This is a genomic window from Bacteroidetes bacterium SB0662_bin_6, from assembly GCA_009839485.1.
Classification (GTDB): Bacteria; Bacteroidota; Rhodothermia; order Rhodothermales; family VXPQ01; genus VXPQ01.
Window position 1 is genome coordinate 228346 of sequence record VXPQ01000032.1, and the last position, 57671, is coordinate 286016.

The window sequence follows — 57671 nt, forward strand, 5'->3', positions numbered from 1 at the left end:
CAAATATGCGGTCGAAAGCGCGGAAGCGCGCCTGCGAGAAGCCGAAGAGCAGGTTCGCAAAACAGCCATCTACAGTCCCATGTCGGGCACGATCAGTACACTCCTGGTGGAACTCGGCGAACGCGTTGTCGGGACCAGCCAGATGGCCGGTACCGAAATGATGCGGGTGGCCCGCCTCGATCATATGGAAGTCGAAGTCGAGGTGAACGAGAACGAGATCGTCAATGTGGCGCTGGGCGACACCGCGTCCATCGAAGTCGATGCATACCCCAACCGCAATTTTCGGGGCGTCGTAACCGAAATCGCCAACTCCGCGCGCACGACCGCAGCCGGAACGCAGGAGCAGGTCACCGAATTTCCGGTCAAGGTGCGCATCCTGGACGCCCACAACATCCAGGCAGGGTATTCCGGCGAACAGCGTGTGATTGCACAGGACGAAGTGCCTGCTCCCGTCAGCGATGCGCCGCTTTTCCGGCCCGGCATGAGCGCTACCGTCGATGTCTTTACGGAAACGGTCGTCGATGTGGTCGCCGTCCCGATTCAGGCCGTGACCGTACGCGATTTATCCAATATATCCCTGGAGGACGCCAACGGCGATGCGGAAACGGAGGAAGAGAATGGAGGAGAGGCCGCTTCGGATTCTTCCCGGATCGGCCCAGCGAAGGAAGAATTAAGCAGGGTGGTGTTCGTCGTAGTGGACGGTACAGCCCGGATCGTCGAAGTAGAAACAGGCATATCCGATGACACGCACATCGAGGTGGCCACGGGACTCGCGGTCGGCGACCAGGTCGTTACGGGTCCGTACAGCGCCGTCAGCCGCACGCTGAACCACAGGGATCAGATACGTATCCGGGAGGACGATACGCCCGATTTCTCCAGAGCCGGTTCGTAGCCTTGCTTCCGGCCCGACCAGGACGCACCCCCCGGCGCATACATAGAGAAAACCAGCCCCATGGAAGAAAAACGACCGCTCATAGCGCTGCGCGACATCACCCGGATTTACTACATGGGCGAACATGAAGTGCATGCCCTTGCCGGCATATCGCTGGATGTATTCGAGAACGAATACATAGCGATCATGGGCGCTTCCGGGTCAGGAAAATCCACGTTGATGAATATCGTAGGATGTCTGGATTCGCCGACGGGCGGCGCCTACTACCTCAATGGGCAGCGCGTCAGTGAGATGAGCGATAACGAACTGGCCAATGTGCGCAATCGCGAAATCGGGTTCGTGTTCCAGACATTCAACCTGCTTGCGCGGGCCGATTGCATGCACAACGTGGAATTGCCGCTGGTATACAGTGGTATCCGGCGCCGGGAGCGGCGCCAGATGGCGGAGTATGCGCTGGAAAGCGTTGGGTTGGCCGACCGCGTGGACCACAAACCGAATGAACTGTCGGGGGGGCAGCGGCAGCGTGTAGCCGTGGCGAGAGCCCTGGTCAACAAACCCTCGATCATTCTGGCCGACGAGCCGACAGGTAACCTTGACACGAAAACGGGCAAGGAAATCATGTACCTGTTCGAGCAACTCTACCGGCAGGGGAATACGTTGCTCGTCGTGACGCACGAAAACGACGTGGCGCAACATGCGCGCCGGATTGTTCGTCTGGTCGATGGAGAAGTGGATAGCGACGTACAGGTGGACAACCCCCTACTGGCTTCCGTTGCCGTTGCCGATCTGGCGGCCGCCTGACCTGCTATTTCTTTCGCCACGATCAGGAAAAAATGTGTTTCCGCTGCCGGACAGGCAGCCCTGTGTGCGGCGTTCCAGACCGACTTTTCCCGTTACCTTTTCCTGCAAACTGTCGGGGCGAACGCATCTCGCCAGGCTTCGGACAGTCCCGGCGAATCGACTTACGAAGCGCCGCGTCGTCGAGGCCCGAACGTACAGCGGTACTCTTCCTCCACACGCTTGAAGCGTATCGGCAAATCGGTCGGGAGCGTCAATACGGCCTGGAACGGCACCGTCAGGGCAGCGGCCGTCAGACAATCTTCTGCGGGAATTTCCACGAGGTACTCGGCGACAATTTCCGAATCCATCCGGTCAAGAGACAGGAACGTGACACCGTAGCCGCTCGTGATTTGCGGCAGGGCTATGAGAAGCACCATCGCCTGGGAAAAATCCACGGACAGGAAAGGCTCCACGGGGCGAAGCGAATCCTGCCAGACTGCCCAGGTTTCCTGATCCCGGATCACGATTTCCAGGGTGTCTACGAGGGACCCGTACTGGCCATAGCCGATGGCCGCAAAATGCAACGGCTCCGGAATCGGCTCTTCCACCGAAACCGATTCCGTACTGCAACCACCGAGCAGAAAGCCCGGAAGCAGGAAGAGCAGAAACGCAGAAATACGAATGCGCCTTGCAGCGCACGGCGACGTCATTATTCGTAGCGAAGCGAATCAATGGGATTCAGCCGGGCCGCCTTGAGAGCCGGGTAGCCGCCGAACACGAGGGCCACGCAGGCTACGATGGCTACGGTCACGCCGGCCCAGACCCAGGGAATCGTGGCGGAGATGTTAAAATACAGCGCCGTGCCGTTACCAGCCAGCACGCCGAGAAGAAAACCGGCGCCTCCCCCGATCTGGCACAGGAAAATGGCCTCCAGAATGAATTGCCGCATAATGTCTCTCCTGCGGGCGCCGAGCGCTTTGCGGATACCGATCTCACGCGTTCGTTCCGTAACCGAAACGAGCATGATATTCATGATGCCGATGCCGGCAGCAAGAAGAGAAATAAGCCCGATGGCGGCGCCGGCCTGGGTGAGCACCGTGGTAAACTGATCGAAAATGGCCCGCATGGAGTCGTTCGTTTCGACGACGAAATCGTTGTCTTCGCCGGGGGGCACTTTGCGAATGGTTCGCAGACGACCGATCACCTCTTCCATGCCGGCGGTGATGAACTGCGGGCCCGGCGTGCGCACACTGGTCGAGGCGATATTACGATGGGCGCCGCCGTATCGGAGAAAGAGCGTCTGCATCGGCGCGAACACCCGATTATCCATGTTGAACCCCAGGAAATTGCCCTTGGGCTCCAGCACGCCGATCACCTGATAGCGCGCGCCGCCGAATTCGACCACCTTGGCAAGAGGATTTTCGCTTGCGAACAATTCTTCGGCCACACTCGCCCCGAGAATCACCACCTTCCTGCCGTACTGGATATCTTCGGGCGTAAAGTTGCGCCCGTATTCGATCGTGTAGCTGAAGTTGCCTACAAAATTCTCGTCGGTGCCCAGAATGGCTACATTGGGTTCCGTTTCGCGGGCGGCGTAACGGACGGCGTCCATGTCGAAATCCTCGATAGAACTGACCACCAGATATTCATCCAGCGACCGCTTGAGCCGGTCGATCTGTTCCATCGTAATTCTCGGGCGATACCGGAAGTCCCGCTCGCTGACCGTAAAGCTTTCGTAACGGGAGATCGTGAAGGTGGATGTCCCGAGGAAAGACATCTTTTCCTCGAAATACACGTCGATCACTTTCACCGCCGTAATCGATACAATGATGGCGAATACGCCGATCACCATGCCGAGCAAGGTCAGCATGGTGCGCATCTTGTTGGTGCGCAAGGAGGTCCAGGCAGAGGCTATGATGTCCCGCAGTTCCATGAGCAGGGCGTGGATCGTTCGGATTATTCGTAGCGGAGCGATTCGATGGGGTCCGATTTGGCGCCCGCCCAAGCCGGTGCCAATCCGAAAATGAGTCCTACGAGCGTACAGATCACGAAAGCGAGAAAGATCGTTCCAAGCGGCAGCAGGGTCGGCAACGACAGGGCAAGACTGATAATCTGGGCGCACAGGGTGGCGAATGCAACGCCGATAAGCCCTCCTACAAGACAGATGGCGACCGCCTCGATCAGGAACTGGATCAGGATCGTGCGGCGGCGCGCGCCGACCGCCTTGCGGAGCCCGATTTCCTTCGTACGCTCCTTGACCGAGACGAACATGATATTCATCACGCCGATGCCGCCCACAAGGAGCGCCAGCGCCGTGAGGAAAATGCCGACGCCGTAAATCATGCGCTTGACCGGGGCCAACTGGGCGCGCAGTTCTTCCTGTTCGTTGATCTCGAAATTGTCGTCTTCGCCGGCGTCGACGGAGCGCGCCACGCGAACGATGCCGGTCAATTCATCCTTGGCCTGATCCAGATCGGCTTCCGGGGCAAGCCTCGCCTGCACCGAAATGTCCCTGTAGCGCAAGCCGAAGGCATTGGCAAACGCCTGCAAGGGAATGCGCGCCTGCTGGTCTACGGATTGCGGCCCTTCGGCGCCCTGGCCTTTTTTCTCCATCACGCCGATCACCTGAAACTGGTGTCCTGCAATACGGATGGGTTTGCCGATCGGATTCTCCACGGGAAACAATGTTTCCGCTACATTGGCGCCAATAACGGCCACACGACGCGCCGTCCGGTTGTCCATTTCCGAATAGAACCGACCCGAAGCAAGTTCCACGACATGTACGCGCTCATACTCGCCCGTGGACCCCTGAATCGACACGGGAGCGATGGAATTCCCGCCGTAGGTGACCGGTCTGGACGTGGACACGACCGGGGCGGCGGCGGTAATGAGCCGGGCGCGCTCCGAAATGACCTCCGCAAGTTCCGGCTTGATCTGCGGACGATTCATGTATTCCCACCATTTGGTGTTCGGACCGCCTGTCCATGGCCATTTTTCGATATACACCACATCCGTTCCCAATTCGGAAAGGGTGTTCTCGAAAAACTGCTCGATGCCGTTGATGACGGTGACCATCGAGGTCACCGAGGTGATCCCGATCACAATGCCGACCATCGTCAGGGCCGACCGCATTTTGTGCGAAGCGATGGCGCGTAAAGCAGTCCGGAGCGCTTCGAGAAGCTCGTACAGCAGGAAATTCAGTTTTTTGACCACGGGAACGATGCAGGGTCAGACGTGGAAAAACGGCGGGCTGCCAAACTGCCCAAACGGACGATGTGCATATAGACACCCGAAACGTATACGTGATTGGGAGTAAAAAGATACGTCCCCGGCGTTATTACAACTTCGGGCGCGCCATCCTGTACGGCACGGCTGTCCGTAATGTTTTAATTTGCGTTCTTCGCCCCCCATTTTTTGCCAAATATTTTGGGTGCCACTCATGAACAATTCGATGAACAGACGAAATTTCATCAGGACATCGGCGCTGGGAAGCGCAGCCCTTGGCCTGGCGCCGGCAACGATTCGTGCGTTTGCATCCGGCGCGCCCAGCGATGCGATCCGGGTCGCCGTAATGGGCGTGAACAGCCGGGGCGGCGGCCTTGCAAACTCCTTCGCCCAGCAGCACAATACCAGCATCCGATACATTTGCGACGTAGACGCCCGCGCGACCAGAAAAGTATCGAGAGATGTGGAAAGAATGCAGGACGAAATGGTGGAGGGCATGCCTGATTTCCGGCGCGCCCTGGAAGATCCGGACGTGGATGTGCTCGTCATTGCCGCGCCCGATCATTGGCATGCCCCCGCCACGATCCTCGCTTTGCAGGCCGGCAAGCATGTATACGTCGAGAAGCCGTGCGGGCACAACCCGCGGGAAGGGGAACTACTCGTCGCCGCGCAGGAGCGATACGGCGGGCTCGTGCAGATGGGGACACAGCAGCGCTCTGGCCCGGCAACCATCGAGGCGATTCAAATAATCCATGATGGCGGGATAGGGCGACCGTACTTTGCGCGCGCCTGGTACGCCAATACGCGGGGGTCCATCGGGCGCGGCAAGGTTGCGTCGATTCCCCGCTGGCTGGATTACGAATTGTGGCAGGGCCCGGCGCCGCGTACGCCGTACCGCGACAATGTGGTGCATTACAACTGGCACTGGTTCTGGCACTGGGGCACCGGCGAGGTATGCAACAACGGCACACATGAAATCGACGTGGCCCGGTGGGCGCTGGGCGTGGATTTTCCCGTTCGCGTCAATTCGAGCGGCGGGCGGTACCACTTCGACGACGACTGGGAGTTTTACGATACGCAGGACGTGTCGTACGATTTCGAGGAGGGGAAAACGATCACCTGGGAAGGCAGAAGCTGCAACGGCTTTCCTGTGCTCGACCGGGGACGGGGCACGTTGGTGCACGGCACCGAAGGAACGATATTGATGGACAGGAACGGGTACGTGATCTACGACGAAGAAAATGCCGTCGTGAAGGAGGTCAAGGAAAAAGAGATGGAGTCCACCATGGACACGACCGGCGGCGGAGGTCAGACAGACCGGCACATAGCCAACTTTCTCGAAGCCATTCGCGAGGGGCGTCCGCTGCATACCCCCATCGACGAAGGACACAAGAGCGTCCTGCTGTGTCACCTTGCGAACATTGCGCAGAAAGTCGGCCAAACGCTGCACTGCGATCCGGGCAACGGGCATATTACCGGCAATCCCGAGGCCATGGAACTCTGGGCGCGGGACTACGAACCCGGTTGGGAACCCACGGTCTGAGCGTAAGGATGACAGCTCGGCCGCGCATACGGGCATAGCCCTGCGGGCCGTGCCGTGCGCTATGGCTTCACGGTAATTGTGGCCATGGTTTCGGGGCTTTCGGCGTAACCGTAGCGGATCGCTTTGGCCCGGATCGTGGTGGTCGTTCCCGGTTCGAGGCGAATCGGACGGGCATAGAGCTTCCAGTGCACTTCCTCGCCCTCGTCGGTGGTCCAGGCAATGGACGCACCGTCCGTGCCGGCCTCCATGATAATCTCGACCGGGCCCTCCTGCTCCGCCTCCAACTCCCTGTCGGTATCGTTTCGTCTCAGGATGAGCGGCGTGGCCGTAACGGGCTGCTCCTCGCCCATCCACATCTGCCGGACCATCTGATCTTCGGACAGATGCCCTTTCTCGTCGATGTCGAGCATCCAGTCATCCAGTTCGTTGCGCATCCGGTGCAATACATCGCGAAGCGCAGGATCGTCTGCCAGATTGTTGACCTCATGCGGGTCGGCCTGCACATCGTAGAGCTCCTCCGGAGGACGGCTATCGCGTAGCCACAGTTGTTGCACGTCGTCGAGTTCGCTGGCGATATTCAGGCGGAATATCTCCTGAATGATGGACGAGCGATTGCGGTACGGAACGAATTGTACGTACGGCTTTTCCGGATGAAAATTGCGAATGTACTTGTATTGCTTGTCGCGGGCGGCCCGGACCATGTCGTAGACCATGTCGATGCGGTCCCGGGCGGCGTAGATATATTCGCGCGGCGGGGCCTCCGCATCTCCGAGAAAAGCCATGCCATCCATGTGTGCGGGAATGGGCACGCCGGCGAGAGACAACACGGTGGGTCCCAGATCGACCAGACTGACAAGCCGTTCACTGGCCGAACCGGGCTCCTGCTGCCCGGGCATCCGCACGATGAGCGGGACATGTATGCCGGAATCGTAGAGCCAGCGCTTGGCGCGGGGCAGGCCGTCGCCGTGATCGCCCCAGAAAAAGACCACCGTATTGTCGGCAAGACCATCCTCTTCCAGTTGGCGCAGAATTTCGCCGGCCTGCGCATCGAGGCGGGCGATGTTGTCATACTGTTTGGCCAACTGCCGCCGCACTTCCGGCGTGTCCGGATAATAGGGAGGCAATTCGAGCGTATTCGGATCCGTGGTCGTTTCCTCGTCCGGAGTCACCCAGCTTTGACTCTCATGGGTAATCCCGAAATTGAACACGGAAAAGAACGGCTGGCCTTCCTTCCGAAGCGGGCTGCGCCAGTGCGCCCCCCGCTTGTGCTCGTCCCAGATCGTGACGGGGTTGCCGATCTGGTAGTCGGTTTTGACATCGTTCGTCGTGAAGTACCCGGCGGCCCGGAGATATTCCGTGAAGGCCTTCACGTACGGAGGAGGCGTGGCATGATACGGCGTGGGAATGCCCGGCGCATCGTGCGTCGTGCGCATATGATGCCCTCCCCAACCGTTCTGGTGCATGCCCGTGATGATAGCCGCCCGGCTCGGCGCACACACGCCGGCGGTAGTGAAGGCCTGCAGGTAACGGATCCCCTCGGAAGCAAGACGGTCGAGATGGGGCGTGTTCGCCGCGGCGTCGCCGTAGGCGCCGAACCGTAAACTGACGTCTTCGGCGGAAATCCAGACGATGTTGGGCCGGTCCTGCGCAACGGCAGACGGCACGGCAAGCAAGGGCAAACAAAGAAACGCAACGGCGAACGGTATTCTCATAGCAACGTTCTGATGGTTGAAAAGCATTTGCAATAACGCAATGGAGATGGAATATAGACAAAGATAGCGGATGCCGGAACGGTTCATGATCTGCTGCGCCTGCCGCCTTTGTGCGGCGTGGATTTTCGGGGCATGTTTTTCCGGCGCATGTCCTTAGGATTCGTTTTCTTTTAAGGATACCCTACGGAAGCCGCGATGGGTACCGCATGCGGCGTCCGGACTGGACAGGGACGGTATTTCGACAAACTCCCATGGACGACCGGATCACGATTCGCGGCGCACGCGCCCACAATCTTCAGAATATCGACATCGATATTCCGAGGGAGCAACTTGTGGTCATAACCGGCCTGTCCGGTTCAGGCAAATCGAGCCTCGCCTTCGACACGATCTATGCCGAAGGACGGCGCCGCTACATGGAAAGCCTGAGCGCCTATGCCCGGCAATTTCTGGGCATGATGGAACGGCCCGATGTCGATTTCATCGACGGCCTCTCTCCCGTGATCGCCATCGATCAGAGAACGGTCAGCCGCAATCCCCGGTCGACGGTGGGTACGGTCACGGAGATATACGATTTCATCCGTCTGCTTTTTGCACGGGCCGGTACGCCGTATTCGTACATCTCCGGCGCACCGATGCGAAAGCAGTCCGATGACGAAATCATCGACGAGATTGCGTCCTTCCCCGAAGGAACCCGCATGATGCTGCTGGCGCCTGTCGTGCGGGCCCGCAAGGGGCACTACCGGGAGCTCTTCGAACAGATGAGAAAGCAGGGCTTCCAGCGCGTACGCATCGACGGGGAAACGCAGGAAATCGAACCGGGCATGAGAGTAGACCGGTACAAAACGCACGATATCGAGGTCGTGGTGGACCGCATCGTGATCAAGGAGGGTATTCGCTCCCGGGTCGCCCGGTCGGCGGAGACCGCGCTGGGCATGGGCGGCGGAACGCTGATCGTGCAGGCGATGAACGGGCCGAGAACAGGCGATCATCTGATGAGCCGTCACCTCTTCAGTCCGGAAGACGGGCTCTACTACGAGGACGCCTCGCCGAACATGTTTTCCTTCAACACGCCCTATGGAGCGTGCCCCGAATGCAACGGGCTCGGCAATCGACGGGAAATCGATCCGAAGCTGGTTATTCCGGATCCGTCCCGCACCATTGCCGAAGGCGGACTCGCCCCGCTGGGCAAACCGCGCGACATCTGGATATTCAACCAGTTGCGGGCGGTGGCTTCCGCCCGGGATTTCGGGTTCGACACACCTGTCGGGGACCTGACGGAAACGCAGCGGCAAACCCTGCTCCTGGGCGCGGAAGAGGAGAAATTCGACATCGTGTATACCTACAAGGACAGGGAAGTATGCTACCGGCACCGCTTTGACGGCATCTACGGATACATCCGGCACACATACGACAACACCTCGTCGAACACCCAACGCAAATGGGCCGAATCGTTCATGCGGCAGATGGCGTGCGGCGACTGCGCGGGCGGCCGGTTGAAGAAAGAAAGCCTGTCGTACCGGATCGGAACCTGCAACATCGCCGATCTGGTCCGGATGGATCTGGTCGGGCTGCGCACGTTTTTCGACGAGGTATCGTTCTCCGACCGCCAGCAAATCATTGCCCGCCCGATCGTCAAGGAAATCAGGGAACGCCTCGATTTTCTGATCTCCGTCGGAGTGGGGTATCTCAGTCTGGATCGCGCGGCGCGCACGCTGTCCGGCGGGGAAAGCCAGCGCATTCGTCTGGCGACCCAGATTGGTACGCGCCTGACCGGCGTGTTGTACGTACTGGATGAGCCATCCATCGGCCTGCATCCGAGCGACCATGCCAGACTGATCGACTCCCTGCGGCAATTGCGCGATCTCGGCAATTCGGTGCTCGTCGTCGAACACGACAGGGAGATGATCGAGTCTGCCGATTTCGTGGTGGACCTCGGGCCCGGCGCCGGAGAGCACGGCGGCCATGTCATGGGGGCTACGACCCCCGATGCGTTACCGGTCGAAATCAATGGGCATACAAGCCTTACGGCGGCATACCTGCAGGGGGTGCGGCGCATCCATGTACCGAAACACCGCCGCAACGGCTCGGAAAAGCGTCTCGCACTCAAGGGCGCTACCGGCCACAACCTCAAAGGCGACCCCTTCGCATTTCCGCTGGGCGCCTTCGTATGCGTTACGGGCGTCTCAGGGTCCGGTAAGTCCAGTCTGGTCAACCAGACGCTGTATCCCCTGTTGGCCCAACGGCTTCACGGCGCCAGAACGACGCCGCTGCCTTTCGAATCCCTGGAAGGGACAGAGCACATTGACAAGGTCATCGATATCGATCAGAGCCCGATCGGAAGAACTCCCCGATCGAATCCCGCCACCTATACGAACCTGTTCACCTCGATCCGGGATTTGTTCGCCCAGCTTCCGGAATCGAAAATCCGCGGATACGGAAAAGGCAGATTTTCCTTCAATACGAAAGGGGGACGGTGCGAGACATGCAAGGGAGCCGGCATCGTCAAGCTGGAGATGAATTTCCTGCCCGACGTGTATGTGGAATGTGACACGTGCAAGGGCCGCCGCTACAACACGGAGACGCTGGAAGTACGCTACAAGGGAAAGAACATTGCGGACGCGCTGGATATGACGGTGTCCGAGGCGCTGGCGTTCTTCGAACACATCCCGCGCATAGAACGGAAACTTCGTACGCTCGATTCGGTGGGGCTGGGATATATCCGGCTCGGACAACCCTCCACGACATTATCCGGCGGCGAGGCGCAGCGGGTCAAACTGGCCCGGGAGCTTTCGAGACCGGGCACCGGACGTACCCTGTACATTCTCGACGAACCGACGACGGGGCTTCATTTCGAAGACATCCGGCATCTGCTGATGGTGCTCGATGCGCTGGTGCGAAAAGGCAATACCGTGCTGATCATCGAACACAATATGGATGTGGTCAAAGTGGCGGACTGGATCGTGGACATGGGGCCGGTCGGCGGGACGCAAGGCGGGCATATTCTGTTTTCGGGCGCCCCGGAAGATCTCGCCCGGACACATACCGCTACCGCAGGATATCTGCGGGAGGAGTTGAAACGATTCGACGGAACGCTCGAGGAAGAAAATGACCGGAGCCTTGACCTGGACGCCCTGACTTCCGACGAAGGGGGAGAAGAAGAACTTGCCTTTCCCCTCCCTTCTCCTGCCTGAAAAAAGAACCCCTTATCCGTACCGATGCCGGAACCGCCTTTCATACCTGCCTATCGTAAACCGGACACTGAAGGCATCTGGATGCAGTTCGACAATACGGTCGCCATCCGCCACATCGTGCGTGCGGAAGACAGCTTCGAGCAGGCGGCGGCAGCCGTTTTCGACTACCTGAAAAAAGCGCAGGGGGATTTCCCCGACTGGCCGCGCGTGTTCTACCTCGATGTAGAAGGACACACCGGAGAGTACGCCGGATTCGACGCGGATTTTTACGAGTTCCAGCAGGAATTCTTCTTTTCGACGATGGCGCCGTTCCTGACCGGGTTTCATATGCCGCTTACCGGGCCCCTCGTCAATCCGGAAGCACAACGAAACGACTTGCCGGACGAACTGGTCGTGAAAATACCCGGCGCCTCCTGACAGGACAGGCGGCAAAGATGGCTCAGGTGTCCCCGGACCGCACGGCCACGTTTCTTAGAAGATCGGAGAGCCCGGTTCTGTCTTTCTTTCCGTTCCCGTTCCGGCCGCGCACATCCAGCACCTGAATGCAGATCGCACCCAGGACGATAAACAGTCCGGACAGGATCTCCAGCGCGGACGGTTGCGTCCGGATGGTTGCCCAGGCAAGCCAGAGTGCGGCAAGGGGGACAAGGTTTCCGTAGAGCACCACCCGGGTCGGTCCCAGTTTTTTCAGGGCGCGCACCTTGGCCCACTGACCGATACCGACCCCGACAGCGCCCCCGAAAATAATGGCTATCCAGGTCCAAGCGCCGAGTTGCAACCAGGTTTCGCCTACGAGGGCAGGCAGCGCGATGACAAGGTAGACCATGCCCCCAATGGCTGTGCGGGCCGTTACCATGGCCGTGGCGCCATAGCGAGCCGCCAGGGGCTTGATGAAATGCAGTTCGGCGACCGCCATGAGCAGCGCCAGCACGAGGAGCAGATCGCCGAACCAATATCCCTTGTCAGAGCGAAAACCGTCGAAGGCCAGCGCGAACGTACCGAGCGCAGCCAGCACAATGCCGACGTATCCGAGGCGTCCGATGCGTTCCGTGCCCAGCACATATCCCAGCGCGCAACTGAGCACCGGGCCCAGCGCCAGCCACAAGGAAGCCCGGGCGCCGTGGGTAAGTCCAAGTCCTTCGATACCCAGCCAGGGAGCAAGCGTGGCGCCCAGAACGGCAACGACAAGCAAACGCGGCCAATCTTTTTTATGCACCCGGGGGAAAAGGCGGGCGCCTCTTTCCGCTCCCCCGGCTCCAAAAAAGAGCTGAAAGTACAGCATGGTGATCATGGCGGCGCCCCCGAGAAGAAATCGGGAAACGGAAAACCCGATAGGGGACATCTCGCGAAGGGCTACTTCGGCGAGCACGAAATTGCCTCCCCAAAGGATGACGAAAATCAGCAACAGGACATGGTGGGGCCAGGCGGCCTCCCCATTTCCGTCGAGGTCAGGTTGCTTGTGTTCGTCCGGGTTCATTCGGGAAGTGCTGCTTCACGGATCGCTCCGCAAAAATAGGCAAACGACCGGACATTTAGGGCCTGTCGGGATATGCTATGCAGCCCGAGACGCGCGTTCGACGATTCTGACAGCTTCGTCGAATTGCACGCCAACGATACGGGAAACGCCGGGTTCTTGCATGGTGACGCCGTACAGTCGATCCGCCGCCTCCATCGTTAACTTGTTGTGTGTAACGAGAACGAATTGCGTGTGTTCTGCAAACCGCCGGATCATGCGCATGAAACGCTGAACGTTCTTATCGTCGAGGGGAGCATCCACCTCATCGAGGATACAGAAGGGACTCGGCTTGACAAGGTAAATGCCAAACAGGAGTGCGATCGCTGTAAGCGCCTTCTCGCCTCCGGAAAGCAGCGAGGTGGTTGACGACGTTTTACCCCCGGGACGGGCCCGGATGCGGATGGGCGTTTCGAGCGGATGCGCCGGGTCTTCCAGCACCAGATCGGCAACCGCCTCTTCCCCGAACAGATCCTGAAACGTTTGCCGGAAATGGTGGCGGATCCCTTCGAACGTTTTCAGAAACCTCTCCGATGCGGTCGCATTGATCTCGTCGATCGTTTCGAGCAGCGTCTTTTCGGCTTCTTCGAGATCCTGCTGTTGCTGCGTCAGGAATTCGAGCCGTTTCTTTTCCTCTTCCCAGGTTTCAAGCGCAAGTTCGTTGACGCTTCCCATGGCCTGGATGCGGAGACGCAATGCGCTCACTTCCTCCCGGGCAGCCTCTTCCTCAAAGCCTTCCGGCGCCAGGATAGACGCCTCTGCCACTGCTTCCGGCAGCGACACCGCAAAATCTACAAAAACCTGATCGACCAGCGCCTCCGTGCGGGTGCGGATTTCGGTAAGCCGCAGTTCACGCTGGTGCTCCTGATGTATCAACTGCTCGCGGCGATCCCGTAATCCCTGCAATGCACCTTCGAGGGTACCCATATCCTTCCGGATAGCCTGCAGATCGCCTTCCGAACGGTTCACCGCCTCCTGCAGTACGGCTTTCTGTTCTTCCATGCCGGGCCACTCGGTCGCCAGTTCTTCCAATCGACTGCCGGCCTGTTGCAGTTTCCGATCCAGTTCATCGATGCGGAGGGCGCGTGCTTTCGTACGGTCATGCAGTTCCTGAAGACGCCCGCGCGCGCGATCGAGGTCTCGCCGCAAGTTCTCGTACCGGTTGCGCGCCTTGAGCGCATCAAGACTCGCGTCGTTATATACCCCTGCCGCCACGCGGCTTTCGGTTTCCGCAGCCTGGAATGCCGTTTCCGCTTCGACAAGCCGCGATTGGACTCCGTTCAGATTTCCGGCAGCTTGTGCAAGATCCTCGCTGAGGCGCTTGCTCTCGCGGCCTGTCTCTTCGAGAAATGCCTGCGCCTCTTCGAATTTGTTCGTAAGTGCTTCCTGCCGGTGTTCGGCCGCTTCCAGATTAAACACGGCCTGCGTAGCTTCCCGCTCCGCCTTTGCAAGATCCCGCTCGGCTTCGGCCAGGCGTTCGCGGCATGCTTCGCAGGAAATGGCGGCCATTTCAGTACGGTGCTTATCGATGGTTCCTTCTGCGGCCTCGATATCGCTTCGAATGGCCCGCAAACGGCGGCGCGTGGTTTCCAGTTGTTCCCGGCGCTCAAGACGTCCCGACGCCAACGTGTCGCCTTCCTCCTTGCTGCCCGCGTGCAGAACCCCTTGCGCATCCACCCATTCGCCGGTGCGTGCAAAGACTCGCACACCACGGGCAGCCCGGGAAGCGAGTCGTTCCGCCTCATCGAGCGTGTCGACGACGTACGCATCGTGCAGCAGCAACCGAACAAGCCGGGCGTACTTGCCGGAATCGCCTTTCCGGTCAGCAATGCGTACGCATTCCTCCAGCGATGCAGCCTGCTCGGGACGGGGACTTTCCGACGCCATCGTATCCGGTATCCGGTCCAGCACAATGAATGTGGCTCGGCCCTGGCCGTTGCGGCGCAATTGTTCGATCGCCGCCCGGGCTTCGTGGTCGGAATCCACGACAATGCATCCGGCGAAAGGACCCAGCGCAGCGGCAAGGGCCACGCGATCCGCATCCTTGCATGCAAACAGGTCGGCCACCGTGTTCAGGTCTCCGCCCGACCATTCCGAGGTGGCCAGGTACTGTACGGCCCCCGAGCAATCCTCGTAGGACGTAAGCATGCTTTCCAGCAATCTGGCCGATGCCTCAAGCGCTTCCCGCTCACGTTCGAGTCGGTGCAACCGGTCGAGGGCTTCGTCAAGACATTCCCGGATATGCGCCTCCTCCCTTGCCGCCTGTTCAAAAGCAATCCGGGTCTGGTCGACAGCAGCCGCTGCCCGCGACCTCAACGTTTCCGTATCGGCTGCAAGCGCACGCAGCTCGGCAAGCGAGGCCTCCGCCTCGCACCTTTCCGTTTCCGCATTCGCCATATTCTTCTGCACCAGATCCCGCTGGCCGACTATCTTGTCGAGTTGGCGGCGTTGCGAGGCATGTTCTTCCTCGTGCGCACGTTCCTCTGCACGAAGCTGCAGCAATGCCTGTTGTTTTTCCTCGCTGGCGGCTCGGCGCGTGTCGCGCCCGCGCTCCGCAGCAGTGAGCCGTTTCTCCGCCTCGTGCAGGGCGGGCTCGGCTTCCTTCAACGCTTTTTCCACCTCTGCAATTTCCTGCGTCATGTCCACGCGGCGCATTGCAGCGGTTTCCTGCTCTTCCTGCATGCGTTGCCGTTCGTCGTGCGCGGACTCCAACCGCCCTTCCGCAAGACGTCGCTCCGTTTCCAGCTCGCGTCGCTTGTCGATGTATCCATACAGGTCGGCGCGTTCCGCATCAAGGCGCTTCTCGCAGGCAAGGAGCTTTTCACGGAGCGCGTTCAGCGCATCCGCCTGATCGGTTTCCTGTTTGGTTGCATGCGTGGTTTGCTCGTTCAGACCCGTCGTTTCATTACTGAGCTTGCTCTGTTCCTCGGCCAGGCGCGCATATTCGATGCCGGCGAGCGCCAGTTCAAGCTCACGGAGGCGGTTCCGGGCCTTCTTGTAGCGCTCCGCTTGCCCCGCCTGCCGCTTGAGGCTCCGAACCTGTTTGGCTATTTCGTCCGTAAGGTCCCGAATGCGCTCGAGGTCTTTCCGGGTCGCGTCCAGTCTTCCGAGCGTTTGCCGCCGCCGCACCTTGTATTTCGTGATGCCAGCGGCTTCCTCGAACAAACGCCGGCGGTCATCGGTGTTTTCGGACAGAATCTCATCGATCATCTTCAGCTCGATGACCGAATACGCACCGGCGCCCATACCGGTGTCCATGAAAAGATCCATAATGTCCCGAAGACGACACGTTACGCCGTTCATGGCATACTCGGAATCGCCGGATCGGTAGAGGCGGCGCCCCAGTTGCACCTCATCGTACCGGGCAGGAAGGATATCCCGGTTGTTTTCGATCGTCAGAAGCACTTCGGACATGCCCAGCGGCTTGCGCTTCGACGCCCCGTTGAAAATTACATTCTCCATCTTGTCGGAACGGAGAATGCGGGTTCGCTGCTCGCCAATCACCCAACGCACGGCGTCCACAATATTCGACTTGCCACATCCGTTAGGACCTACGATGGCCGTAATCCCCGCATCGAAATGCAACACGGTACGATCCGCAAAGCTTTTGAAGCCATGCAATTCGAGTTTGCTCAGATACATATCAGCAGCGCAATCTGCAAAGACGGATCAGGAAAAAAGAACCCGGACAGGGACGCCCATACAGTCCGCGTCATGTCACGAGCACATCCATCGAACAATAAAACGGTTCTAAAACCGTTTTGCAAGTGCTATAGGCCTTTTACGCACGATTGTGCAAAAATAAGCCGCTCCACCTGAAAAAAAGAAAATGTCCGGAATAAATCATCGTATAATCCGTTATTGCACAATGTATATCTCACAGTGTACACCATGCACGATCCGGGCCGTTATCTCCGGAACGATATGCGGCCGGACACAACGGGTATCGCTGAAGAAAGGGTGGACGCAACGTAACCTGCACAACCATCCTGCCGTAGGAAATGTATGTGGCAGGGAATTTGCTTGAAATGAAGCTGTGCACGTAACCCGCCGGCGAAACATGGGCGGCTGTGCACGAAAACACACCCTTCGGTCCTACCTCCGCCGATGGTGTGTGCCACGGAGGAGGGCCTTGCATACGGACTGGAGCCCCGACATGCCTGGCCCTCCTTTCTTTTTAGCGCATCAGAGTGTCCAGGGCTCGCGCATGGGTCGCCCGAGCATCTCGTTGGCCGAGGCGTCGTCGAGCACCACTTCCCGGTCCGGATCCCATCTCAGATCACGGCCCAACAGCATGGAGATATTGCCGAGGTGGGCCACGGTAATCGAGCGGTGCGCCTCCTCGATCGGCGCCACCGGTTCGGTGCCGGTGATCACGCTGTCGATGAAGTCCTGGCGATGATTGTCGCTATGGTAAAGGCGGGTATCCTGATCGCTCAGTATGGTGCTCCAGATGGCCGGATCGGACACCTCGTGGCCCCCGCGAGACACGAATATCCAGCCGTCGTCTCCTTCGAAACGAACGCCTCTCTGCTCGTCGCTGGTGACGACCATGGTCACCCCATTGGCGTATTCGGCCTCGAAGTAAAAGTCGGTGGCGGTATTCCACAAATCATTCTCCGGGAAGGTCCCCCTGGCATTGCGGATGGCTATCGGGCCGGTCCGGGCCGTTCCCATGCCCCATTGCGCGATGTCGGGATGATGCCCGCCCCAGTCCGTCACCTGCCCGCCGGAGTAATCAAAGATCCAGCGGAAATTCACATGGCATCGGGCAGGGCTGTATTCCGCTTCCGGAGCGGGGCCAAGCCACAAGTCATAATTGAAGCCTTCGGGCACCGGCTCGGGCTCTTTCCGATCACCGGTTTGGCCGAAGTCCGGCTGCCCCGGCGGGAGGCCGCATCGTACCGTGCGCAATGTGCCGATCCGCCCGTTCAGCACGAGCTCGCAGGCATGACGAAAACGCTCGCTGGAGCGCTGCTGGCTACCGGTCTGGAACACCACCCCTGCTTCCTTGACGGCATCGCTCATGGCCCGCCCTTCCTTGACGGTAAGCGAGAGCGGTTTCTCCCCGTAAATGTGCTTGCCGGCGCGGGCGGCGGCGATAACCGGAATGGCGTGCCAGTGATCCGGCGTGGAAATCACCACCGCATCGATATCGTCACGGGCCAGCAATTCGCGAAAATCTTCATACCCTTCACAGGGGGAGTATTTCCCGGAGCGTATCTGCTTGCTGTGGGAAAAATTCACCAACTGCTGTGCGGGTTCCCTGCCCGCGTAGCCGCCGTTCCAGTACCCGTAGCTCGCCCGGTTCACGTCGCAGACGCCCGCAATCTGCACCTGGTCATTCTCAAGGAATTGTCTCAAATGCCCGGTCCCCATATTGCCCGTACCGATGAATCCGAGCGTAATGCGATCACTGGGAGCCGGCCGGCCGGCACGTCCGAGGGCGGACGCCGGAACAATGCTGGGCAGAGCAAGCCCTCCGGCGAGGAGCGCGCCGGTCTTCAAAAAGTCGCGTCGATTTCTGCTGATCATTGCTTTTCGGAATCTGTGGGCAGGGGCATTCTAATCAGGAAGGTAATATATACGAATTTTTTATGCAGCAAAAGAAAAGCGGATATCGTGCATTCGTACACAGGCGATAGCACACGTCAGGCATCCGTAACGCCCTGCATGTGTCAGGCATCCGTGCCGCCGGACAGGGCAGTGAGCGCTTCCCCCGTCACACGCATGGTCGTCCATTCGCTCATCAATACGGCGCCGTGCCGCTCATAAAACCGGATGGCGTTTTCGTTCCAGTCCAGGACGGACCATTCAAGGCGTCCGCATCCCCGGGCGACCGCCAGATCGGCCACCTGCGTGAGAAACGCCGTGCCAAAGCCGCGTCCGCGCCAAGTAGGATCCACGTAGATATCTTCCAGATAAATGCCGGGCTTCGCCAGAAAGGTGGAATAATTGTGAAAGAAAAGCGCAAAGCCTACTGGGGTACCCTCGAATTCACCGATAAGCACTTCGGCATACGGACGGAGTCCGAACAAGGTGTCCTGGAGCGCTTCTTCCGTGGCCAGGCATTCGTGCTCAAGCCGCTCGAATCTGGCCAGCCCCAGGATGAAGGCATGGATGAGCGGCACATCGTCCTGACTGGCGGACCGGATGGTAAAACCCGGAAGGGATCTCCGGGGAATAGTTTCATGCATGGCAGTATGAGGCTATGCCAACCCTGTTTGGTCGCAACGCAACCGGCAATTTAAAGAACCCTGTTCGGCCGCAGAGCAGCTGACAATCTAAAAAACTTCTTCAGCCGTAGCATGGCCGACGGTTTCGAAGATCAATCCCGCCGTGTCCGGGGCCGCGTCAATGCGTATGTGATCTCCGTCTGCAACGCGCCCGGCCAGAATTTCTTCCGCGAGTTTATTCGAAATTTCCTGTTGCAGTACGCGCTTCAGCGGACGCGCGCCGAACGTCGGATCGTAGCCCTGCTCGGCCAGCCGATCCCGCGCAGCGTCGGACAGCGTGAGTGAAAGGTTCTGGTTCTGCCGGGCGAGCGCCTCGATCCGGGCATACTGTATATCCACGATGCGGCGTATCTGTTCTGGACCAAGAGGACGGAACAGAACGATTTCGTCGATCCGGTTAAGGAATTCCGGTCTGAGCCGTTGCCTGAGCAGGTTTCTCATGTCCTCCTTCATGGTCGCAAGCACCGTATCATCGAACATCTCGGTAGTTGCAATGCGTTCCTGTATGATCTCGGAACCCATATTGCTCGTCATGATGACGATCGCATTACGGAAATCGGCTACGCGGCCCTTGTTATCGGTCAGACGCCCGTCATCGAGCACCTGCAGCAATACATTGAACACTTCGGGATGCGCCTTCTCGATTTCATCGAGCAGGATCACGGAATACGGCCGGCGGCGCACCGCTTCGGTAAGCTGTCCCCCCTCTTCATACCCGACGTACCCCGGAGGGGCGCCCACCAGACGGCTGACCGTGTGTCGTTCCTGGTATTCGCTCATGTCGATGCGGACCATGGCGTGCTCGTCGTTGAACAGGAACTCGGCGAGGGCTTTCGCAAGTTCGGTCTTGCCCGTACCGGTGGAACCCAGGAAAATAAAACTCCCGATCGGACGCGACGCCTCCTGTAATCCGGTTCGTCCCCGGCGCACCGCGTCCGAAACGACCCGAAGCGCTTCGGGCTGTCCGACCACGCGGCCTTCCAGCATTTCCTCGAGCCGCAACAGTTTATCCCGTTCGCCGGCGAGCATTTTCGCCACCGGAATCCCGGTCCACCGCGACACGATCTCTGCGATGTCTTCCGGATCGATTTCCTCTTTCAGCAGCGCGCCCCGCTCCTGGATTTCGTCGAGTTCAGCCTGTGCTTCCCGGATTTTCTGTTCGGCCTGCGGAATCTGTCCGTAACGAATTTCCGCCACGCGGCCGTACTCGCCGCTGCGCTCGAGGTTTTCCGCCTGGATACGAAGCCGATCCATATCCTCCCGGGTATCCCGAATCGTCCGGATAACGTTCTTTTCCTGTTCCCAGCGCGCCCGGAGTTCGTTGCGGTCTTTCTCGAGCCTGGCGATCTGTTCGTCAATTCGCTCGGGTTTGCCTTGCGCGCCGTCCCGCTTGACGGCTTCCCGTTCGATTTCCAGTTGTCGGATCTGCCGTTCCATCTGATCCAGGTCCTCCGGCATGGAATCGATCTCTATCCGAAGCCGGGCCGCCGATTCGTCAATCAGATCAATAGCCTTGTCGGGCAGAAAACGATCGGAGATGTACCGGTGGCTAAGTTCGGCCGCCGCTACGATGGCGGCATCCTGGATCCTGACGCCGTGATGCACCTCGTAGCGATCCTTGATGCCGCGCAGGATGGAAATGGTATCGGCTACGGTCGGCTCCGCAACCAGCACCATCTGGAAGCGGCGTTCCAGCGCCTTGTCCTTTTCGAAGTGTTTGCGGTACTCGTCCAGAGTAGTTGCCCCAATGGCGCGCAACTCGCCGCGGGCGAGCGCGGGCTTCAGAATGTTCGCGGCATCCATGGCGCCTTCCGCAGCCCCTGCGCCCACCAGCGTATGAATTTCGTCGACGAACAGAATGACCTGTCCATCCGATTCGGTGACTTCCTTGACGACGGCTTTCAGCCGGTCCTCGAATTCGCCGCGGTACTTGGCCCCCGCGATCAGCGTGCCCATATCGAGCGCAACCAACCGCTTGTCCTTGAGCCCTTCCGGCACATCGCCCTGTACGATGCGAATGGCCAGTCCTTCCGCAATCGCCGTTTTCCCGACCCCGGGTTCCCCGACCAGCACAGGATTGTTCTTGGTCCGGCGGGAAAGAATCTGCAGGACGCGCCGAATTTCCTCGTCACGCCCGATCACGGGGTCGATACCGCCCTTCCTTGCCAGCTCGATGAGATCGCGGGCAAAGCGCTCGAGGGCCTGATGCCCATTGCTTTCCTGTTGGGGATTCATTCGAATATCTGGTTTTCACCGACAAATGCATGTTTCGATGCGCACTGTACCCTGTAGCCGGAATGGGTACTCCTTGAGTATGGACCACCCGCGCATCGTGGTGAAGTCAGTCCCTACGAAAAGCGTACCGGAAGCCCACAGTATGACAGTTTGGCAGAATGCGAAGGGGAACGGGTCGTGTCTTCATGTTCGCCGGACGTTTGATTGGAGATGTGTACAGAGCGAGCGTCAGGAACGGCCGCATACGGCATCTCGTACCAGATAGCAAAGATCGCGAACCGGTGATGGGCATCGTCGAAACGTTTCGGAGGGCAACATCGCGACGCCCGGCCTGTCAGGCCCGAACGACAAATTTTCCGAATAATTTCAGACAGCCCGGAAGCGAACAAGCCATGAAAAACGTACCGGCGGAAGAAGATGCCTGGTGGCGTCATTTCCAGGAACTTCTGGATGACCAGATTGATTTTCCCGACGAGTATCTGTTCAAGTTCATTGTGCCTGCCCACAGTCTGGACGCGCTCAAGAACATCTTCGGGCGGCACCCGGTTACGGTACGGGCTTCGTCCAAAGGACGGTATCTCAGCGTGACGGCGAAAATGGAAATGCATTCCAGCGATGAGATCGTCGCCCTGTATCAGGCGGCCGCAAAAGTGGATCAGGTAATGATGCTCTGATCCGTGCAGGGTCTGCGCAGCCCGAACATTCTTCATATACGCTATGCAACTGACGTTCAGATGGTATGGCCCGGGCGATCCGGTATCCCCGGCGTACATCCGGCAAATTCCCCGCATGACGGGTATTGTAAGCTCACTGCAGGATTGCGCGCCGGGCGAGGCATGGCCGCGGGAAAACGTGCGGGCGCTGCGCGAGACCATCGAGGCGGCGGGGCTGCGTTTCTCGGTGGTAGAGTCGATCAACATACACGAAAACATCAAACTGGGCCGGCCGGATCGGGATGAATTGATCGCCCGGTACGGGCAAAGCGTGGAAGCGGTAGCTGCGGAAGGCGTGCCGGTCATCTGCTACAATTTCATGCCGGTTTTCGACTGGCTGCGCACGGATCTGGCGATGCCGCAACCGGATGGATCGACCGCGCTCCGGTTCGATCAGAAGGACATGGAAGCCATCGATTTTTCCGCGGGAACGCAGGATCTCCCGGGGTGGCATGCCGCCTATACGGGCGAAGAAGTCACCGCGTTGCGCGCCGCGTACGCCGAATGCTCGGAAGAGGAGCTTTGGGATAATCTGGCGTACTTCCTGGAGCGCATCGTGCCTGTAGCCGAGCGGGCCGGTGTGCGCCTTGCCATTCACCCCGACGATCCGCCCTGGTCCGTGGCGGGATTTCCGCGGATTATCACGAGCGGCGACGCACTGAAACGGGTTACGCAACTGGTAGACAGCGAAGCGAACGGCGTGACGTTGTGCACCGGTTCGCTGGGCGCAAATCCTGCCGAAGCCGCCCGGCTGCCGGAAACGATTCGTTCGCTGGCGGGGCGCATTCATTTTGTGCATGCACGCAACGTCACTCATCTCGGAGATCGGTCTTTCCAGGAAAGCGTACATCCCGATGGCGATGTCGATATGGCGGCCGTGATGGAGGCCCTGCTGGAAATCGGATTCGACGGCCCGGCCCGACCGGATCACGGGCGCATGATCTGGGGAGAGGAAGGATTGGCAGGGTACGGTTTGTATGATCGCGCGCTGGGAGCTGCGTACATGGCCGGGCTGTGGGACGCTACGGTGCGCAGAGCAGCCTGACGAACGCCGGGAAACGCGCTCTGAGCGGGGTTTGCAGGCCGGCTGCTCCACGGCAGGCGCGTATCGCGTATCTTTATAGTCGAGTAGACCTCGATAACGCAGGTTCATGGGACATCCCTTTCACTCGATTTATTCGCACGGCTTCATCCGGACCGCTGTGTGCGTGCCGCGTTTGCGCGTGGCCGATCCGGGCTATAATGCCGAGCAAACGATCCGGCTTGCCCAGCAGGCTTCCGCGATGTCGGCGGCGGTAACCGTGTTCCCCGAACTCGGATTGTCGGCGTACGCCAACGATGACCTGTTCCACCAGGATGCCCTTCTCGACAGCGCGGGGGAAGCCGTATCCCGCGTGGCGGATGCTTCGCGCGACCTGACCCCGGTGCTCGTGGTCGGCGCGCCCCTGCGCTTCGACGCCGCGCTATTCAACTGTGCAGTAGTGATCTACCGGGGAGAGGTGCTGGGTATCGTCCCGAAGAGTTACCTGCCGAACTACGCCGAGTTCTACGAAAAGCGGCAGTTTACGCGCGCCGCTTCCGCGCTGCGGAGCGAGGTCCCATTCCGGAACGCCGCCGTTCCGTTCGGAAGCGACCTGATTTTCGAGACGCCCTGCCTGGAGCATTTTACGCTCCATGTGGAATTGTGCGAGGACCTGTGGGTGCCTATTCCTCCGAGTACGTATGCGGCGCTGGGCGGAGCTTGCGTGCTGGTGAACCTCTCCGCAAGCAACAGCACTATCGGCAAGGCGGAATACCGGCGCGGGCTGTGCGCAATGCAATCGGGCAAGTGCGTTGCCACGTACCTCTACGCGGGAGCGGGGCCGGGCGAATCCACGACGGATCTGGCCTGGGACGGGCACGGCATGATCTGGGAAAACGGGCGGCTGCTCGCGGAAACGGAGCGGTTTTCGCCGGAAGGGCAGATGATGCTGGCGGATGTGGATCTCGAATTGCTGGCGCAAAACCGGATGCGCCTGACCAGTTTTCACGACGCGGCAGGCGATCACCGGGATCGGGTGCGGGCAATCCGGCGCATCCCCTTCGATTTCAGGATTCCGAAAGGAGATATCCCGCTGCGGCGCGTGGTAGAACGGTTTCCGTACGTACCAAGCGATCCGGCCACGCTGGACGAGCGCTGTCAGGAAGCCTGTAACATTCAGGTGCATGGCCTGATGCAGCGGTTGCAGAGCACCGGCATCGAACGCATTGTCATCGGGGTATCGGGAGGACTCGATTCGACGCAGGCGCTGCTTGTGGCGGCCCGGGCCATGGACAATCTGGGACGCCCCAGAGAGCACATTCTGGCCTATACGATGCCCGGGTTCGCCACGAGCGACCGGACGCTGGCGAATGCGCGGTCGCTCATGCACGCACTGGGAGTTACTGCGGGAGAGATCGACATCCGGCCCGCCGCCATGCAGACGTTTCGCGACATCGGCCATCCGTTTGCCAACGATGAGCCGGTGTACGACGTAACGTTCGAAAACGTGCAGGCAGGAGCCCGCACATCTCATCTTTTCCGGCTGGCCAACCTGCACAATGGCCTTGTGCTGGGCACCGGCGACCTGAGCGAACTGGCGCTGGGATGGACCACATACGGCGTCGGCGACCACATGTCGCATTACAACGTCAATGCGTCCGTTCCCAAGACTCTGGTCCAGCATCTCATCCGCTGGACGATAGGATCCGGCGCATTTGATGAACCCGTCGCCGGTGTGCTGCAATCCGTGCTGGATACAGAAATTTCCCCGGAACTCGTTCCGCAAGAGAACGGGAATGCCGACGAGCCGCACCAGCGCACGGAGGAGGTTGTGGGGCCGTTCGATTTGCAGGATTTCAATTTGTATTACGTCACGCGGTACGGTTTCCGGCCTGCAAAGGTCGCGTTCCTGAGCCATCATGCCTGGGGCAGCGCCCCGGAACATCATGAGGATGCGGAAGCGGAGGGATTGGCGGCACGCACGTACACCCTTACTGAGATCAAGCACTGGCTGGGCGTATTCCTGTACCGCTTCTTCAAAATCAGCCAGTTCAAGCGTTCGGCCATGCCCAACGGGCCGAAGGTGGGGTCCGGCGGTTCACTTTCTCCGCGCGGCGACTGGCGGGCGCCGAGCGATTCGGAAGCCGAGGTATGGATCGAGGCGCTCCAGCGGGACGTGCCTGATAAATAGCCGGCCCGATATATAATAAGGATCGGATCACGCCGGCGAATGTGGAGCCGCCGTGGCATCCGCAAGAATCACCGTCTCCTGAAGCCCGCAGATATGCGAGGCGGGCAGAGCCGGATCGTTGTCAAGAATGCGCCGAAGCGTTTCCCGCTTGGCTGCCCCTGCAACCATAAACACCACCGTTTCCGCCTGATTGAGCACGGCGGGAGTGAGCGTGATCCGTTCCCTCGGCGGCCTGTAGGCAGGCCCCTCTACCGCCACGGCCCAGCGGTCCTGTGCCGGTGTATATCCCGGAAACAGCGAAGCCGTGTGTCCATCCTCTCCGATGCCGAGCAGCGCCACATCGAACGTCTTGCCCTGGACAGGGTCGAAGCATTCGCGAAGGATGGCTTCGTAGTCGTCCGCAGCGGCTTCGGGCGTATCCAGTGAAGTGTTTACCGGATGCACGTTTGCCTCCGAAATCGGTACGCGGTCAACCAACAGGCGCCGGGCCGCCCGGAAATTATTGCCGGGATGATCTTCCGGTACAAATCGCTCATCGGCCCAGAACAATCGGATGTCGGGCCATGGCAGCGAACGCCCTTCCGCACCGCCGAGCAACGAAAAAAGACGCTCCGGCGTCGATCCGCCGGAAAGGCAGATACTGCACGGCGCGCCCGCACGCGCCTTCGCGCGAATCATGCGCAAGGCCGCATGACTCAGCGCATCGAGGTGTTCGTACGTTTCCAGCCGTCGTTTCATGGAAGGCCGCGCCTTACGAAGCGGAATTCGGGCCCGACGATCCGGGCGCGTACGGATGCACCGGCAAGCCGGCTTCAAGAACCGGCGTGTAGAGCCGCCATGAGTTGATCACTTCGTCGGCATGCACAAACAGGGTCTGGTCCCCCTGGATCACATCGCCGAGCAGCGTTTCGTAGGCTTCCGGGAGATCGCCGAACACCTCGTCGTAGCGGAAGTGGAGCCTTCTGGGGGTCAGCCGGAGCGGCATGCGAGGCTGTTTCACGTCAAAGTGCAGGTTGAAGCCTTCATCCGGTTGCAAGGTGATTTCGAGGATGTTGGGGCGGACGTTGCAGGTATCCTCGTAGGGCCGGAAAAGCGAGACCGGGGCCGGCTGAAACCGGATCGCTATGCGGGTGCGCTTTTCGGGCATGCGCTTGCCGGTTTCGAGGATGAACGGCACGCCTCGCCAGCGCCAGTTGGCGATCTCCACGCGCAGGCGGACGAACGTTTCGGTGGTAGACCCTTCCGGCACCCCTTTTTCCTCGTGGTATGCCCTTACAGGCTTGCCATTCACTTCGCCGGCGGCATACTGGCCCAGCAGCACATCCTCGGGGCGGAGCGGAACAATGGATTCCAGCACCTTGATTTTTTCCTGCCGGATGGAGTCGGCATCGAACCGGGCGGGCGCCTCCATTGCAACCAGCGAGAGCAACTGCGTAATATGGTTCTGCACCATGTCCCGCAACGCCCCCGACTGGTCGTAATACCCTGCGCGCGTTTCCACGCCCAGAGATTCATGCACCTGGATATCGACCCGTTCGATCTGCCCCCGGTGCCATACGCTCTCGAAAAGCGCATTGCCGAACCGGAAGACCAGCAGGTTCTGTACGGTTTCCTTTCCGAGATAGTGGTCGATGCGAAATATCTGAGATTCGGAGAAATACCGGTGTACGAGGTCGTTCAACGCATGGGCCGACGTCAGATCATGCCCGAACGGCTTTTCAATGACGAGCCGCGCCCAGCCCGCTGTCTTGTGGAGATTGGCCTGTCCGAGGGCTTCGATGGTTCCGGGGAATGTCTTTGGGGGAAGAGCAAGGTAGAAAACCCGGTTGCCGGGCAGATCGCATTCCTTTTCGATAGAGGCGATCCGACGGGCAAGCCCATCGTAGCCATTTCCGCTGCCCCCCAACGACTGATAGAACACATGATCATCGCACCAGGCAGCAAGATCGGAGCCCTCCGGATACCGCTCGTGCAGTGCTTCGCGGACACTGTCCCGGAAGGCTGCGTCGGACAAATCGGACCGGGCCACGCCGAGAATGTGGCAACAACGCAGTTCGTCATGCCGCTCCATGAGATGGAACAGGGCGGGCACCAGCTTGCGCGACGTCAGATCGCCGCTGGCGCCGAGAATAATGAAAAGATGAGGCTGGAAGGAGCGGGACATGACCAGAACGACATGAACGGGCATCCCGGCCTCTGGCAGGTAAGGCCGGTATATTCCCCGCATGTTACGGAATTCGCAGGTTAACGGGGTACTGTATGTGACGGACTATAAGGTAAGACAAATAGATACACCCCCTTACGACACCTTCGTCCGGGATTCGTTCAGCAGCCAGTCGATCAGGCGCTCCGCATAATCCGAGGTAAGCCAGGGACCGTGCGAGCCCTCGTTGATCTTCCAGAGTTCGACCGTAATACCGTCCTGGCAGCCCTCGCGATAGCGGATGCGGCCGGTTTCCGCGCCGTCGTGGGCATTGTCGATATCGATGGGGGGAAGTTCTTCGGCACTGGACAGATCGCATCCCGCGCGTTCGGCCCAGCGCTCCACCACATCCTCCGCGCCGGCGTACCCGGTGCCGTCGGTAGTTCCTGCATAGAGAATGATGTCGTCGTCGGTGCCGTGGATGTGCAGTACGGAAACCGGCGGCGCCGACTCGCAACGGGTCGGATCCAAAAACGAGGTGCCCGCAAGCGGGGCGATCGCGGTCAGACCCGGAAGACCTTCGCAGGCAAGGCGGTAGGACATAAATCCGCCGTTGGAATGTCCAACCGAAAAGATGCGGTCCACTTGGATGTACTCACCCGTCTCTTCGATCAGATCGGATAGATAGGCCACGTCATCCACCCCCGACTCGAAGAAATCGCAGCAGAAGTCCGTGGCGTTCCAGAAGCGTACACCGCTGAGATCACGCGTGCCGGCAGGCAGGATCAGTGCAAAGTTGTCGACATCGACCCGCTCGGAAAGGCCCCAGTACGCATCATGGCCCGCGGGATTGCCCGAGTAGCCGTGCAGGCTGATCACGACGGGAAGCGAACCCATGGAATCGTATCCCATAGGCAGCTTCAGCGTGGCGGGGCGATCGCCGCCTATGGTATACACCGTTTGCTGTATTTCCGGCTCGGTCGGAAGTTCTTCCTTAGACTTGCTGCAAGCGGCCAGCAGGAAAGCCGGAAGGATACAGGCAAGAATCGAACGGGGCGCCAGCGGCATCGGGGCAAAAGGAAAGGTCGGCAGGGATTCGATCCCGGGTTTCAGAGGAAACGATCCGGGTGCGGAAACTTGCTCTCTAATAATAAGAACACAATGCCTGCGCGGCAGTCACCCCACATAACGGACCACCGTGTCGAACGGCAGTTTTTCGATATCCGGTACTTCGGCATCCTCGATCGGATAGCCCGCTACGAGCAGCAAAAACGGGGTTTCGTTGCGCGGCCTGTCCAGAATCTCGTTCAGAAAACCCATGGGGCTGGGCGTGTGCGTAAGGGTAGCAACACCCGCATGGTGCAGCGCCGCGATCAAAAAGCCGGTGGCAATGCCCACCGATTCCAACGCGTAGTAATTCTTGATGCGTTTGCCGTCCTCGTCCAGTCCATAGCGTTCGAGAAAAATGGCGATGAGCACCGGGGCTTCTTCGAGAAACGGTTTGTGTTCGTTCGTTTCGAACGGAACCAGCGCTTCCAGCCATTCGGGGGTAGCCCGCCGGGTGTAGAATTCATGCTCTTCGGCTTCCGCCGCCGTGCGGATTTTGGACTTTATTCCGGCATCGCGCACGACCACGAAACGCCATGGCTGACGATTCGCGCCGCTCGGTGCGGAGGCCGCAGCGCGTAACGCGGCGTCAAGCACCTCGTCCGGGATGGGCCGGGTGTCGAAATGACGAACGGTGCGGCGACGCGCCATATCTTCCGCGAAGCGCTGCGCGCGCTCGATCGCCTCGTCCGGGGAGTAGGAAACAGGCTGGAGTTTCATGATAGCGGGTTGGGTTTTCCGGACAGATCAGGCAGAAGGTGATCCGCCCCGGGCTCAAAGATACCGCTCCCGCAGCATCCCAAGATGATGCTGCGTGTGGCCGGCGGTGATCCAGGCCATGCTCCGGACCGAGAACTCGAAACCGCTGGCGTGTCCGCGACGATCCCATGCGTCATCCGGCAGCCCCTTGAACAGTAACACGGTGGCGTGCCGCGCCGCATCCCACTCCTTGACCAGTTCCGCAAGAGTTCTCTCGTCCGCGCCCGACGCGGCAGCGTATTCGTTCTCGTCGAATCCCGGATAGTGCGTCTTGTCGCCCCGGGCAAAGACCATCGCCCTCATCGCAAACATCCGCTCGCTGTCGGTCAGGTGTCCCACCATCTCGCGCACGGACCACTTGCCCGGTGCATAACGGTACCGCTCGCGGTCGGGGGACACGTTCGCCGTCACACGGGCCAGATCATTACGCTGCCCATCAAGGGTGGCCATGATCGGGCCATCCGGGACCGCTGCTATATACGGCCGATAAAAATCACCGTACTCGTCGCTGTGGGGTCTGCGTTCCATGAGATTTAAAGCCATTCGATTTGCTTTTGTATGCCTGATAGTGTTTCCGACCTTCGTGAAAAACCAATCACAGTGATGTGAACAATATCACTCAATTCGTTACAACGAGAGACCACCCGAAGGCAAGAAGGTTGCATAACCGCTCCCTATGAAAATGAGCTCACCGCAATAGGAACCATCGTGCAAAGTCGGTCAGGATCCGTGTGCATGTCTCGACCTCGGTCACGCTGACCCATTCCACCGCGGCGTGGGCCTGCGCGATTGAGCCGGGGCCGAAGCACACAGCCGGGGTTCCGTGCTCGTTCAGGAAGCAGGCGTCTACCCAGGCCGACATCCCCTTCAGAGTGCCGGGCAGGTCGGATCGCATGCACGCCTCCCTGAGGCCGGCCACCAGTGGCGACGAAACCGGCACCTCGGTCGCGGCGCGGAAAAGCCCCCGGTCGACCCGGACCTCCAGCCCGGGACAGCGCTCACCCGCTCTCGCCAGCACCTCCTCCATCTCGGCCATAACGGAGTCGGCGGTTTCCCCCGGCAGTGTGCGGCGCTCGACGACCAAATGACAGCGATCCGGGTAGACCGACGGCGCGCTCCCACCCTTGATCGTGCCTGCATGCAGGGATGCGGTGCCCAGCAGCGCGTGGTCCGTCTCGCGGGCAAGCCGGTTTGCTTCCTCCTCGAAGGCAACCAGAAGGTGGCCCATGTGCGCGATGGCGTCGACACCGAGCTCGGGTCTGGAACCGTGAGCCGCACGGCCCTTCACGTGCACATCGATCCAGAAAAACCCCTTGTGGGCCGGCATGACCGTCAGGCTGGTGGGTTCGCAGACTACCGCTGCATCGGCCCCCACGCCGTCTGCGACAAGCGCCGCCATTCCTGCCGAGGCGTGCTCCTCGTCGGCCGTTAGCGCGATGATCAATTCGCCCGGGATATCCGCTTCTGCAAGCTCCGCGGCGACCGCGAGCGCGCACGCCACACCCGACTTCATGTCGGCCGAGCCGCGCCCGTATATTCGGCCTTCCCGGATCGCGCCCGAAAAGGGTTCGGCCATTCCCGCCACGCCCACGGTGTCCATGTGACCGTTGAGAAGAAGTGACGGCCCCGCACCTGCGCCCCGCCGCGCCACCACGTTGTGGCGGCCGGGCGCCACTTCGACGACGGTTAGCCGGTAACCCCAGTCGTCGAGCCACCCCGCCACCAGTGCCGCAACGGCGCCCTCGCCGTCGCCACCGTCTTCCAATAGCGGGTTCACGGAGGGTATGCGGACCAGGTGCTGCGTCATTGCGACCGGATCGGCGCGGATCAGGCCGGGGTTGTGTCCGGTCGAGTGGGACATGCGTCCGGTTTTCGCCATGTCTTTCGGGAAAACGTACAGGATAGCGGTTCCACCGGTCCCCTCCTCCTACCACACCTCGCCCGGTGCGTACAGCTTCTTCGCCGGTCCGATCAGCTTCTTGTCCGGTTTCCTCACAGGCCGCGAGGCGTCTTCTCCGTAGGGAAGATGCTCCAGCACGTAGCGCATACAGTTAAGACGCGCCCGCTTCTTGTCGTCCGACTTGATCACCACCCAGGGCGACGTTTTCGTATCGGTAGCCGCGAACATCGTTTTCTTCGCCTCCGTGTACTCGTCCCACAACGAGAGCGACCGGAGATCCACGTCACTGATCTTCCATTGTTTGAGCGGGTTCCGGGCGCGCGACACGAACCGCCTGAGCTGCTCCTCACGGCTTACCGAGAACCAGAACTTGAACAGGTGGAATCCGTCATTGACCAGCAATTCTTCGAAACTCGCGACATCCCTCAGGAAACGGAGGTGTTCGGCCGGGGTGCAAAAACCCATGACCGGCTCGACCACTGCCCGATTGTACCAGGAGCGGTCAAAGAAAACGATCTCCCCGCTGGTCGGAAGACACTCCACATAGCGCTGGAAATACCACTGCCCGCGCTCCCTTTCGGAAGGAACCGGCAACGCCACCACCAGGGCGCTCCGCGGGTTAAGATGCTCCATGAACCGTTTGATCGTCCCGCCTTTGCCGGCCGCGTCGCGCCCCTCGAAAAGCAGCACGACCCGCTGGCCCGTCTCCTTAACCCATCGCTGCATCTTCAGCAACTCGACCTGCAGTTCCGCCTTCCGGAGCTCGTACTCTGCGCGGCGGAGCTTGGTCCTGTACGGGTAGGACGCGCTGATGATCTCTCGCCTGTCCGCCTTCTCGACCTTATTACGAATCTCGACAGGGATATTGGCGATCGGCAGCAGAACTTTCAGCTCATTGCGTTCCGGTGTGGGGGCAGTCATGGCTACACCTTGCTTCTCTCAGAATGATGCACTCGAGTCCCTCAAAAACGGCCAACGAAGCTCCGCGGCCAATTCGTCCCTTCTCGCTTCCAGGCCAGGGATAGCCCGCTCTCCCACAGCTCGCGCAAGGTTGCGGTTGGTGGTGTGAATCTCGTCAATCAGACGCGGATACCAGGAAAACGCTGCTTTTAGTCCCTGCTCATCGTAAAAATCGGTGGCGGCTACCTGCGCCGGTAACAATACGGTTGCCGTAAGCTGGTTCAGTTGGCCGATGGCATCTTCAAGGGTTTCCAGCAACGGGGCACCCCCAATGATATTAGTCATGATATAATCATTCAGCGATTCGAAATTCGTACCGTAGAAGGCGGCCTCCATCACGCTACCCCGGTACAGATAGTACAGATCGCTCGGCAACAACTCAGGCTGTCCGCCCTCCTCGATCTCGGCCACTACCGCGAGGTGCTTCCGGAGCTTCCCGTTTTCATGTTCGAGATGGGCGTAAAGCACCTCAAATTCAAGAATCAGGCTGTCGTAGTACTGGAGTTGTACGGACCGCTCATGCTGCCCTTCCCGGTAGTTGTTAAACAGAAAGGCGAGGTAGACACCCAGGAAAACAATCGCCAGTTCCATGGCGAACCAGCCCAGATTCTTATTCGTGATAAACTTTGACTTGAGAAACCTCGTGATAAACATGTATCGCCTCCGCACAGGGAAATATGCAAAAAAGTCAGGTCGCCGCCCTACTCCTCCACCCACGGGTCGTACGACCCGATGCTCCAGAGTTGTCCTTCCGGATCGCGGACGGCGAAGAGGCTCCCGCCATAGGGCTGCTCTTCCAGTTCCATGACAATACGCGCCCCCTTTGCCTGCACATGCTCGTAGAGCGCCTCGATGTCGCTGTCGCTGACCACAATGTAGGCCGCCTGGGTGAGCTTTCCTTCGGGTTCGGAGGCCACCACATGATGCCCGTGTTCGTCGTCCCGCATGGAACCGAGCATGACCATGCCGCCGCCCAGCGTGAGCTGGGCATGGGCAATTTTGTCCTCGCCATGCGGCACCACAAGGCGGCGCTCAAAACCAAGTACGCTGCACAGCCACTCGATAGCAGCGTGCGCATCACGGTAGCGCAGGCCGGGGATGACGGTAGACCGGAGTGTTTTCTGCTGCATGAATCACGGCCATTATGATTGCAATCTTTGGGGAATATACACGAAAATCACCGAGCAAGACGGCCGGGCATGCTCTTTCCCGCGCCGGGCGGAACGGAATAACTTGTCGCGCCGGACCGGGATGCCCCCTCTCACTCAGCGCCGGAACGGAAACAACCACCGAACGATATGAAGAAAGGCCTGGTCGTGTCCGTTCACCTCCTTCCGAGGCTATGCGCTCCTTTCTTTCCTGCTCCGGCATGCTCCTGTGCCTGCTTGCCCTTTCGGCGGCCGGATGCGACAGCGATTCCGGGATGGACGAGGTCACGCCGGAGCCAAGCGGTGACTATCCGGCCCTTAAAACCCTTGCCGTACACCCTGTCGGCGTGGCGATCCAGGCAGTGCACCTGTCCAGCCCGGAACGCACCACCGTGATCGAAAAGGTGTTCAACAGCATCACGGCCGAGTGGGAAATGAAGATGAACCCGATATCGACCGGCCCGGGATCGTACAACTGGACCGGGGCCGATGCGCTGGTGGATTTCGCCGAGGAAAACGGCATGCAGGTCCACGGGCACACGCTCGTGTGGCATCAGACGACACCATCCTGGATGGAAAACTTCCGAGGGAGCGACGAGGCATTCGAGGAGGCTGTAAAAGAATATATCACGACCGTCATAGCGCGCTACAAGGGGCGTGTTGTAAGCTGGGACGTGATCAACGAAGCATTCGATGACGAACGGGGAGAACTACGCAACAGCGTGTTCCGGCGCAGGATGGGCGACGATTACATCGCCCGGCTGTTTCAGTATGCCCGGGAAGCCGATCCGGATCTGCTGCTCTTCTACAACGATTACGGGCTCACCTGGAGCCTGCCCAAGCGGCGCGCCGTGATGAGAATGCTTGATGATTTTCTGGAGCGGGGCATTCCCATAGACGGCGTGGGATTGCAAATGCACATGGCCTGGGACAGCCCGCCCCGCGAAGAGATTACTGCGACCATAGACGAGGTGGTAAAACGCGGCCTGAAGCTGCACCTCTCGGAACTGGACGTGCGCATCAATACCGACGGCAGTCTGCGGTCCTGGAATACGGCGCGGGGAAACATTCAGAAAGAGCGCGTCAAGGAGGTCGTAGCCGCCTTCAACCGGATTCCCGAGGAACAGCGTTTCGCCATTACCCTGTGGGGACTGCGCGACCCGGACACCTGGCTCATCGATTTTTACGATCGGCCGGAGTGGCCGCTCCTGTTTGATGCGCAATTCCGCCCCAAGCCCGCCTATTACGGATTTGTCGAGGCGCTGCAGGAGGCGCAGGAATAGATATAGGATACGCTGACCAAAACCGCTTCGCTCAGCATTTCACGTTCGGCGGAAACGCTGCGGATTCGAGACAGTGCGGGCGTGAAGCGCCCCTTGCCTTTCGGTGCTGATTCCCTACTTCACCAGCATCATCCGTCTGGTCTGTACAAAGGAGGCGCCCGCTTCGAGGCGGTACAAATACACCCCTGACGTAAGCCCGGAGGCATCGAACCGCACCGTGTGTTCGCCACCGGCCAGCGACGTATTGTCGAGCAGCGCAGCCACCTCCCGGCCCAGCACATCGAATACGCGCAGCGTCACCTGCTCCGCTTGCGGCAACTGGAAACGAATAGTGGTGACCGGATTGAACGGATTCGGATAATTCTGCGCCAGGGCATACGCTTCCGGCAATTCCGAAGGACCTTCACTCGACGTGGGGGCTTCCGGGCCGACCATCGCCACGGTTTGCCACTGGCTCGGCGTCCTCCACCAGTTGTTGTCTACCGTGGGATTCAGGCTCCATGTGATCTGGTGATCGCGGGCGCTCCCATCCCGGTCGTTCAGCGAAATCGTAAAGGGAAAGAAGCGGACTTCGCCGGGGCCTGGGAAGGCGGGGCTCGCATCGCCTGCCTTCTTGATGGCGGAGAAAGGAAAGAGCGCCAGGATCTTGTAGCCGCCCGTCATGGAAGCGTACGCGGCATTCCCCGGATCGAGGTTGTCCTCGCCAAAATACACAAACGTTCTCGCATTCGCATTGGCTGCGGACCCGTGCGGGGACAGGCGGAACTGGTAATCGGGGTATTCCCCGCGTGCGAGGTCGCTGTGTGGAGAACCGCCCAGTACCGACCCCCCGGCGTCGCGCACATCGTAGTTGCCCCATCCGAATTCAATGGAATCGTACTGCCAGGCCCTGGCCGGGGACTCGCTTGACGGAGCGAATTGCAGCATATCGTCGGTAACCTCGGCATAGATATACAGTTCGCCGTCGTTCGCCTCCGTATACGCCATCCAGACGGATCCGGAGAGATCGCTGTTGTCTGTGGGCAACACTGCAGCGTCGGCGATCTGCGAATGCGTATCGTCAATAACGAACGGCATGGCCCCGGAAGGAAAATTTTCCTTCGATACGTTCCCTGCACTGACATCGTCGAACAGTGCGTCGGCTTCGTCTTCCGTCAACGATACCACCGACGGCGAAACAGCAGCATTCGGATTATTGATTTCTTTGGCGCTGTTCGACGCGTCCGGATTCTCCGTTCCCAATAAGCTCAGACTCGTTACCGCATAGTAGATGGTCGAGCCAAGGGACGCATGAGGCAATTCCGCCCGGTGCCGCACCTCGAAAGCATCCGCCTCGAAGGAAACCGTCTCGAGCAACGCTACACCCGGAGCACTTGCATCCGTGATCGGCTCCGTGCCGGCATACACATTGTACCCCCCGAAAGCAGGATTGTGGGTCCAGGAAACGACATTGAAGGGACCGTCCGCTGTCACCTCTATGCCGGACATGGCTGCAGGTTGTCCCGCAGCATCTGCCAGGTCAAGGCTGGCGGGACCGATATACACATCGTCCAGGTAGACCTTTCCCCCGTCGTCCGAGGCACTGCCCCAGTCCCAGAAGGGGCCCATGGCGCGCACATTGTTCCATTCGAATTCCGTCCACAGATTACGATTCTCCGTGGTGTGCGGACCCCGGAGATCAAGCGCTACCCCCTGACCCCCATTGATGCGGCTTGACCAGGTGCCGCCGTATACCCAGTGCGCGTCCATTCCCGAGATGGAACCATTTGTCTTGCCGTCTTCAAGTTGCTGCCAGGTCGGGGGCGGGAGCTTCGCCGTCACCTCGTGCCACACTCCGTCGCACATGCTCCTCGGTACGGTCCAGCGCAGGCGGAAAGGATAGTTGGACGCATCGTCGTCAAAATCCTCGAACATGATCGCGAGATTATTCTGCGCTTCGCAATGCGCTGCGTTCTGCGTCTCCACCAGGATACGGAAGTGGAGCACATTCCCGGCGTCCCGGTTGGCCGACATGTCGACGGCCGGATCGAAACGAAACGCCTGGTACCCCCAATTGCGGTTGTTGAACTGCATCGCCTTGTTGGAGGCGTCTTTCGGGTCTTCAACCACGACGCCATCCACCTGAGGAAGGGTAGCATTCACCCCATCCACGAAAAAGATATAGTGGTCGCCAAGCGGCTCGACCTGCGCCTCTGCGTTATGCGCAACAATGCCCGCGAAAAACAGGACCGCCGCAGCGCCTCCCGCAAACCGGGCTATGACACGATGAACCGCGCGATGGACACGATTCCCGGAACGGCTTGTCCGGTAACTCTTCACGATACGCATAGGGGGCTCGCTCGGAAAGTTGAGGGTTGAGAGATGTTTATGACGTGGGGTGTGACTACTTACATGAAATTTTCATACCATGCAAGGTGTTTTCCATGGATGCATCCAATGCACATCAAGGCGTGCGCGTAACGCCCCTGTACCGTAACGCAGGAAGCTGCGATGAAAAATCACCTTAAGAACAGGGTACGCGCGATAGCGAAAGGCGGCATCCGGTATGTCGCAGGAGTTGTTTCGGCGTTTCTCCTGATCCTTCCGGCACAGGGGCAGGGCTTTTTCCGGACTGAAGGCACAAAGATTCTCGATCGGGACGGCAATCCGGCAATCATACGCGGCCTTGGGCTGGGCGGCTGGCTCGTGCCGGAGGGATACATGGTGCATATGACTGCCATTGACGGGGGATCTCCGCGCACCATCCGGGCACAGATAGTGGACCTGATTGGCGAGCAGGGGGCAGATCGCTTCTTCGAGCTATACCGGGCCAAATACGTCGCGGAAAAAGATATTGCGGCCATTGCCGAGTGGGGATTCGATCATATCCGCCTGCCCATGCATTACAACCTGCTCTTCGACCCCGATACGGAAACGTTTATCGAGAGCGGGTTTGAGCTGATCGACACCTTCCTCGACTGGTGCCGCAAGTACGAACTCGACGTCATTCTGGACATGCACGCCGCGCCGGGCGCACAGAGCGAGCACAACATCAGCGACAGCGACGGCGAGGCCCGTTTATGGACAGAGCCCGTCCCGTACCAGGACCAACTGGTGACCATATGGACCGAGATTGCCCGGCGCTACGTCGACGATCCGCTTATCATCGGATACGATCTGATCAATGAACCTGTAACACCCAACTCAATCGGTGACGACGAGGTTCAGGCCGACGCCCTCCGTGCATTGTACGTGCGGCTCGCCGAAGCCATTCGCCAGATCGATACCAATCATATCCTCTTCATAGAGGGAAATTATTTCGCCACTCACTTCTACAAACTGGAGCCTCCGTTCGACGACAATATGGTCTACGCCTTCCACAAGTACTGGAACGCCACGGACGTCGGCACCATCAACTATCTTCTGGATCTGAGGGCAAGAAACAACGTCCCGCTCTGGCTGGGAGAATCGGGGGAAAACTCGAATCCGTGGTTTTATGAGGTGACCCGGCTTGCGGAAAGATACGGGATCGGATGGAACTGGTGGACGCACAAGAAAATAGCGACGATCACCAGCCCGCTTTCCGCACCGTTTGCGCCAGGATATAAAGAGGTGGTCGATTACTTGAATGCTCCTCCGCACGCCCCCAAACCCCGCCCTTCTGAACGGGCGGCCAGCGAGGCGCTGTTCGCCATGGCCGAGGGATTGGACCTCGACTCCTGCATCACACGGCCCGGTGTCCTTGCGGCGCTGTTGGATCCGGATTACGCCACGCTGCGCAAACCCTTCAAGGAACATCCAATACCCGGCATCATCAATGCCGCGGAGTACGACATCGGACACGCAGGCGCCACCTACCACGACACCGATCTCATGCGAGTCGATGGGCAAAGCGGAGCCGGCAACAACGGGTATGAATACCGCAATGACGGGGTGGACATCGAGAGATCGGAAGACCCGGAAGGATTCGAATATAATGTGGGATGGATGGAAACGACCGAATGGTTGACCTGGACGGTGCAGATCGATCAGGCAGGAATCTATGACGTCGAATTCCGCGTCGCCGCCGATGCGGCCGGTAATGGCGGCATCCTCTACCTCGCGCTGAACAACGAACGAATCGGGAGCAATGTACCTGTGCCCGTCACAGGCGGATGGCAGGCATGGACCTCGGTATGGCTGCGCGATGTGACACTGCCCCCCGGCGAGCATGTCCTGAAACTGGTCGTGCGCAATGGGGGGTTCAACCTGAACCGGATGCGCTTCACGCTGAAGGAGGCCACCGCCGCCGAGCAGGCAGACGAAATCCCGAAGGGAATGCAACTGGACGGAGCCTGGCCCAACCCGTTTTCCGGAGAGGTCAACCTGGCGTTCCGGACCGACCGACCCGTACGGGCCCGGCTTGAGATGGTGGACATGCTGGGGCGCACCGTATATGTGCATGCCCCGGAAGCGTTCGGGACGGGAGAGCACATGTGGTCCGTACGCCCCGACCTGCCTACGGGTATGTATTTCTCGCGCCTGTTTCTGGAAGACGGAGAACGCACGCACCTCCTGACTGCACCCGTAACAGCCATCCCATAGGCAGGATTCGCCCGAATCCTTGCAACCATCTCCTTTTATTTCCGTATCGCGCAAAAAGGACGGTGGTTCAAAATGGACCCGTAGTCGAGTAGCAAGCATCATCTCTGGCTATTTGACCCGTCAAAAAGACTTTCGAGTAACCCATCTTCACCCTCTTATGCTTGCGACGGCGCGTATTCTGTGTTTTTTCATACTGGGGTTTGCAGCGATGACGCATCTGGCTCCCGCAGGCTGGAGCCAGACGCACACCCGCGCACAGGATGTCCCCATGGAGAGCCCCGCCGGAATACAGGCCGTTACCGCGACGGCCACGGTGGAGGCCATACAGATAGACGGCCACCTGGACGAATCGGCATGGGCTCAGGGAGTAATCGCCGATAAATTTTTCCAGTTGGATCCCGATGAAGGGATGCCGGCGAGCGAACGCACCGAAGCCATCGTCCTGTTCGACAGCGACGCCATCTATGTCGGCGCCCGCCTGTTCGACAGTGCGCCGGATTCGATTGTCGCCCGTCTGGGCCGCCGCGATGCAGATCAGGAATCCGATTTTTTCGGCGTCATGCTGGACCCGTATCTGGACCGCCGCAGCGGATACTACTTCGGCCTGAACGCCGCCGGCACACTCTATGACGGGGTGCTCATGAACGACAACGGCGACGATTCCGACTGGGACGGGGTGTGGCAGGGACGCGTCCAGCGAACGTCGTACGGATGGACGGCGGAGATGCGTATTCCGTATTCGCAACTGCGGTTCTACCAGCAGGATCGGTATGTGTGGGGCATCAACTACATACGCGGCATCTCGCGCAAGCAGGAGCGTGCGTATCTGGTCTACACGCCCAGTGACGAAAGCGGCTTTGTGAGCCGCTTCCCGGAACTGGTGGGCATTCGGGATATCAGCCCGAGCCGTCAACTGGAAATTATCCCGTATGTCACGTCGCGCGCCTCCTACGATCAAACGGTCAGTGACGGCAATCCCTTCAACGACGGCTCCGTGTACGGTCTGGACGGCGGCGTGGACGTACGGTACGCCCTGACATCCAACCTGACGATGAACGCCACGGTAAACCCGGATTTCGGGCAGGTGGAGGTGGACCCTGCGGTCATCAACCTGAGCGATTACGAGACATACTTCTCGGAAAAGCGCCCGTTTTTCGTGGAAGGGGCTTCCGTGTTCGGCGGCTTCGGGAGGGGCGGGCCCAGATTTAACCTGAGTTTCAATAACAGTCCGGAATTTTTTTACAGCCGCCGGATCGGGCGCTCGCCGGCGGGCAGGTTGCCTGATCATGCGTTTTCGGATGTGCCGGACGGCACGCGGATACTCGGCGCCACGAAGGTCGTGGGCAAGTTGGCCGGCAGCTGGAACGTGGGAACGCTGCAGGCGCTCACGGCCCGGGAGCATGCCCGGCTGCAGAGCGGGAACGGGGTGCGATCCGAAGCGGAAGCAGAGCCGGCGACCTACTACGGCGTCTACCGCGCCCAGAAAGAATTCGCGGACGGGCGCCACGGACTGGGCTTCATGTCCACGGTCAACCAGCGGTTTTTCTCGGACGAGCGCCTCATGGATCAGATGAACAAGCGGTCGTTGGGTTTCGGCGTGGACGGGTGGACCTTTCTCGACAGGGAAAATACCTGGGTGCTTAACGGTTGGGCCGGTTTGTCCCATCTCAACGGGACCGAGCAGCGGCTGCTCGATATCCAGCGCAGTTCGTTGCATTACTTCCAGCGCCCGGACATCGATCATGTCCGCATCGACAGCAGCGCCACATCGCTGAGCGGATGGGCCGGACGCCTTGGGCTGAGCAAGGAACGCGGACGCTTATCCTTCAATACGGCGATCGAAGCAGTATCCCCTTCCTTCGACGTAAACGACGCCGGCTTCCAATCCGGATCGGACGCCATCAATGGCCATATCGGCCTCGGGTACAGCTGGCCCGACCCCACCCGCTTTACAAGAGATGCCTTCGTACTTGCCGCCCTGTTCCGGGGTGTCGACTTCTCCGGAAATGCGTTCTCGACGGGGGCCTTCGTCTTCTCCCGCATCGAATTCCTGAATTACTACACAGCGTTCGGCCGCCTTTTCGTCGTCCCGGAAACCGTGAGTACGCGGCGCACGCGCGGCGGTCCGTTGACGCTGGAGCCACCGGGTATGGGAATGGACGTATCCGTGTATTCGGACCGGCGCAAGAATTTTGTGGTCGGCCTGGGCGTGGATATGGAAAGTGGGAAATCAGGAAGGGAAACGGGACTGGAGGTGGACATCGAGTGGCAGGCGGCGCCCAATGTAGCCCTTGCGCTCAGCCCTTCCGTTTCATGGGAAACCGAAAAGAGCCAGTGGGTCGGCGCCTTCGACGACCCGTTGGCCACCCGGACATTCGGAAAGCGGTACGTATTCGCCAAACTCGATCAGATAACCCTGTCGTCCACCGTGCGGCTCAACTGGACGTTTACTCCGGAACTGAGTTTTCAGTTGTATGCGCAACCCCTCATCTCTGTGGGCGACTACTCGGAGTACAAGGAACTGGCCCGCTCACGCTCCTATGACTTCGTACGCTACGGGGAAGCAGGTTCGACCTTCGATGCGGAAACCCTTGTAGCGGACCCGGACGGACCCGACGGACTTGCCCAAACCATCGAGCTTCCCAATCGCGACTTCAATATAGCCTCGCTCCGGGGAACGGCTGTGGTGCGCTGGGAATACCGGCCGGGCTCCACGCTGTATCTGGTCTGGACGCAACAGCGATCCGACTTCACGGACGATCCCTACTTCGAATTCGGCCCGTCGTTCAACCAGTTGGCTACTGCGCCCATGGAGAACGTGTTCGTGCTGAAGATGAACTGGTGGTTCAGCTCGTAGGAGTCCGGGCAAAGGGAAGGCAACCAGGCCCTAACGATCCGTGCGAAAAGGCGCCGCGGGCAGCCCTTCCTCGTTGTAGAGATTGGCGCGGTCGGGGTTATCGGCCCACGCATACCGTACGGCCACGGGGGTTTCGACCGAATCACTCGACACCACCACCGTCTCGCCGTCGATACGGGCATCGGCCCATACGAATCGTCCGTCGGGCCCGGCTATGGAGAATCCTCCCGGCTGCGACGATCCGCGGGCGACAAGACCCGATCCCGTGTGATCGAACGACAGAATCACGCGGTCGCCTTCCACGACATGATCGCGATGGATCGGCCCGGAATATACCAGGTCCTCCGCATACGCAAGATGCCGAGCGGCCAGGGAAAGACGAAGGCCGACGTCCTGTTTGTTGCGCGGGTGGATATCGTCCGCCTCCCCGATATCGATCGTGATGGCCTGACCGACATGGGGCAGCGTCAGAGCAGCCGACTGCGACTCGCGCATAAGCGCCCAGTTACTGTCTCCCGGTTCAAGGGGAGCGGCGCGGAACCCGGCAAGGGAAACGAACAGGAAGGGCGCCGCATCGTTTCCCCAGGCGTTGCGCCAACTGGATATAAGGGACTGGAACTGCATGGCGTACCGTCCGGCGTCTTCCGGGTTGCCCGCGTTGGATTCGCCCTGATACCAAAGGAATCCCGTAATCGGAAAGGACAGCAGCGGATGAATCATTTTGTTGTACAGCAACGTGGGCTGGTGGTTGGTCCTTTCCTCGCCGCTTTCTTTATGCTCGTTGAGCCGCCGGGCAATTTCTTCGGGAGGCATCATCAAGGCATCCGGCTCCAGCCATGCCTCTATCCGACTGCCTCCCCAGGAGATGTTGAGAATGCCCACAGGAATATCTACCGAAGTGCGTAAGGAACGCGCGAAGTAGTACCCCACGGCGCTGAATTGCCCCACGTGGCTTGAATCCGTCGAGTGCCATTCCCCGCCCGCCAGCGTCGGCTCCGGTGCGTAAGCCCACGAACGGGGCACCTTGAAATGCCGAATATGCGGGTCGTTGGCGGAGCGTATCTCGTTTTCCGCATCCGCGGAATTGGCGACGGTCCATTCCATGTTGGACTGCCCCGAGGCGATCCATACGTCACCGAACCAGACATCCTGTATGTCCAGGGTCCGATCTCCGGCGGATATCGTCAGCGTGTGTGGGCCGCCGGCGTCCCGGGGCTCCAGTGTGCCCCGCCAGGTTCCGTCAGGCCCTGCTTCCGCCTCCTGAACCATGCTGTCGAACGTAATCGTAACGGACGTTCCGGAGGGCGCCGTTCCCCACACCGGAACCACCGCGTTTCGTTGCAGGACCGCGCCCTCCGAGAAAAGACGGGAGACAGTGAACGAATCGACCGAAGCAGATTGTCCATAGGCGGTACCGCTCACGGCAATCATGCAGGTGAGGAACAGCGCCTTCATAAAGTGGAGGGTTTTTCCGGGCCGGAAAGTCATGGTAGTATGTGGTGTGGTGGAATCAGAGCAACCGAAAAACGGATCCGCAAGGGCTGCTACCTGCGCTGCCAGAACGCCTTACCTCCTTAGAAAGGTGGTGCGCGATGCGGTTGACAGCGCTTATCGGCTCAAGGCATACGCTTGCGTGGTAATAAAATATTTGGTCAGCAAGTTGGTGCGCTCCCACACCGGCAATGCGCCATCGGCGAGGTATTGCAGATACTGTTCCGTGACTCTCGTGAAGTGTTCTTCATGCCCTTCCTTGTAGTCCTCCGGAATATTGATTTTCCATCCGAATTCGGACGGCTCGGCGGATAATCCCGAATACCGGGGACTCAGGCTTTCCAGCGCTTCACGGAGTATCAAGTCAAATTCCTGCGGATCCGCGCCTTCGAGCGACTCCACATACAGAGTCGCTGCATATTGCTGCGCTTCATCCTGGCGAATCACCAGGTTGGCGCGGGTGCCCCGCATAATCGAATAATGCGTATCGCCGCCCTCCGGATTTTCGAAACCCCACCGCACCGATACCTTGCCATGAATCCCGCGGACTTTGAACACAAATTCTCCATTGGCCGCCACGGCGAGGATGGAATCGTTTTCGATACCCGGCGCCAGGTAGTCGGGGTAGGCTGCTTCGCGGGTGGCCTTTGCGAATTGCGAGGGGGTCAGCGGGGTATCCCAGCTTCGGGCCGTGATCACTTCGACCCCATCGTCCGGATTTTCGTAATCGACAGGTTCTTCGGGAAAAACCTGCCACATAATAAGATCTACAAGGTGGGTAGTGACATCCGCAATGGCTTCCCCCTGCTGGTTGACGTCGAAAAACCACACAGGCCTGACCAACGGCTGTCCGGCTACGGTTTTGTAAAAATAATGGACGCTCTCTTTGGATATCGCCGGTTCCTCCGGGCTGCCCGCCACCAATTCGCCAAACAGGTCCGGGTCCTGAGACAAGGCTCTTTGCAGAATAGACGTGATCTCGTGACGCTCGGTCATGATGTCATTGACGAGTAGCCCCTGTTCGTCCGCCGAGGCCAGCACATCCTTCAACACCGGAAAACGGTCGGGATGAATCACCATGGGCTTATCGGCCAATACATGGATGCCTGCATCGACTGCCCGCCGGATATATTCGATCTTCCGTCCATTGTTACCGGCCACAACCATCACGTTGCCGGGCTTTTCTTCCAGCATCCTCTCCGGATAATCGTCGCCCCGGTAGACCACGGGAACCCAGTGGGTGGGCTGTTCGGGCCGGGTATTGAACCGGTCGATCAGGGCCAGATGGCTTTCCAGCTCCTGGCCGTCCGGAGCATAGATGTGCACGGTCTCATCAACCTGGTCGTAGTCGTATTTATGCACTAACCCCGCATGAAAATGACCGGGGTCGAGGGTCATCAGCCGTACGGCTTTGTCCACCTCGACGAATTCCGCAGACGATCCGTCTTCACCTGACGTACAAGCCGCCGCGCCCAGCAAAACGCTAAAGGAAAGAAACAGGGTGATCTTCATCTATTCGCCGGCAATCCTTCGACCATCTCAAGGGTGTAGGGGTACCGTTGGGGCCTGGACAGCATGGCATTGGCTTCGTCGTCGTCCTTAAAGCGTTCGTTTTCCGGATCCCAGTAGAGTGTCCGGGGAAGTTTCATTGCGATGTGGGCGATCAGGCAGGCGCTGGTGGACCGGTGGGCTACATCGACCGGCGCCACCGTGGTCTCCCGGCTTTTGATACACTGGATCCAGTTCGTGTGTTGTTCCTCGCTTACATACAGATGTGTTTCGTCGGGGCCTATCCGGGAATCCAGGATAGCCGGGTCGCTGGCCATCAGCGGAGGCAGCCACTGGCCCGAAATCGGATCACTGCTGGTTACCGACCCGCTCCGCGTCACAAAAATCCAGCCTTCCTCCCCCTCGAAACGGACGCCATTGGGAAATTCGCCGGAGATCAACATGGTGACGCCGTTGGCGTATTTGGCTTCCACGTGGAAATCGCCATGCACATTCCATAGTCCTCCGGTCGCAAACTCGGCCTGGGCCCGTATCTCTATCGGCCCGGTCAACTCGGTACCCATCCCCCAATGGGCCGTATCGACGTGGTGCGCACCCCAGCCGGTGATCATCCCGGCGGAGAACTGCTCGCACCGTAACCAGCCGGGACGGGAATATCCCTCCGGCAACACGTACCCGGCGGCGGACGTTCTGTCCAGCGGATGCACGCGGTCCAGGGTATAGGGCACCTCCGGCGTCGTGCCCAGCCACTTGTCGTAATCGAAAAAGTCGGGAACCGGCATCGGCGTAGGATCGCCTCCCGGAGGATCGCCGGGAAGCCCTACACGGACGGTATGCAGCGCCCCGATCCGACCATTGCGCACCAACTCGCAAGCCCACTTGAAATGGGGCCAGGGGTTTGTCGAGCGCTGTTGACTGCCTACCTGAAACACCGTGCCCAGCCGTTGAAGGTTGTCGCGCAGGATTTTGCCTTCTTCGACCGTTAAGGAAAAGGGCTTTTGCAAATAGACGTCCTTGCCGGCTATCGCGGCTTCGAGCGTGGGCAGAAAGTGCTGATGGTCCGGCGTGCTGATTACGACGGCGTCGATGTCCGACTGGGCAAGCAACTCGCGATAATCCTGATACATCCGCACGTTCATGTGCGACAGGCTGCCCCGATGCATGGCGTACCACTGCTCGACGTACCGCTTGCCTTCCTCCATGCGTTTCGCGTCGAGATCACACACCGCCACGACGCGCACATCGTCATGCTTGAGCACTTCCGGCAGGTCGTGGCCCCTGGCGATCCGTCCACATCCGATTTGGGCGATGTGGATGATGTCATTCGGCGATCTGCTGCTCACCCCACGCCCGTACCCGGAAAAGGGTGTGCTCGCGGGCGCCACAACCAGTCCTGCTGCACCCAGAACCGATCGTTTCAGGTACTCCCGCCGGGAAATTCCCCGGCCTTTACCGGGGCGTCTGTTGTGGTCCATTGCGTCTGGGGTTTGAAAGCGAAGGCGAATATGAGAAACGGTCCGGGACATGCCCTATGTAATTTATGCATAGAGAGGCCCATATATATGCGGTTTTTGCATAGATAAATTCATGGAGATATCCCACCGATAACCCATTGAATCCCGCCCAGAATGTGTCGCATAAATCCGGGGTCTTCATAATGCTCCGGCCTGTGACCCAGGGACGTATACCATTGGCGGCCCCCGTCGAACTCCTGATACCAGGCCACCGGAAAGCGGTCGCCAAACAACGTTCCCGGAAACTGTTCTTTTTCCTCATCCGAAACCGTAGTCAGATCGGCCGCCAGAAGCACCCGGATGCGGGGATTCATCTCTTTCAGATAATAGCATTCGTCGCCCTCGATCTCCCAGGTATCGGGCAGAAAGGCTGTCGAAGGATGGGTTCGGTCCATCACCTCGACCGTAAAGTCCTGCAGGGGCGCATGGCGTTCGAAATTGCCGCCGAGAAGTTGGGAAAACCAGGGCCAGTCCCTTTCCGAGCCGCTGGCCGAGTGAATACCCACGAAGCCGCCCCCGTTCCGGACATACGATTCGAGCGCCCGCCGCTGCGCGTCGGTATCGAAGGCTTCGTTGTTGGTGTTGGAAAAGATCAGCGCGTCGTACTGCTTCAGGTTTTCTTCGGTAAACAGCGCGGGGTCCTCCGACGCCGTCACTTCGAAACCGTATTCGGCGCCCAGCCCCTCGAGGGCCGCCACGCTAAAGGGAATATTTTCATGCACGTACCCCTCGCCGTTCTTCGTATAGACCAGCACGCTGGCCCCTCTGAGATTCCCTGTCGGATGGACCTCGACACGGGGCGGATCGGCGAAATCCCGCCAGTACCGCTCGGCCAGCGCCGCGTCGATGGTTCCATCATAGACCAGCATGCGGTACCGCAAGGCGTACGAGTTGCCGGGCCTGAGCTCCCAGTCGTTTTCCTGAGCCGGGTTGATATTGATATAGACGTTCTCGACTCCCCCATTCTGTCCGACAGGCCATACCCGCAAGTGCTCCGGAAAATTATGATTACCTGGGTGGGTCATAAACAAAATACCGGAGGAACCGGCCGCCGCCCCGGAAACGCCGTGTACATCGATCCATCGCGCGCGGGTCGCATTGGCGTTGCTCTTGTCGAAACCCTCGGAGGTGAGCAGCGCGGCCGTCTCATCGTTCCATGTCTCCGTAGCGCGCAGGCTGAAACCCTGATAACGATACGCTTTGATGGTCAGCGGCGCTTCGGTAGCCGGATTCAGCGTAGAGGCGAAATCGATCAACCAGACCTTTCGATCAGGATCCGCATTCCAGACCTTTACCTCCCATTGTTCGTTGAGCGCCACCTTCTCTTCCCCGCCGGTGAAATCAACGTGGGCCAGCAGCGCTTTGAAACCGCCAAACAGCGGTCCCGCCGTACGTTCTATCACCTGCTTTGCCCGGACGGTGCCCTGCCCGTCCGCCAGGTTCCAGAAATCGACGCTGCGCCCCTCGAATTCGGTGCGCGTCCAGGGATTCCAGAGACCGTAGTGGTGATAGTGATCAGGGGGTTGGATGCGAGAGAGTATCTCGCCTTCCGGCGACCAGATCGGATGGATAAAACCGCTGCGGTCGTATATCTCATCCACGCCTTCCGGGACTCCCTGAAACGTATAGCGATAGGCAAGGACCGGTTTATCTCCTATTCGCACCTGCAGGCTTTCCCCGTCATCCTCCACCTGTACCGGTCCGGCCCCACCAGGCATTGGGCGTTCTTCAACCACTCGCAATTCAAAATTGCGGACCGCACCCGGTGGGGTTTCTCCGTCGAGAATCCACGTCATGCGGCTGGACATGCCCGGATCGAGTTGGGACGCGACGGGCAGGTCTTCTCCTCCGGTAATCTCGAAGAGTTGCAACGCACCGTCGTGCAGGCGGAGAGGCACTCCTTGCAGACTCGCGGTAACCGGTACGTCTACCCGCTGATATGTACCGGCATGGACGGAGAACGCAGCAACGACTTTGGATTGGGCCTGGACGAAAGACGCAGGCGCCAGAAGCACCAGGGCTGAAAGCAACGAAAGAGGCAACACACCGCTGGAATGTTTCCTTTTCGTGGCCTCGACTCTTTGACGAACGGTGCAGGCGTGTTCGGGTGTCGCGTCCCCACAACCTGCAACACTATGGGCGGCGATGGGATGCAGGCCGGCCGAATACGCTGTCTCTGGAGCGATGTTATTCATGGTATTATTCATGCAGGCCGGATGTTACGTATCGGAAACAACCATATCAGACTCTTCGGGGTCACCCGCCTCTATACTATCTGCTGAAGCATCAGTGCGGCGCCACCAGTTCGCCAACGCCGAGCCGGAGATATTCATCCACGGACCGAAGATGGCCGGGGCCAACCCGACGGTGGCTACTTTACCCATCTCTACCGCGATACCCGTCGCCAGACCGCCATTTTGCATCCCCACTTCCAGCGAAATGGTACGACAGGATTGTTCGTCGAGCCCTATCAGGCGGCATCCCCAGTAGCCGAGCACGTAGCCTATCGCGTTATGCATGATGGCCGCGAGGAAAAGCAGCAGCCCGATATCGAGCAATGCATCGCGGCCCGAAGCCACGATGATGGTCAACACCACCGCGATACCGGCCATCGAGACCAGTGGCATGGCGCGGTGCAGCCACTGGGCCCGGCCGCGCATGATCCTATTGAAGAGCAGCCCCAGCACGATGGGGACCAGTACGATTTTCGCAACGCTTATCATCATCGACACAAAATCGACAGGCACGAACTGGTTGGCGAGCAATCGCATCAGCAACGGCGTCATGAGCGGCGCCACCAGCGTGGCGATGGCCGTCATGGTGATCGACAGCGCCAGATTGGCTTTGGCGATGTACGCCATCACGTTCGAGGCCACTCCGCCGGACACCGAACCGATCAGCACGATCCCCGCTGCAATTTCAGCGGGAAAGCCGAATATCCGGGCCAGCGAAAGACCCACCAGCGGCATGATCGTAAACTGACAGGTAAGCCCGACGAACACCCCCTTCGGCATTTTGACCACGCCTGCAAAATCCTTCAGGCTCATGGCCGTGCCCATGCCGAACATGATGATCTGGACCAGGGGAACGATCAGTCTCGTGAACTCGAAATCGCCAGCACGCAGGAAATACTGCGGGTAATACATCGCCACCGCGACGGAGGCGAATATCCAGATCGTAAAGGCGAGCTGACGGAGCCTGGGCACGCCGAGCCCGCCAATAGCCAGGGCCACCAGAAAGCCGACCACCGCAGGGCCGGTGGCCGCAAGGCCGCCGACGATCAGCAATACGACGGCGGCGAGTGCACAAAGCGCAGCGAGGATAAGAAAGTATCGATACAAAGGGCGCACGATGGCGGCGAGTCAAGTTATTCGAAAAACGGCATTCCTTCCGTCGCGTACCGGCGCATGCCTTCCTCATTGATCTCTACGCCGATCCCCGGTTTTTCCGAAAGCGGAATGAACCCGTCTTCCACCATCGGCCCGTCGAACGATACGATCTCGCTAAACATCGGATTGGAATGAAAATAGGTTTGCCACTCCAGCACCATGAAATTGGGCACGGACGCGCACACGTGGCAGGAAGCCATGGCGCCCAGATACGAGGCCACCATGTGCGGCGCGAACGGCACATAGTACAGGTTCGACAAATTGGCGATCCGCTGTCCTTCTCCCAATCCGCCCGCCTTTTGCAGATCCGGCATGATAATATCCACGGCGCCTATTTCGAGCAGCCGCCGGAAACCGTGCGCCAGGTAAAGATTCTCCCCGGCGCAGATGGGCGTACTCGTGGATTCCGTGATGTGTTTGTACGCCTCTACGTTTTCCGCAGGGATCGGCTCTTCGAGCCACATCAGGTTGAGCGGCTCCATGAGTTTGGCGACCTGCTGAGCCGTGGGCGCGTCGTAGCGGCCGTGCATATCCGCGCAAATGTCGATGTTCGGTCCCACGGCTTCGCGGGCCGCCGAGATCTGATCGACCATCCGTTGCAGTTCCGCAGGACTCGCAGTCCAGTTGTATTGATCGTACTTGTTCGGATCGTTTCGTTGATCCAGATCGAACTTCATCGCCGTAAATCCCATGTCAACGGCTTCGGTGGCAGCCTCGGCGAACTGCTCCGGCGTCGGCAGCCGGAACTGATACAGCGCCGTATCCATGTAGACCCGGATCCGGTCGCGAAACTTGCCGCCGAGGAGCTGATACACCGGCAGGCCCAGCGCCTTGCCGGCAAGGTCCCACAACGCGGTTTCGACCGCCGACAGCACGGCGACATACATGCCCGACTGGGCTCCCTCGAAAAAACCCGCCCTGCGAATGTCCTCGAACAGCCGGTGCACGTTCAGAGGATTCTTTCCCTGAAGCCGCTGGCCGAACATTTTTACCAGGTGGTATGTGCCGGGCACCGCATCCACCCCCTCGCCGCAGCCCCAGATATCCTGGTTGGTGTATATCTTCACAAAAAGACCGTGGGCGTTCCGTATGTATCCGCATCTGATATCCGTAATCTCCAGGTCCGACGGAGAAGAAGCCAGATTGGCTCTCTCGACAGCGGATTCCAGGCCGCGCCCGAATCCGGCGAGCGGCGTGGCGGCCCATGCGCCCGCAAGGGCGCTTCCGGCCAGAAAGGAACGTCGGGTGTGTCTCTTTTTCATGATTCTTTCAGGGTGTGGGCCTACCAGGTTCGGGTATCGAGGTAGTCCTGAATATTTTCTTTCGCCACCGGAAGTTCGTCGATGTGCGCTTCGAGCCACCGCGAAAAGTCGCGTTCGATTTCCGCGGACCATCGGGTATCGATCTGGCCGGGCGTATAGACCTGCTCGCGAAGACGCTGGTGCCCGAACATATCCCGCAGCCGAACGATTTCCGAGGTGGTGACCACCTGCTCCGCCAGGTGAGGAGGTATAAAAATGACGCCGCCGTCTCGCCCCAGCACGACATCGCCGGGCATCACCGTCGCCTTGCCGATCCGCGTCGGCCGGTTAATCCCGACCAGGGTGGTGTTGAGTCTCCCGTCGGGATTGTTCAGGTGATGAGAGGGGTGATAACTCCGAAAGAACGACGTGAACGAACCGATTTCCTTGAGGCCGTCGATATCCCGGATGGCGCCGTCATAGACGATCCCGTTGCCCGACTTCGCATAGATCGAGTTGCCCAGGTTGTCGCCGATGGTCGGTCCGTCTTCGTGGGCGCCGAATTGATCGACGACGTACACGTCCCCTTGCACGAGCAGGTCGATAGGCCACGAATTCTGCGATCCGATGCGCCCGTCTTCAGTATGTCCTTTTTCGTCGATCGCACGATGAATATCCGGCCGGCCCGGCATGAAAATCGCCGTAACGGCCCTGCCCACCAGCACGCTGTCCGGGTTAATCGTCATCCAGCCATCGTCATACTGATGGTTGAAGTTGCCTCCCCTCAATACCGCCCAGGCTTCTTCCAGAGTAACCTGTCGCATCCGATCCAGGATGTCGTCGGGTACGCGGGGCCGGCCGTCGGGAAACCGCTCGCCCTGCCATTCGGGCGTCAGAAAAACAAGGTCTTCTTTCGAGATTTGCTGCGCAGAAACGGCCTGGACGAAAAAGAGCGGCAGCAGGATAAAAGGCAAGAATCGGCTGGCCGTCATACCTGAAAACGGGCGAGGGAGCAAAAGCAGCGAAACCATACGCAAAATATGCGTTGTTGCGATATAATCCCCCAAATTTGAATTTTCAAGGGAATTTTCGGCTATATTTTCTTGCGGTTTTTTCGCCTCCCTTTGTCGTTCAGGCGCTGGCCGGGGAGCGTCACGCTCCGGCGTCACACACACGCCATGAAACAAGCACAGGCTACTCACATGAGCAGACTTCAAATCCGTTCAAACCTGATCACTGCGCTGGCGGTATGCTGCGCCGCCGCAGTCCTGTCCGTAGGCCTGAGTACACCCAAACAGGAACGTGTCCTGGTGTTCTCGAAAACGGAGGGATTCCGGCACGCGTCGATCGAAGCGGGCGTGGAAAGCCTCCGCAAGCTTGGTGAGGAGCATGGCTTCGCGGTCGATGCGACCGAAGATGCGGCCGCGTTCACCGAGCACAATCTGAAGAACTATCGCGCCGTGATCTTTCTGAACACGACAGGGGATGTGCTCGACCCGGCGCAGCAGGACGAATTCGAGCGCTACATCCAGGCGGGCGGCGGCTACGTCGGCATCCACGCCGCCACCGATACGGAGTACGACTGGCCCTGGTACGGAAAACTCGCCGGCGCCTGGTTCGAGAGCCATCCCATCGACCCGAACGTGCGGAGCGGCGTCTTTCGGGTACTACGCAAGGACCACGTGTCGACGGAGGGGCTGCCGGACCGGTGGGAGCGCGAGGACGAGTTTTACAACTTCCACTCCATTAACCCCGACATCGAAGTCCTCATAGATATCGACGAAACCACGTACGAGGGCGGCACGAACGGCGAGTACCATCCAATGAGCTGGTACCATGAATTCGATGGAGGGCGAGCATGGTACACCGCGATGGGACATACGGACGAAACGTTTTCGGAACCGCTCTTCCTGCAGCATCTTCTTGGCGGGATCCGTTACGCGATGGGGGACGGCGCGCTGGACTACAGCCGGGCCCGCCCGCAGGAAAACCGCTTCACCAAGGTCGTGCTTGCCGAAAAGCTCGACGAACCGCTGGATCTGACCGTGCTCCCGGACGAGCGGGTGCTCTTCATTGAACGCGGCGGCGCAGTGCATCTCTACCATCCCGCCACGGAACAGATCACGCAGATTGCGACGATTCCTGTCAGCACCACGTACTTGAACGGGAATATCGCCGAGGACGGCCTGATCGGCGTCGCCGCCGATCCGGACTTCGCACAAAACGGCTGGATATACCTTTTCTTCTCCCCGGCAGGAGACGAACCGAAAAACGTGCTTGCGCGCTATCGCATGCAGGGAGACGCGCTCGACCTGGACACGGAACAGGTGATTCTGGAAGTGCCCGTGCAACGGGACGAGTGCTGTCACACGGGCGGCTCCATCGCCTTCGACGCCGACGGCAATCTGTATCTGTCCACGGGCGACAATACGAATCCGTACGGCATAGGCTATGCACCCATCGACGAGCGGCCCGGACGAGCACCCTGGGACGCACAGAAATCGTCCGCCAACACGAACGACCTCCGGGGCAAGATCCTGCGCATTACGATGCAACCGGACGGAAGCTACACGATTCCCGAAGGCAACCTCTTCCCGCCGGGTACGGCAAACACGCGACCCGAGATCTACACGATGGGCCACCGGAATCCGTACCAGATCTCGGTAGACCGGCGAACGGGCTTCCTCTACTGGGGCGATATCGGTCCGGACGCCAGTCGCGATTCCGTAGACCGCGGCCCCTCCGGCCACGACGAGTTCAACCAGGCGCGGCAGGCCGGCAATTACGGCTGGCCGTACATCACCGCAGACAACAAGCCATACCACGACTTCGATTACGTTTCGCAAACGCCCGGCCCGGCCTTCGACCCGGACCACCTGATAAACGACTCGCCGAACAACACGGGGCTCACGGAACTCCCCCCGGCGCAGCCTGCTTTTCTGTGGTACCCGTCTGGACCCTCGCCGGAGTTCCCTCTTCTCGGAACCGGCGGCCGTTCGGCGATGGCCGGCCCCGTCTTCCACCGGGACGACTTCGCCAACGCCGAACGGCTGTTCCCGGCCTGGTACGACGGCAAGCTCTTTCTCTACGAATGGATGCGCGGCTGGATCATTGCTGTGACGATGAACGAGGAGGGCGACTTCCTTTCGATGGAGCGGTTCATGCCGAACCACCGCTTCAGCAACCCCATCGACATGGAATTCGCACCGAGCGGCGACCTTTTCGTACTGGAGTACGGTACAGCCTGGTTTTCGGCCAATGACGACGCCCGGCTCGTCCGCATCGAGTACAACGCAGGGAACCGGAAACCGGCCCCCTCGCTCTCGGTGGACCAATCCGCCGGGGCCACCCCGCTCCGCGTCGCGCTCTCGTCGGAGGGAACAATAGACGCCGACGGCGACACACTCCGCTACGAATGGGCAATCACCAATCAGGATGGGACCGGTTTGGCCCGATTGAGCGAGCCGAACCCCACGTACACCTTCGACCAGCCGGGCCTGTATACGGCCACGCTGACCGTGACCGACACGCAGGGCGAGCGCGCCACAGTCGAGACGCAGATCGTGGCGGGTAACGAGCTGCCGGAAGTGGAAATCGACCTGATAGAGGGAAATCGCTCCTTCTTCTTTGCGGGAACCCCGATCCACTACGCGGTCCGTGTCCGAGATCATGAGGATGGCACTCTGCAAGACGGGCAGATCCCGGCGGAGCAGGTAACGGTCACAGCAGACTACCTGCCGGAAGGATACGACCAGGCAGCCATCGCGCAAGGGCATTTCACGCCCGGAGTTCCGATAGCACACGCGGCTGGCCAGGCCTTAGTGGAAGGGGCGACCTGCCTTGCCTGCCATCAGATCGACCAGTCCTCCATCGGCCCTTCCTACGTAGCTGTGGCGCAGAAGTACGAGGGCGACCCGGAAGCCACGCAGCATCTGGTGAAGAATATCCGCGAGGGCGGCTCCGGCGTCTGGGGCGAAATGATAATGCCGCCGCACCCGCAGTTTTCCGAAAGCGAGGCGCAGCAAATGGTGGCGTACATCCTCAGTCTGACCGAGGAGCCCCCGCTGCTGCCTGTCGAGGGAACATACATGCCGCCGGCTGTCGAAGCGGGCGGTACGGCGCAAGGTATCGTCGTGCTTCGTGCAGCATACACAGACCGGGGCGCCAACGGGTTGCCCGGCGCCTCGGCCAAAAAAACGCTTGTGCTCCGCGCCACGACCATCCTGGCTGGCGACGGGGAACTGGCGGAAGGCGTCATGAGAATCGACGTGCCGCAATTCCCGACCCCGATGGCTATCGTATCGCAACCGGGTTCGTACATCCGGTTCGAGCAACTCGACCTGACCGGGATATCGGAGGTGCGCTTGTTCGCACTCGCCCCGAGCCAGTTCCAGGCGATGGGAGGCAAGGTAGAAATCCGGCTGGATGCTCCGGACGGCCCGCTCCTGGGCGAAACCGACTTTATTCAGGATGTGGCGATGCCCACGCCGTTCCCGGTCGCGCTTGAGCCCACGGTCGGAACGCGCGACGTGTACTTCACGTTCAGAAACGACGAGCATGACGGCCAGGGAATGCTCTTCGTTCTTACGACGGTCGAATTCACAGGCGCCGGGGAAAACATGCAGCAGGTCGAACAAAGCACGTCCGGGGGGCTGGACACGCATAGCCCCATCAGGGACCTCCTTGCCAACGAACAGGCCAAGGCCGTGCTGGACAAGCACGTCCCCGGCATGACGACGAATCCGCAGCTTGAGCAGGCAATGGACATGTCGCTCCGGCAGATCGCGCCCTTTGCGCCGCAGACCTTCACCGAACAACTACTGGAGGCCATCGACAAGGACCTGGCCGAACTGTAAGGGGCTTCGGCGTACCCCGAAAGAATAGTTCCGTACCCGGGGTGGGACTCGAACCCACAAGACCCGAAGGCCATCGGATTTTGAGTCCGACGCGTCTACCAATTCCGCCACCCGGGCAGGGTCATGGACAGGCCGCGTTTTCGCCGAAGCTTTTACGTACCTCCGGAGCGTTTCCGCAAGCCTTTCCGTACAACGACCGTCGGGTGCACGGGATCCGCAGGGCAAGGACCTTGGGACGCGCATTCGAACAAAACATAGGGCCCGGGATATCCTGCAAACTCGCGGCCAACCGCACGTTTATGTTTTGAGAGAAGGCGCGTCCCAAGGTCCTCGCCCATGTGGATTTAATCAGAGGTTCCTTAACTTGATTCCATTCCGCCCGGCTTCGCCTGCCCGCTTGCAGTTCGGCGCCGCATTGTTCAATTTCAGGGGATGCTGTGCTCCCCATGCTCCGTAAGGCATTTAGGGCCTGTTGACACTATTCCACGCATTCCATGCCCGCTGAACCGGCTCCCCTCAGGTCTTTCGAGAAAGATATTGTCGTCGAATCCTTTGAGTTGTTCGACGTACCTCCCCGCTGGCTTTTTCTGAAAGTCATCACAAAGGGAGGACTTGTCGGCTGGGGCGAACCGGTCGTCGAGGGGCGCAGCGGCGCCGTACGGGCTGCCGTCGAGGAACTGGGCGAATATGTGATCGGACGGCCCGCGAACCGCATCGAGGACATCTGGCAAGTCCTCCACCGGGGCGGATTCTATCGGGGCGGACCGGTGCTGATGAGCGCCATAGCAGGCATCGATCAGGCATTGTGGGACATCAAGGGCAAAGCGCTGAACGCCCCTGTGTATGAACTGCTTGGCGGCGCGGTGCGGGGCAACATCGCGGTATACGGCTGGATAGGGGGCGACAGCCCGGACGGAGTGGCGGAAGCTGCACAGCACCGGGTGAAGCAAGGATTCAGCGCGGTCAAGATGAATGCATCGGGCCGGATGGCGTGGATCGACAGCCCGCAGCGCATCACAGAGATCGCGGAACGGATGCGGTTGGTGCGCGAAGCGGTGGGGCCGGATATCGACATCGGGGTGGATTTCCACGGGCGTATCCATCGCGGACTGGCCCGGCGGGCCATCGAGGCCCTGGAGCCGTATGCGCCGATGTTTGTGGAGGAACCGGTCGCACCGGGGCACGAAGACCTGCTGGCCGGCCTCGCCGCGGGGTTGCGCACCCCGCTGGCGACCGGGGAGCGGCTCTATTCCCGGTGGGATTTCAAGCACGTACTACCGCACATCGACGTGGCGCAGCCCGACGTCAGCCATGCCGGGGGCATCTCCGAAACCCGGCGGATTGCGTCCATGGCCGAGGCATACGATGTGGCGCTGGCGCCGCATTGCCCGCTGGGTCCCCTTGCGCTGGCGGCTTCGCTACACGTGGATTTTGCGTCGATCAACGCCTTCATTCAGGAAACCAGCCTCGGCATGCATTATCACGATCAGTATGGCGTGGAATTGCTGGATTATGTGGCTAACCCGGAGGTGTTCGCGGTGCGGGAAGGGAAAATTTCGCTACCCGAAAAGCCGGGACTGGGGGTCGAAATCGATGAGGATATCGTGCGTAAAGAAGCGAGCCGTGCCGATGGAGAAAACGGCTGGAGAAATCCCGTGTGGCGCCTGAGCGACGGCTCGTTTGCGGAATGGTAGGCCGT

Annotated in this window: 38 protein-coding genes, 1 tRNA gene and 1 pseudogene (1 of these 40 running past the window's edge); 13 read left to right on the forward strand and 27 right to left on the reverse strand. The window is 59.8% G+C overall.

Annotation, left to right across the window (positions count from 1 at the left end; translation table 11 throughout):
- Both F4Y00_05830 and F4Y00_05835 read left to right on the forward strand, forming a co-directional pair.
- On the forward strand, window positions 1-892 hold the 3' portion of the coding sequence (locus F4Y00_05830) for an efflux RND transporter periplasmic adaptor subunit (protein ID MYE04473.1). Its footprint begins 512 nt before the window's first position; only the last 892 of its 1404 coding nucleotides appear in the window; the start codon falls outside the window, past its left edge; its stop codon occupies window positions 890-892.
- Window positions 893-952: 60 nt separating this feature from the next.
- Window positions 953-1693, forward strand: coding sequence for an ABC transporter ATP-binding protein (locus F4Y00_05835; protein ID MYE04474.1), 741 nt, complete (start codon window positions 953-955; stop codon window positions 1691-1693).
- A gap of 161 nt (window positions 1694-1854) precedes the next feature.
- Here the strand turns inward: F4Y00_05835 and F4Y00_05840 are convergent, their stop codons facing one another.
- The 3 genes from F4Y00_05840 to F4Y00_05850 are packed head-to-tail and all read right to left on the reverse strand — an operon-like array spanning window position 1855 to window position 4873.
- A complete protein-coding gene (locus tag F4Y00_05840) occupies window positions 1855-2382 on the reverse strand; it encodes a hypothetical protein (GenBank protein MYE04475.1) in 528 nt (175 codons plus the stop codon).
- Window positions 2382-3605 (reverse strand): FtsX-like permease family protein, encoded by a 1224-nt coding sequence (locus F4Y00_05845; protein MYE04476.1) that lies wholly within the window; start codon window positions 3603-3605, stop codon window positions 2382-2384. The genes F4Y00_05840 and F4Y00_05845 overlap by 1 nt, the downstream gene beginning before the upstream one ends.
- Before the next feature lie 23 nt (window positions 3606-3628).
- Window positions 3629-4873 (reverse strand): FtsX-like permease family protein, encoded by a 1245-nt coding sequence (locus F4Y00_05850; GenBank protein MYE04477.1) that lies wholly within the window; start codon window positions 4871-4873, stop codon window positions 3629-3631.
- Window positions 4874-5111: 238 nt separating this feature from the next.
- Between F4Y00_05850 and F4Y00_05855 the strand changes: the two genes are divergently transcribed.
- Window positions 5112-6440, forward strand: a complete 1329-nt coding sequence (locus tag F4Y00_05855) for a Gfo/Idh/MocA family oxidoreductase (GenBank protein MYE04478.1) — start codon at window positions 5112-5114, stop codon at window positions 6438-6440.
- 59 nt (window positions 6441-6499) lie between these two features.
- Here the strand turns inward: F4Y00_05855 and F4Y00_05860 are convergent, their stop codons facing one another.
- Window positions 6500-8152: a sulfatase-like hydrolase/transferase gene (locus tag F4Y00_05860; protein ID MYE04479.1), complete on the reverse strand. Its 1653-nt coding sequence runs from the start codon at window positions 8150-8152 to the stop codon at window positions 6500-6502.
- 251 nt (window positions 8153-8403) lie between these two features.
- Here F4Y00_05860 and uvrA point away from each other — a divergent pair, with 251 nt between their 5' ends.
- Both uvrA and F4Y00_05870 read left to right on the forward strand, forming a co-directional pair.
- Window positions 8404-11343, forward strand: a complete 2940-nt coding sequence (gene uvrA / locus F4Y00_05865; GenBank protein ID MYE04480.1) for an excinuclease ABC subunit UvrA — start codon at window positions 8404-8406, stop codon at window positions 11341-11343.
- A 24-nt stretch (window positions 11344-11367) separates the two neighbouring features.
- A complete protein-coding gene (locus F4Y00_05870) occupies window positions 11368-11760 on the forward strand; it encodes a hypothetical protein (protein MYE04481.1) in 393 nt (130 codons plus the stop codon).
- A 22-nt stretch (window positions 11761-11782) separates the two neighbouring features.
- On the opposite strand, the gene F4Y00_05875 is transcribed toward F4Y00_05870, so the two are convergent.
- The 5 genes from F4Y00_05875 to F4Y00_05895 form a co-directional block, all read right to left on the reverse strand.
- A complete protein-coding gene (locus tag F4Y00_05875; protein ID MYE04482.1) occupies window positions 11783-12820 on the reverse strand; it encodes a DMT family transporter in 1038 nt (345 codons plus the stop codon).
- A gap of 75 nt (window positions 12821-12895) precedes the next feature.
- Complete coding sequence (gene smc / locus F4Y00_05880; protein ID MYE04483.1) at window positions 12896-16498, reverse strand: chromosome segregation protein SMC; 3603 nt, start codon at window positions 16496-16498, stop codon at window positions 12896-12898.
- Window positions 16499-17041: 543 nt separating this feature from the next.
- Entirely contained in the window at window positions 17042-18391 is a 1350-nt protein-coding gene (locus F4Y00_05885; protein ID MYE04484.1) for a Gfo/Idh/MocA family oxidoreductase, read from the reverse strand.
- 143 nt (window positions 18392-18534) lie between these two features.
- A complete protein-coding gene (locus F4Y00_05890; protein ID MYE04485.1) occupies window positions 18535-19053 on the reverse strand; it encodes a GNAT family N-acetyltransferase in 519 nt (172 codons plus the stop codon).
- An 87-nt stretch (window positions 19054-19140) separates the two neighbouring features.
- Window positions 19141-21327 carry an AAA domain-containing protein gene (locus tag F4Y00_05895; GenBank protein ID MYE04486.1) on the reverse strand — a complete coding sequence of 729 codons (2187 nt, stop codon included), beginning with the start codon at window positions 21325-21327 and terminating at the stop codon, window positions 19141-19143.
- A gap of 392 nt (window positions 21328-21719) precedes the next feature.
- Between F4Y00_05895 and F4Y00_05900 the strand changes: the two genes are divergently transcribed.
- The 3 genes from F4Y00_05900 (at window position 21720) to F4Y00_05910 (ending at window position 25252) form a co-directional block, all read left to right on the forward strand.
- Window positions 21720-22001, forward strand: coding sequence for a DUF493 domain-containing protein (locus F4Y00_05900; GenBank protein ID MYE04487.1), 282 nt, complete (start codon window positions 21720-21722; stop codon window positions 21999-22001).
- Window positions 22002-22044: 43 nt separating this feature from the next.
- Entirely contained in the window at window positions 22045-23085 is a 1041-nt protein-coding gene (locus F4Y00_05905; GenBank protein MYE04488.1) for a mannonate dehydratase, read from the forward strand.
- Window positions 23086-23191: 106 nt separating this feature from the next.
- Window positions 23192-25252, forward strand: a complete 2061-nt coding sequence (locus F4Y00_05910) for an NAD(+) synthase (protein ID MYE04489.1) — start codon at window positions 23192-23194, stop codon at window positions 25250-25252.
- Between the two features lie 27 nt (window positions 25253-25279).
- On the opposite strand, the gene pgl is transcribed toward F4Y00_05910, so the two are convergent.
- From pgl to F4Y00_05955, 9 genes and pseudogenes are all read right to left on the reverse strand, one after another.
- Window positions 25280-25990 carry a 6-phosphogluconolactonase gene (gene pgl / locus F4Y00_05915; protein ID MYE04490.1) on the reverse strand — a complete coding sequence of 237 codons (711 nt, stop codon included), beginning with the start codon at window positions 25988-25990 and terminating at the stop codon, window positions 25280-25282.
- Window positions 25785-27416: pseudogene (zwf, locus tag F4Y00_05920) on the reverse strand (glucose-6-phosphate dehydrogenase). The gene pgl and the pseudogene zwf overlap by 206 nt, the downstream one beginning before the upstream one ends.
- A gap of 135 nt (window positions 27417-27551) precedes the next feature.
- Window positions 27552-28463 (reverse strand): hypothetical protein, encoded by a 912-nt coding sequence (locus F4Y00_05925; protein ID MYE04491.1) that lies wholly within the window; start codon window positions 28461-28463, stop codon window positions 27552-27554.
- A gap of 108 nt (window positions 28464-28571) precedes the next feature.
- Complete coding sequence (locus F4Y00_05930; GenBank protein ID MYE04492.1) at window positions 28572-29222, reverse strand: nitroreductase family protein; 651 nt, start codon at window positions 29220-29222, stop codon at window positions 28572-28574.
- Window positions 29223-29276: 54 nt separating this feature from the next.
- Window positions 29277-29804: a DinB family protein gene (locus tag F4Y00_05935; protein MYE04493.1), complete on the reverse strand. Its 528-nt coding sequence runs from the start codon at window positions 29802-29804 to the stop codon at window positions 29277-29279.
- A 145-nt stretch (window positions 29805-29949) separates the two neighbouring features.
- Window positions 29950-31140: an ArgE/DapE family deacylase gene (locus F4Y00_05940; protein ID MYE04494.1), complete on the reverse strand. Its 1191-nt coding sequence runs from the start codon at window positions 31138-31140 to the stop codon at window positions 29950-29952.
- Window positions 31141-31188: 48 nt separating this feature from the next.
- On the reverse strand, window positions 31189-32082 hold the full coding sequence (gene ppk2, locus F4Y00_05945) for a polyphosphate kinase 2 (GenBank protein ID MYE04495.1): 894 nt from the start codon (window positions 32080-32082) through the stop codon (window positions 31189-31191).
- A gap of 18 nt (window positions 32083-32100) precedes the next feature.
- Window positions 32101-32775 (reverse strand): hypothetical protein, encoded by a 675-nt coding sequence (locus tag F4Y00_05950; GenBank protein ID MYE04496.1) that lies wholly within the window; start codon window positions 32773-32775, stop codon window positions 32101-32103.
- A gap of 47 nt (window positions 32776-32822) precedes the next feature.
- Window positions 32823-33251: a glyoxalase gene (locus F4Y00_05955; GenBank protein ID MYE04497.1), complete on the reverse strand. Its 429-nt coding sequence runs from the start codon at window positions 33249-33251 to the stop codon at window positions 32823-32825.
- Between the two features lie 14 nt (window positions 33252-33265).
- Here F4Y00_05955 and F4Y00_05960 point away from each other — a divergent pair, with 14 nt between their 5' ends.
- A complete protein-coding gene (locus F4Y00_05960) occupies window positions 33266-34552 on the forward strand; it encodes an endo-1,4-beta-xylanase (protein ID MYE04498.1) in 1287 nt (428 codons plus the stop codon).
- A 114-nt stretch (window positions 34553-34666) separates the two neighbouring features.
- Here the strand turns inward: F4Y00_05960 and F4Y00_05965 are convergent, their stop codons facing one another.
- A complete protein-coding gene (locus tag F4Y00_05965) occupies window positions 34667-36880 on the reverse strand; it encodes a T9SS type A sorting domain-containing protein (GenBank protein MYE04499.1) in 2214 nt (737 codons plus the stop codon).
- Between the two features lie 162 nt (window positions 36881-37042).
- On the opposite strand from F4Y00_05965, the gene F4Y00_05970 reads away from it, so the two are divergent.
- A complete protein-coding gene (locus tag F4Y00_05970; protein ID MYE04500.1) occupies window positions 37043-39115 on the forward strand; it encodes a cellulase family glycosylhydrolase in 2073 nt (690 codons plus the stop codon).
- Between the two features lie 157 nt (window positions 39116-39272).
- Complete coding sequence (locus tag F4Y00_05975; GenBank protein ID MYE04501.1) at window positions 39273-41972, forward strand: carbohydrate binding family 9 domain-containing protein; 2700 nt, start codon at window positions 39273-39275, stop codon at window positions 41970-41972.
- A 30-nt stretch (window positions 41973-42002) separates the two neighbouring features.
- On the opposite strand, the gene F4Y00_05980 is transcribed toward F4Y00_05975, so the two are convergent.
- From F4Y00_05980 to F4Y00_06010, 7 genes are all read right to left on the reverse strand, one after another.
- Window positions 42003-43460 (reverse strand): sialate O-acetylesterase, encoded by a 1458-nt coding sequence (locus tag F4Y00_05980; protein MYE04502.1) that lies wholly within the window; start codon window positions 43458-43460, stop codon window positions 42003-42005.
- A 120-nt stretch (window positions 43461-43580) separates the two neighbouring features.
- The gene (locus F4Y00_05985) at window positions 43581-44975 is read right to left on the reverse strand and encodes an oxidoreductase (protein MYE04503.1); all 1395 of its coding nucleotides are present in this window, start codon (window positions 44973-44975) and stop codon (window positions 43581-43583) included.
- Window positions 44972-46447 (reverse strand): Gfo/Idh/MocA family oxidoreductase, encoded by a 1476-nt coding sequence (locus F4Y00_05990; protein ID MYE04504.1) that lies wholly within the window; start codon window positions 46445-46447, stop codon window positions 44972-44974. Before F4Y00_05990 ends, F4Y00_05985 begins: the two co-directional genes overlap by 4 nt.
- A gap of 110 nt (window positions 46448-46557) precedes the next feature.
- A complete protein-coding gene (locus F4Y00_05995; GenBank protein MYE04505.1) occupies window positions 46558-48693 on the reverse strand; it encodes a hypothetical protein in 2136 nt (711 codons plus the stop codon).
- A 12-nt stretch (window positions 48694-48705) separates the two neighbouring features.
- Window positions 48706-49836: a bile acid:sodium symporter family protein gene (locus F4Y00_06000; protein MYE04506.1), complete on the reverse strand. Its 1131-nt coding sequence runs from the start codon at window positions 49834-49836 to the stop codon at window positions 48706-48708.
- Between the two features lie 17 nt (window positions 49837-49853).
- The gene (locus F4Y00_06005; protein ID MYE04507.1) at window positions 49854-51137 is read right to left on the reverse strand and encodes a mandelate racemase/muconate lactonizing enzyme family protein; all 1284 of its coding nucleotides are present in this window, start codon (window positions 51135-51137) and stop codon (window positions 49854-49856) included.
- A gap of 20 nt (window positions 51138-51157) precedes the next feature.
- On the reverse strand, window positions 51158-52108 hold the full coding sequence (locus tag F4Y00_06010; protein MYE04508.1) for an RraA family protein: 951 nt from the start codon (window positions 52106-52108) through the stop codon (window positions 51158-51160).
- Between the two features lie 186 nt (window positions 52109-52294).
- Between F4Y00_06010 and F4Y00_06015 the strand changes: the two genes are divergently transcribed.
- Window positions 52295-55972 (forward strand): PKD domain-containing protein, encoded by a 3678-nt coding sequence (locus F4Y00_06015; GenBank protein ID MYE04509.1) that lies wholly within the window; start codon window positions 52295-52297, stop codon window positions 55970-55972.
- 33 nt (window positions 55973-56005) lie between these two features.
- Here the strand turns inward: F4Y00_06015 and F4Y00_06020 are convergent.
- Window positions 56006-56089 (reverse strand) — tRNA-Leu (locus F4Y00_06020).
- A gap of 377 nt (window positions 56090-56466) precedes the next feature.
- Here F4Y00_06020 and dgoD point away from each other — a divergent pair.
- A complete protein-coding gene (dgoD, locus tag F4Y00_06025) occupies window positions 56467-57666 on the forward strand; it encodes a galactonate dehydratase (GenBank protein ID MYE04510.1) in 1200 nt (399 codons plus the stop codon).
- Window positions 57667-57671 lie beyond the last annotated feature (5 nt).

Coding starts and splice junctions, on each gene's coding strand:
- uvrA (MYE04480.1), top strand. CDS start 8,404: ATGGACGACCGGATCACGATTCGCGGCGCACGCGCCCACAATCTTCAG.
- F4Y00_05890 (MYE04485.1), bottom strand. CDS start 19,053: ATGCATGAAACTATTCCCCGGAGATCCCTTCCGGGTTTTACCATCCGG.
- F4Y00_05960 (MYE04498.1), top strand. CDS start 33,266: ATGATTGCAATCTTTGGGGAATATACACGAAAATCACCGAGCAAGACG.
- F4Y00_05870 (MYE04481.1), top strand. CDS start 11,368: ATGCCGGAACCGCCTTTCATACCTGCCTATCGTAAACCGGACACTGAA.
- F4Y00_05885 (MYE04484.1), bottom strand. CDS start 18,391: ATGATCAGCAGAAATCGACGCGACTTTTTGAAGACCGGCGCGCTCCTC.
- F4Y00_05995 (MYE04505.1), bottom strand. CDS start 48,693: ATGAATAATACCATGAATAACATCGCTCCAGAGACAGCGTATTCGGCC.
- F4Y00_05980 (MYE04502.1), bottom strand. CDS start 43,460: ATGACTTTCCGGCCCGGAAAAACCCTCCACTTTATGAAGGCGCTGTTC.
- F4Y00_05860 (MYE04479.1), bottom strand. CDS start 8,152: ATGAGAATACCGTTCGCCGTTGCGTTTCTTTGTTTGCCCTTGCTTGCC.
- F4Y00_05955 (MYE04497.1), bottom strand. CDS start 33,251: ATGCAGCAGAAAACACTCCGGTCTACCGTCATCCCCGGCCTGCGCTAC.
- F4Y00_05925 (MYE04491.1), bottom strand. CDS start 28,463: ATGCCGCTGGCGCCCCGTTCGATTCTTGCCTGTATCCTTCCGGCTTTC.
- ppk2 (MYE04495.1), bottom strand. CDS start 32,082: ATGACTGCCCCCACACCGGAACGCAATGAGCTGAAAGTTCTGCTGCCG.
- dgoD (MYE04510.1), top strand. CDS start 56,467: ATGCCCGCTGAACCGGCTCCCCTCAGGTCTTTCGAGAAAGATATTGTC.
- F4Y00_05970 (MYE04500.1), top strand. CDS start 37,043: ATGAAAAATCACCTTAAGAACAGGGTACGCGCGATAGCGAAAGGCGGC.
- F4Y00_06015 (MYE04509.1), top strand. CDS start 52,295: ATGAAACAAGCACAGGCTACTCACATGAGCAGACTTCAAATCCGTTCA.
- F4Y00_06005 (MYE04507.1), bottom strand. CDS start 51,137: ATGAAAAAGAGACACACCCGACGTTCCTTTCTGGCCGGAAGCGCCCTT.
- F4Y00_05875 (MYE04482.1), bottom strand. CDS start 12,820: ATGAACCCGGACGAACACAAGCAACCTGACCTCGACGGAAATGGGGAG.
- F4Y00_05895 (MYE04486.1), bottom strand. CDS start 21,327: ATGAATCCCCAACAGGAAAGCAATGGGCATCAGGCCCTCGAGCGCTTT.
- F4Y00_06010 (MYE04508.1), bottom strand. CDS start 52,108: ATGACGGCCAGCCGATTCTTGCCTTTTATCCTGCTGCCGCTCTTTTTC.
- F4Y00_05940 (MYE04494.1), bottom strand. CDS start 31,140: ATGGCGAAAACCGGACGCATGTCCCACTCGACCGGACACAACCCCGGC.
- F4Y00_05965 (MYE04499.1), bottom strand. CDS start 36,880: ATGCGTATCGTGAAGAGTTACCGGACAAGCCGTTCCGGGAATCGTGTC.
- F4Y00_05910 (MYE04489.1), top strand. CDS start 23,192: ATGGGACATCCCTTTCACTCGATTTATTCGCACGGCTTCATCCGGACC.
- smc (MYE04483.1), bottom strand. CDS start 16,498: ATGTATCTGAGCAAACTCGAATTGCATGGCTTCAAAAGCTTTGCGGAT.
- F4Y00_05835 (MYE04474.1), top strand. CDS start 953: ATGGAAGAAAAACGACCGCTCATAGCGCTGCGCGACATCACCCGGATT.
- F4Y00_05840 (MYE04475.1), bottom strand. CDS start 2,382: ATGACGTCGCCGTGCGCTGCAAGGCGCATTCGTATTTCTGCGTTTCTG.
- F4Y00_05900 (MYE04487.1), top strand. CDS start 21,720: ATGAAAAACGTACCGGCGGAAGAAGATGCCTGGTGGCGTCATTTCCAG.
- F4Y00_05855 (MYE04478.1), top strand. CDS start 5,112: ATGAACAATTCGATGAACAGACGAAATTTCATCAGGACATCGGCGCTG.
- F4Y00_05905 (MYE04488.1), top strand. CDS start 22,045: ATGCAACTGACGTTCAGATGGTATGGCCCGGGCGATCCGGTATCCCCG.
- F4Y00_05990 (MYE04504.1), bottom strand. CDS start 46,447: ATGGACCACAACAGACGCCCCGGTAAAGGCCGGGGAATTTCCCGGCGG.
- F4Y00_05975 (MYE04501.1), top strand. CDS start 39,273: ATGCTTGCGACGGCGCGTATTCTGTGTTTTTTCATACTGGGGTTTGCA.
- F4Y00_05935 (MYE04493.1), bottom strand. CDS start 29,804: ATGGCTTTAAATCTCATGGAACGCAGACCCCACAGCGACGAGTACGGT.
- F4Y00_05950 (MYE04496.1), bottom strand. CDS start 32,775: ATGTTTATCACGAGGTTTCTCAAGTCAAAGTTTATCACGAATAAGAAT.
- F4Y00_05930 (MYE04492.1), bottom strand. CDS start 29,222: ATGAAACTCCAGCCTGTTTCCTACTCCCCGGACGAGGCGATCGAGCGC.
- F4Y00_05985 (MYE04503.1), bottom strand. CDS start 44,975: ATGAAGATCACCCTGTTTCTTTCCTTTAGCGTTTTGCTGGGCGCGGCG.
- F4Y00_05845 (MYE04476.1), bottom strand. CDS start 3,605: ATGGAACTGCGGGACATCATAGCCTCTGCCTGGACCTCCTTGCGCACC.
- pgl (MYE04490.1), bottom strand. CDS start 25,990: ATGAAACGACGGCTGGAAACGTACGAACACCTCGATGCGCTGAGTCAT.